Source organism: Rhodococcus sp. 852002-51564_SCH6189132-a (genome assembly GCF_001665495.1).
Taxonomy (GTDB): domain Bacteria; phylum Actinomycetota; class Actinomycetes; order Mycobacteriales; family Mycobacteriaceae; genus Rhodococcus; species Rhodococcus pyridinivorans.
Map to the genome: position 1 here is coordinate 1 of NZ_LZMJ01000066.1, position 56483 is coordinate 56483.

57 protein-coding genes and 1 tRNA gene (1 of these 58 running past the window's edge) are annotated in these 56483 nt (G+C 67.0%); 26 read left to right on the forward strand and 32 right to left on the reverse strand.

Annotated features, from left to right (window positions below; translation table 11 throughout):
- Nucleotides 1-58: 58 nt before the first annotated feature.
- From A5767_RS15535 to A5767_RS15550, 4 genes are all read left to right on the forward strand, one after another.
- The gene (locus A5767_RS15535; RefSeq protein ID WP_442978765.1) at nucleotides 59-1852 is read left to right on the forward strand and encodes a TPR repeat region-containing protein; all 1794 of its coding nucleotides are present in this window, start codon (nucleotides 59-61) and stop codon (nucleotides 1850-1852) included.
- 53 nt (nucleotides 1853-1905) lie between these two features.
- A complete protein-coding gene (locus tag A5767_RS15540) occupies nucleotides 1906-2652 on the forward strand; it encodes a hypothetical protein (RefSeq protein WP_231913201.1) in 747 nt (248 codons plus the stop codon).
- Between the two features lie 157 nt (nucleotides 2653-2809).
- Nucleotides 2810-3451 carry a hypothetical protein gene (locus tag A5767_RS15545; protein WP_024102585.1) on the forward strand — a complete coding sequence of 214 codons (642 nt, stop codon included), beginning with the start codon at nucleotides 2810-2812 and terminating at the stop codon, nucleotides 3449-3451.
- A 52-nt stretch (nucleotides 3452-3503) separates the two neighbouring features.
- On the forward strand, nucleotides 3504-3761 hold the full coding sequence (locus A5767_RS15550; RefSeq protein WP_064852639.1) for a hypothetical protein: 258 nt from the start codon (nucleotides 3504-3506) through the stop codon (nucleotides 3759-3761).
- A gap of 122 nt (nucleotides 3762-3883) precedes the next feature.
- Here A5767_RS15550 and A5767_RS15555 read toward each other — a convergent pair whose 3' ends face one another.
- The 4 genes from A5767_RS15555 to A5767_RS15570 form a co-directional block, all read right to left on the reverse strand.
- The gene (locus tag A5767_RS15555) at nucleotides 3884-6001 is read right to left on the reverse strand and encodes a catalase (RefSeq protein ID WP_019290428.1); all 2118 of its coding nucleotides are present in this window, start codon (nucleotides 5999-6001) and stop codon (nucleotides 3884-3886) included.
- Nucleotides 6002-6098: 97 nt separating this feature from the next.
- The gene (locus A5767_RS15560; protein WP_033098111.1) at nucleotides 6099-6755 is read right to left on the reverse strand and encodes a superoxide dismutase family protein; all 657 of its coding nucleotides are present in this window, start codon (nucleotides 6753-6755) and stop codon (nucleotides 6099-6101) included.
- 85 nt (nucleotides 6756-6840) lie between these two features.
- Entirely contained in the window at nucleotides 6841-7587 is a 747-nt protein-coding gene (locus A5767_RS15565) for a Clp protease N-terminal domain-containing protein (protein ID WP_064852640.1), read from the reverse strand.
- 49 nt (nucleotides 7588-7636) lie between these two features.
- Nucleotides 7637-9058 (reverse strand): wax ester/triacylglycerol synthase domain-containing protein, encoded by a 1422-nt coding sequence (locus A5767_RS15570; protein WP_064852641.1) that lies wholly within the window; start codon nucleotides 9056-9058, stop codon nucleotides 7637-7639.
- Nucleotides 9059-9277: 219 nt separating this feature from the next.
- On the opposite strand from A5767_RS15570, the gene A5767_RS15575 reads away from it, so the two are divergent.
- The 7 genes from A5767_RS15575 to A5767_RS15605 all read left to right on the forward strand — a co-directional run bounded on the left by A5767_RS15575 (nucleotide 9278) and on the right by A5767_RS15605 (nucleotide 17361).
- Nucleotides 9278-10357: an ABC transporter substrate-binding protein gene (locus A5767_RS15575; RefSeq protein ID WP_064852704.1), complete on the forward strand. Its 1080-nt coding sequence runs from the start codon at nucleotides 9278-9280 to the stop codon at nucleotides 10355-10357.
- Nucleotides 10354-11757 (forward strand): LLM class flavin-dependent oxidoreductase, encoded by a 1404-nt coding sequence (locus A5767_RS15580; RefSeq protein WP_064852642.1) that lies wholly within the window; start codon nucleotides 10354-10356, stop codon nucleotides 11755-11757. Before A5767_RS15575 ends, A5767_RS15580 begins: the two co-directional genes overlap by 4 nt.
- Nucleotides 11758-11782: 25 nt before the next feature.
- The gene (locus A5767_RS15585; RefSeq protein WP_064852643.1) at nucleotides 11783-12670 is read left to right on the forward strand and encodes an ABC transporter permease; all 888 of its coding nucleotides are present in this window, start codon (nucleotides 11783-11785) and stop codon (nucleotides 12668-12670) included.
- Nucleotides 12646-13368: an ABC transporter ATP-binding protein gene (locus A5767_RS15590; protein WP_019290435.1), complete on the forward strand. Its 723-nt coding sequence runs from the start codon at nucleotides 12646-12648 to the stop codon at nucleotides 13366-13368. Before A5767_RS15585 ends, A5767_RS15590 begins: the two co-directional genes overlap by 25 nt.
- A 123-nt stretch (nucleotides 13369-13491) precedes the next feature.
- Nucleotides 13492-14208: an SOS response-associated peptidase gene (locus tag A5767_RS15595; RefSeq protein ID WP_019290436.1), complete on the forward strand. Its 717-nt coding sequence runs from the start codon at nucleotides 13492-13494 to the stop codon at nucleotides 14206-14208.
- A 67-nt stretch (nucleotides 14209-14275) separates the two neighbouring features.
- Nucleotides 14276-15535, forward strand: a complete 1260-nt coding sequence (locus A5767_RS15600; protein WP_041803504.1) for a glycosyltransferase 87 family protein — start codon at nucleotides 14276-14278, stop codon at nucleotides 15533-15535.
- Between the two features lie 164 nt (nucleotides 15536-15699).
- Nucleotides 15700-17361: a catalase gene (locus tag A5767_RS15605; protein ID WP_006553313.1), complete on the forward strand. Its 1662-nt coding sequence runs from the start codon at nucleotides 15700-15702 to the stop codon at nucleotides 17359-17361.
- Between the two features lie 74 nt (nucleotides 17362-17435).
- Here the strand turns inward: A5767_RS15605 and A5767_RS15610 are convergent, their stop codons facing one another.
- The 8 genes from A5767_RS15610 to A5767_RS15645 form a co-directional block, all read right to left on the reverse strand.
- Complete coding sequence (locus A5767_RS15610; RefSeq protein WP_059382002.1) at nucleotides 17436-18434, reverse strand: MDR family oxidoreductase; 999 nt, start codon at nucleotides 18432-18434, stop codon at nucleotides 17436-17438.
- A 46-nt stretch (nucleotides 18435-18480) separates the two neighbouring features.
- Nucleotides 18481-20763 carry a heavy metal translocating P-type ATPase gene (locus A5767_RS15615; protein ID WP_064852644.1) on the reverse strand — a complete coding sequence of 761 codons (2283 nt, stop codon included), beginning with the start codon at nucleotides 20761-20763 and terminating at the stop codon, nucleotides 18481-18483.
- A gap of 26 nt (nucleotides 20764-20789) precedes the next feature.
- Nucleotides 20790-21752: a hypothetical protein gene (locus A5767_RS15620; protein ID WP_064852645.1), complete on the reverse strand. Its 963-nt coding sequence runs from the start codon at nucleotides 21750-21752 to the stop codon at nucleotides 20790-20792.
- Nucleotides 21749-21955 (reverse strand): heavy-metal-associated domain-containing protein, encoded by a 207-nt coding sequence (locus tag A5767_RS15625; protein ID WP_039584454.1) that lies wholly within the window; start codon nucleotides 21953-21955, stop codon nucleotides 21749-21751. The genes A5767_RS15620 and A5767_RS15625 overlap by 4 nt, the downstream gene beginning before the upstream one ends.
- Before the next feature lie 29 nt (nucleotides 21956-21984).
- A complete protein-coding gene (locus tag A5767_RS15630) occupies nucleotides 21985-22332 on the reverse strand; it encodes a metal-sensitive transcriptional regulator (RefSeq protein WP_033098102.1) in 348 nt (115 codons plus the stop codon).
- Between the two features lie 247 nt (nucleotides 22333-22579).
- Complete coding sequence (locus A5767_RS15635; protein WP_033098101.1) at nucleotides 22580-22786, reverse strand: hypothetical protein; 207 nt, start codon at nucleotides 22784-22786, stop codon at nucleotides 22580-22582.
- 185 nt (nucleotides 22787-22971) lie between these two features.
- Nucleotides 22972-23676 (reverse strand): methyltransferase domain-containing protein, encoded by a 705-nt coding sequence (locus A5767_RS15640; RefSeq protein ID WP_006553306.1) that lies wholly within the window; start codon nucleotides 23674-23676, stop codon nucleotides 22972-22974.
- A gap of 130 nt (nucleotides 23677-23806) precedes the next feature.
- Nucleotides 23807-23889 (reverse strand) — tRNA-Leu (locus A5767_RS15645).
- A gap of 202 nt (nucleotides 23890-24091) precedes the next feature.
- Here A5767_RS15645 and A5767_RS15650 point away from each other — a divergent pair.
- The 7 genes from A5767_RS15650 to pknB all read left to right on the forward strand — a co-directional run bounded on the left by A5767_RS15650 (nucleotide 24092) and on the right by pknB (nucleotide 33944).
- Nucleotides 24092-25405 (forward strand): DUF3662 and FHA domain-containing protein, encoded by a 1314-nt coding sequence (locus A5767_RS15650; RefSeq protein ID WP_064852646.1) that lies wholly within the window; start codon nucleotides 24092-24094, stop codon nucleotides 25403-25405.
- A gap of 154 nt (nucleotides 25406-25559) precedes the next feature.
- The gene (locus A5767_RS15655; protein WP_006550946.1) at nucleotides 25560-26021 is read left to right on the forward strand and encodes an FHA domain-containing protein FhaB/FipA; all 462 of its coding nucleotides are present in this window, start codon (nucleotides 25560-25562) and stop codon (nucleotides 26019-26021) included.
- On the forward strand, nucleotides 26018-27547 hold the full coding sequence (locus A5767_RS15660) for a PP2C family protein-serine/threonine phosphatase (RefSeq protein ID WP_064852647.1): 1530 nt from the start codon (nucleotides 26018-26020) through the stop codon (nucleotides 27545-27547). The genes A5767_RS15655 and A5767_RS15660 overlap by 4 nt, the downstream gene beginning before the upstream one ends.
- Entirely contained in the window at nucleotides 27547-28995 is a 1449-nt protein-coding gene (locus tag A5767_RS15665) for an FtsW/RodA/SpoVE family cell cycle protein (RefSeq protein ID WP_006550944.1), read from the forward strand. Before A5767_RS15660 ends, A5767_RS15665 begins: the two co-directional genes overlap by 1 nt.
- Entirely contained in the window at nucleotides 28992-30476 is a 1485-nt protein-coding gene (locus tag A5767_RS15670; RefSeq protein ID WP_006550943.1) for a peptidoglycan D,D-transpeptidase FtsI family protein, read from the forward strand. The genes A5767_RS15665 and A5767_RS15670 overlap by 4 nt, the downstream gene beginning before the upstream one ends.
- A 1-nt stretch (nucleotide 30477) precedes the next feature.
- Nucleotides 30478-32043, forward strand: coding sequence for a serine/threonine-protein kinase (locus A5767_RS15675; RefSeq protein ID WP_064852648.1), 1566 nt, complete (start codon nucleotides 30478-30480; stop codon nucleotides 32041-32043).
- Entirely contained in the window at nucleotides 32040-33944 is a 1905-nt protein-coding gene (gene pknB, locus A5767_RS15680) for a Stk1 family PASTA domain-containing Ser/Thr kinase (protein WP_064852649.1), read from the forward strand. The genes A5767_RS15675 and pknB overlap by 4 nt, the downstream gene beginning before the upstream one ends.
- Before the next feature lie 67 nt (nucleotides 33945-34011).
- On the opposite strand, the gene A5767_RS15685 is transcribed toward pknB, so the two are convergent.
- Nucleotides 34012-34674: an aminodeoxychorismate/anthranilate synthase component II gene (locus A5767_RS15685; protein WP_006550940.1), complete on the reverse strand. Its 663-nt coding sequence runs from the start codon at nucleotides 34672-34674 to the stop codon at nucleotides 34012-34014.
- 128 nt (nucleotides 34675-34802) lie between these two features.
- A complete protein-coding gene (locus A5767_RS15690; protein WP_064852650.1) occupies nucleotides 34803-35528 on the reverse strand; it encodes a DUF881 domain-containing protein in 726 nt (241 codons plus the stop codon).
- 103 nt (nucleotides 35529-35631) lie between these two features.
- On the opposite strand from A5767_RS15690, the gene crgA reads away from it, so the two are divergent.
- Both crgA and A5767_RS15700 read left to right on the forward strand, forming a co-directional pair.
- A complete protein-coding gene (gene crgA, locus A5767_RS15695; RefSeq protein WP_006550938.1) occupies nucleotides 35632-35895 on the forward strand; it encodes a cell division protein CrgA in 264 nt (87 codons plus the stop codon).
- A 107-nt stretch (nucleotides 35896-36002) separates the two neighbouring features.
- A complete protein-coding gene (locus A5767_RS15700; RefSeq protein WP_033098098.1) occupies nucleotides 36003-36461 on the forward strand; it encodes a PH domain-containing protein in 459 nt (152 codons plus the stop codon).
- On the opposite strand, the gene A5767_RS15705 is transcribed toward A5767_RS15700, so the two are convergent.
- Nucleotides 36446-37372, reverse strand: a complete 927-nt coding sequence (locus A5767_RS15705) for a rhomboid family intramembrane serine protease (protein ID WP_064852651.1) — start codon at nucleotides 37370-37372, stop codon at nucleotides 36446-36448. The two genes, A5767_RS15700 and A5767_RS15705, sit on opposite strands and share 16 nt — an antisense overlap.
- A 10-nt stretch (nucleotides 37373-37382) precedes the next feature.
- The gene (locus A5767_RS15710) at nucleotides 37383-37910 is read right to left on the reverse strand and encodes a peptidylprolyl isomerase (protein ID WP_024102562.1); all 528 of its coding nucleotides are present in this window, start codon (nucleotides 37908-37910) and stop codon (nucleotides 37383-37385) included.
- A 101-nt stretch (nucleotides 37911-38011) separates the two neighbouring features.
- Here A5767_RS15710 and A5767_RS22705 point away from each other — a divergent pair, with 101 nt between their 5' ends.
- Together A5767_RS22705 and A5767_RS15725 are read left to right on the forward strand one after the other, a co-directional pair.
- Entirely contained in the window at nucleotides 38012-38476 is a 465-nt protein-coding gene (locus A5767_RS22705) for a hypothetical protein (protein WP_006550934.1), read from the forward strand.
- A 354-nt stretch (nucleotides 38477-38830) separates the two neighbouring features.
- Nucleotides 38831-40786 carry an acyl-CoA dehydrogenase family protein gene (locus A5767_RS15725; RefSeq protein WP_064061431.1) on the forward strand — a complete coding sequence of 652 codons (1956 nt, stop codon included), beginning with the start codon at nucleotides 38831-38833 and terminating at the stop codon, nucleotides 40784-40786.
- Between the two features lie 72 nt (nucleotides 40787-40858).
- On the opposite strand, the gene A5767_RS15730 is transcribed toward A5767_RS15725, so the two are convergent.
- Entirely contained in the window at nucleotides 40859-42151 is a 1293-nt protein-coding gene (locus A5767_RS15730; protein ID WP_064852653.1) for a lipase family protein, read from the reverse strand.
- 215 nt (nucleotides 42152-42366) lie between these two features.
- Between A5767_RS15730 and A5767_RS15735 the strand changes: the two genes are divergently transcribed.
- On the forward strand, nucleotides 42367-43473 hold the full coding sequence (locus A5767_RS15735; protein WP_006550931.1) for a hypothetical protein: 1107 nt from the start codon (nucleotides 42367-42369) through the stop codon (nucleotides 43471-43473).
- 28 nt (nucleotides 43474-43501) lie between these two features.
- Here the strand turns inward: A5767_RS15735 and A5767_RS15740 are convergent, their stop codons facing one another.
- From A5767_RS15740 to A5767_RS15755, 4 genes are all read right to left on the reverse strand, one after another.
- Nucleotides 43502-44479 carry a R2-like ligand-binding oxidase gene (locus A5767_RS15740; RefSeq protein WP_039584443.1) on the reverse strand — a complete coding sequence of 326 codons (978 nt, stop codon included), beginning with the start codon at nucleotides 44477-44479 and terminating at the stop codon, nucleotides 43502-43504.
- A 45-nt stretch (nucleotides 44480-44524) separates the two neighbouring features.
- The gene (locus tag A5767_RS15745; protein ID WP_019290457.1) at nucleotides 44525-45700 is read right to left on the reverse strand and encodes a Dyp-type peroxidase; all 1176 of its coding nucleotides are present in this window, start codon (nucleotides 45698-45700) and stop codon (nucleotides 44525-44527) included.
- Nucleotides 45693-46199 carry a copper chaperone PCu(A)C gene (locus tag A5767_RS15750; protein WP_019290458.1) on the reverse strand — a complete coding sequence of 169 codons (507 nt, stop codon included), beginning with the start codon at nucleotides 46197-46199 and terminating at the stop codon, nucleotides 45693-45695. Before A5767_RS15750 ends, A5767_RS15745 begins: the two co-directional genes overlap by 8 nt.
- A gap of 77 nt (nucleotides 46200-46276) precedes the next feature.
- Complete coding sequence (locus tag A5767_RS15755) at nucleotides 46277-46777, reverse strand: hypothetical protein (protein WP_064852655.1); 501 nt, start codon at nucleotides 46775-46777, stop codon at nucleotides 46277-46279.
- A 142-nt stretch (nucleotides 46778-46919) separates the two neighbouring features.
- Here A5767_RS15755 and A5767_RS15760 point away from each other — a divergent pair, with 142 nt between their 5' ends.
- Genes A5767_RS15760 through A5767_RS15770 form a run of 3 tightly spaced genes read left to right on the forward strand, consistent with a single transcriptional unit; the run spans nucleotide 46920 to nucleotide 49331 of the window.
- Entirely contained in the window at nucleotides 46920-48050 is a 1131-nt protein-coding gene (locus A5767_RS15760; RefSeq protein WP_033098092.1) for an FtsX-like permease family protein, read from the forward strand.
- Nucleotides 48047-48727: an ABC transporter ATP-binding protein gene (locus A5767_RS15765; RefSeq protein WP_019290461.1), complete on the forward strand. Its 681-nt coding sequence runs from the start codon at nucleotides 48047-48049 to the stop codon at nucleotides 48725-48727. Before A5767_RS15760 ends, A5767_RS15765 begins: the two co-directional genes overlap by 4 nt.
- A gap of 31 nt (nucleotides 48728-48758) precedes the next feature.
- Nucleotides 48759-49331 (forward strand): TetR/AcrR family transcriptional regulator, encoded by a 573-nt coding sequence (locus tag A5767_RS15770; protein WP_024102552.1) that lies wholly within the window; start codon nucleotides 48759-48761, stop codon nucleotides 49329-49331.
- A gap of 1082 nt (nucleotides 49332-50413) precedes the next feature.
- On the opposite strand, the gene A5767_RS15785 is transcribed toward A5767_RS15770, so the two are convergent.
- The 11 genes from A5767_RS15785 to A5767_RS15835 all read right to left on the reverse strand — a co-directional run.
- Nucleotides 50414-51382, reverse strand: a complete 969-nt coding sequence (locus A5767_RS15785) for an IS481 family transposase (protein WP_064852657.1) — start codon at nucleotides 51380-51382, stop codon at nucleotides 50414-50416.
- A 314-nt stretch (nucleotides 51383-51696) separates the two neighbouring features.
- On the reverse strand, nucleotides 51697-51882 hold the full coding sequence (locus tag A5767_RS15795) for a hypothetical protein (RefSeq protein WP_064852659.1): 186 nt from the start codon (nucleotides 51880-51882) through the stop codon (nucleotides 51697-51699).
- 125 nt (nucleotides 51883-52007) lie between these two features.
- Nucleotides 52008-53261, reverse strand: a complete 1254-nt coding sequence (locus A5767_RS15800; RefSeq protein WP_197483255.1) for a hypothetical protein — start codon at nucleotides 53259-53261, stop codon at nucleotides 52008-52010.
- Complete coding sequence (locus tag A5767_RS15805; protein ID WP_156665164.1) at nucleotides 53240-53479, reverse strand: hypothetical protein; 240 nt, start codon at nucleotides 53477-53479, stop codon at nucleotides 53240-53242. Before A5767_RS15805 ends, A5767_RS15800 begins: the two co-directional genes overlap by 22 nt.
- On the reverse strand, nucleotides 53476-53835 hold the full coding sequence (locus A5767_RS15810) for a hypothetical protein (RefSeq protein ID WP_064852662.1): 360 nt from the start codon (nucleotides 53833-53835) through the stop codon (nucleotides 53476-53478). The genes A5767_RS15805 and A5767_RS15810 overlap by 4 nt, the downstream gene beginning before the upstream one ends.
- A gap of 185 nt (nucleotides 53836-54020) precedes the next feature.
- Nucleotides 54021-54761, reverse strand: a complete 741-nt coding sequence (locus A5767_RS15815) for a hypothetical protein (protein WP_064852663.1) — start codon at nucleotides 54759-54761, stop codon at nucleotides 54021-54023.
- Entirely contained in the window at nucleotides 54758-54970 is a 213-nt protein-coding gene (locus tag A5767_RS15820; protein WP_064256154.1) for a hypothetical protein, read from the reverse strand. The genes A5767_RS15815 and A5767_RS15820 overlap by 4 nt, the downstream gene beginning before the upstream one ends.
- Nucleotides 54967-55341: a helix-turn-helix domain-containing protein gene (locus A5767_RS15825; protein WP_156665165.1), complete on the reverse strand. Its 375-nt coding sequence runs from the start codon at nucleotides 55339-55341 to the stop codon at nucleotides 54967-54969. Before A5767_RS15825 ends, A5767_RS15820 begins: the two co-directional genes overlap by 4 nt.
- Nucleotides 55338-55511, reverse strand: coding sequence for a hypothetical protein (locus tag A5767_RS23165; protein ID WP_156665166.1), 174 nt, complete (start codon nucleotides 55509-55511; stop codon nucleotides 55338-55340). Before A5767_RS23165 ends, A5767_RS15825 begins: the two co-directional genes overlap by 4 nt.
- Complete coding sequence (locus tag A5767_RS15830) at nucleotides 55508-55813, reverse strand: WhiB family transcriptional regulator (RefSeq protein ID WP_082937721.1); 306 nt, start codon at nucleotides 55811-55813, stop codon at nucleotides 55508-55510. Before A5767_RS15830 ends, A5767_RS23165 begins: the two co-directional genes overlap by 4 nt.
- A 166-nt stretch (nucleotides 55814-55979) precedes the next feature.
- Nucleotides 55980-56483: the final stretch of a DUF3631 domain-containing protein gene (locus A5767_RS15835; protein WP_064852666.1), read on the reverse strand. 645 nt of this gene lie beyond the right edge of the window; only the last 504 of its 1149 coding nucleotides appear in the window; its start codon lies beyond the right edge, outside the window; its stop codon occupies nucleotides 55980-55982.

Consider the following 56483-nt stretch of genomic DNA (forward strand, 5'->3'; position numbering starts at 1 on the left):
TTCGCCCCGGACTCGCCGATCCGATCGTGGACCGAGTACCCGTATTATCCGGCCAAGGTTGCGTGACGAGCCACTAGCATCCGGGGCTGCACGCGATACCGATCTCGAACGCATCGGACGCACCCTGTCGCTACCGTCGGGTGCGAGCATCGAGTACCTCGACGCCTTCTACAACAGCCTCGACGAGGACGAACTGGCGAACCTGCACGAGACGTACAAGACATGGGAAGCCGAAGGCAACCCCGACGCGGCGCGCTGGGCCGACGGTCTCGGCAACGGTCTGCTCATCCTGTCGAATCCCGAATACGGCGGGTCGTGGGAGTCGGTGCCGCAGGACATCCGAGACACCATTCGATACGGCTACGAACCCGACCCGAACGCCGAGCACCCCGGTGAACCACTGGACCGGATGGATCGACTCGGCTCGATACTCGGCGAGGCCAACCCTCAGTATCGACCCGGAACCGAGATGGGCATCGAGATGAGCCGGGTCGCCGGATATATGGCGGGCATCCCCACCTACGCCGATCCCCACATCATTCCCACCCCCGACCCTTCCTATTACGACCACACGGCAAGCACATTCCTCGACATCGCCACCCGGAACACCGACACGTCGTATCACCTGCTCACCGGCACCGACGTCGACGGCAGCCCTGCGGACTTCAGTAGGGACGAGGTGCTCGTTCCGCTGCTCACCCGCGAATGGGCCGACGACGGAGCAACTCTGGCCGGCCTGACGGAGTGGATCGCTGCCGACGCGTTGCCCGCCGACCCGGGTGACCCCGCAGCAGTAATCCGAGCCGAACGTGCGGGCGAGGCAGCATTCGGTTTGGCCGAGGTGTTGTCTGCGCCGGAATCGGAGTGGAACTCCGACAACAACTTCAACCGTTTCCTCCATATGCCGGGTGCCTCCCGGGAAGAAACCGACCTGACCATAGGCGACGTCAATCCTGTTGCTGTCCGTTCCTTCGCGACCGCCCTGTCACCGTTCGTCGGCGACATGGTCGGTTCCGTCGACGACGCCACCGCCACCAGCGGCTTCGGTGAACTCGGCCCCGTCCCGGCGACGCGCGTATTCACCCTCATGAACACCGACCCTGCGGCAGGTGCCCTTCTCAACGGTGCAGCAATCGCGCAGGCCACCGATTTCGACCGCCGGTTCGCTCTCGAACAACTCGACGGTGTGAACAAGTACAGCTACGGAACGTATTCGGGCCGGTTGCAAAGCCTCGTCGAGGTCGGTTTGAGCAGCACCTACGAGAACGAGAAGCTGGTCGAGCAGGCGGCGATCGACAACCGGAACCAGTCCAGAGCAGACGCGTATGCCGTGGCCCAAACCCTCGTCACCGGTGCGGTGACGGCGTTGCCGGGTGGCGTGGTCACGGGTCCGCTCGTGTACTCGACAGGGGTTCTGTTGCAATCCGAAATCGTCGATGCTGAAGGGCGATACGTGGGGCATCCGTCGGGGGTCGAGGGGTTCGATTCCGAAATGTATCTGACGGAGACGGGCGCCGAAAATACTCGGAGATACAACATGCTCAATGCGTTGGTCGACGCCGGAAGAGTGGATCCAGCGGACATGCCCTTCAGCCAGGCAGAGGGTCACACCATCCCTGAACGCACCAAAGCCGATGAACACGTCCTGACGAATCAAGCTGCCAGCATCATTTCGGAAAACGGGATCGATTACGGGTCCCAGGACATGTATCTCGGATCTGCCTCGAACGGAGCGGGCGACCTCCGAAATATCGTCTATGCAGACCAGAGGGACGGCACCGACGGATTTCGCGATGTGCTCGTAAACGATGTTGTTCCGGCCGGAGGAGAAAGGTGGAACTACGGCGCATGACAACAACGTGCCCGCGGGGGAACCGGAAACTCGTTACCACTCTAGTCGTTTTCATGCTTGTCGCATGCACGTCGGAAACCGAGCCGGCACCGCAGCAATCCCCTTCCCTTCCCGTAGACGCGAGCGAATACCAAGCGCCGGAGCAGGTTCGCAACGCGACCTACGTCTGGTCGGCGGAGCCCGGAATTGATCTGCTGGATAACCGTGGAAAATTGATCCGGGCATCGCACGAATCGATGATGATCGCATTCTACGGAGGTATCGAAACAACCTACCCAGGATTCAGCAATGCGATCGATCCCAGGTATGCGCGCAGGATAAATACCATCGCTACGCGCGCGCTAGTGGGCACGATCCGAGCGCACCTTCTTCAGGTGCATCAGACAGAAAAGGGTTTCAACGCGACCGTCTGCATTCAGCCCTCACACTATGCAGTGCGAAGAGACGACGGCCAGTATCACACTGTGCATGGCTCGGCCATCGAAGAGAGAGTCGAGTTCAACCACCCCACCGCTGAGGATCGCGACCTCGCCCGGGTCCGACCCAACCTCCCACCGAGCACCACTCCCCGCCCGCCATCTCCTCCCATCGCCGACGCGACTCACCAATGGTCCGCGCCGACGGAGGACGTCTTCGCGGGCACCGAGTGGTTGATCAGTTTCGGCGCAGATCTCGGCGATGCCAAGAAACGTTGCGAAGAGTGGGGACGCAGCATCGAGCCGGGGGTGCCCGATGACGGGGCCGAGTTTCTCGTCTCCCCCACCCCACCCGAAACCCTGCCCGCCTACCCGGGCTGGTGAGCACATGAACCGAATTATTTGCGCTGCAATAGCATTCCTTGTCGGATCATCCCTACTTGCAAGCTGCACACCCGATCGAGCGCCGGCACCGGTTGCGCCCCAGACCATCATCACCGCCGAGTACGAACCACCCGGACAGGTCCGAAGTTCCACCTTCGTGTGGTCCGCAGAACCGGGAATCGACCTTGCGGATCAACGCAGCATCCTCACCCGAGCCGCGTACGAATCCATGATCATCGCCCACTACGGCGGACTCGATACCACCTATCCCGGGTTCGCCGGAGCACTCGTCCCTTCCTACGCACGCAAAGTCCCAACTGCGCTGGAAACATCCCTCGTCGGAACATTTCAGGCGCACATCCTCCAGGTGCTCGATACGGCGGCTGGGTTCAAAGCAACCGTGTGCACCCAATGGTCGAAGGTGGGCATCAGGGTCCGAGACGGCGACTATCGCATCAACCAATTTTCCGGGCAGGAGGAATTTGTCGAGTTCACCCGTGACACCGAGGAACATCGGCTCGAAGGGCAACTCCACAGGCACGACCCGGAACCACCGACACCAAGCGATCAGTACCTGACTTCTCTCCCCACCACCGAGCACCAATGGTCCGCTCCTACGGAAGATCTGTTCACCGATACCGGACTCAGAATCGACTTCGGGGGCGACTTGGGCGAAACGATGTATCGATGCGAAGCATGGGGTCGCAGCATCGAACCCAGCTTGCCGCCCTACAGAAGTTCCGAAACCATCATCTCCCCCACCCCACCCGAAACCCTCCCCGCCTACCCGGGTTGGTGAGAAAGGAACCGTGTTGACGTATCCGGAAGAACTCTCTGTCACCGTCAGGCGTGTGCAGGACACGATCGAACGGATAGTAGGCAACGGATCGGCCCACGGCATCCGTATCAACGTCACCCCGACCGGCCGCATCGTCGCCCTCGAGATCCCACCTGAGGCGTACAGCTGGTCGCCGGACGTGCTCGCGACTCGCATTACCGCCGCCCACGACCTCGCATCCGCGGACGCCGACGAGGAGGCCGCTACGCGCGCGCCGAGTTGGCCGACGACCCGCGTATCCGGCGCATCGTCTCTGGGATCGGGCAGCTGACCTCGAGGTGAACGGCCCGTAAATAACAACTGGCCGCAGCGATAAGAATCAGCTGCGGCCAGAGGTAACGAAAGAATAACTTGGGGCACCCGAAACCGTAAGCCCGTCTCAGGTGAGGTCTGTCACAAAGTGTCTCGTTGCCACACCCGGTGGGTACCGAGCAGATCGAGCACCTGCGTAACCGCCGTCTGGGGATCGTCCGCGACGACGACACCCGGTGCCGCCAGACCCTCGAGTGCCGCAGCTCCCGGACCCCACGCCGCCAGCGTTTTCTGGTGGCGGAACGTCTCGTCCACGAGGATCTGCACCCTCTTATCTGCGGGTGCAGCGGCCAGAATGACCGCGTCGAACTCGATCGAGCGGGCCGTGAGGAAGGTGCGCGAGATCGGCACGACTCCCCCGAGCATCCCGCCGTGCGGGGCGACGACCAGCGGGACGCAGTCGGCCGCGTCCACGGCCTGCACGGCCGCGAGCACCTGATCGACGTCGGTGGTGTCGTCGGCGACGATGCCGATCAACCGGCCCTGCACGGGCCACGTCTTGCCGACCTGCGCCAGCGCGGGGCTCTGCGGGAGATCGGAGACCTCGACGGTCGGCTTCGGAGCGGGCAGACCGAGACCGGCCGCCACCTTCTCGCACAACCCGGTGTCGATGTTCGCCAGGATCTGCAGCTGCCGCTCCTTGATGGACTGCTCGTAGCACTTGCCCAGCTCGAAGGTGTAGGCGTAGGCCACGTGGTCCTGCTCTATCTCCGACAGGCTCAGGTAGAACTGGCGGACCTGCGTGTAGTGGTCGTCGAACGACCGGGAGACCTCACGCTCCTTCTTCGCCGCAGGTACCTCCACCGGCAGGTCGACGAAGGCACCCTCGGTGACACCGGCCATGAACGGGCATCCCGCGTCGAGCGAGTTCGGCTTGTACGGAGCGACACCGGTGTGGACGGCGTGCTGATGGAAGCCGTCGCGGAACATGTCGTTGACGGGTGCGTGCGGACGGTTGATCGGGATCTGCCCGAAGTTCGGTCCGCCGAGTCGCGTCAGCTGGGTGTCGAGGTACGAGAACAGGCGGCCCTGCAGCAGCGGATCGTCGGTGACGTCGATGCCGGGGACGAGATGGCCCGGGTGGAAGGCGACCTGCTCGGTCTCGGCGAAGAAATTGGTGGGGTTGGCATTGAGGACCATCGTGCCGATGATCTGCACGGGCGCGAGTTCCTCGGGGACGATCTTGGTGGGATCGAGCAGGTCGATGCCTTCGAAGACCTGCTCCGGGGTGTCCGGGAAGACCTGTACGCCGAGATCCCATTCGGGGTAGGCACCGGCCTCGATCGCGTCGGCGAGGTCGCGGCGGTGGAAGTCGGGATCGAAGCCGTTGATGAGCTGGGCTTCCTCCCACACCAGCGAATGCACGCCGAGCCGCGGCTTCCAGTGGAACTTCACCAGCGCGGTATCACCCTCGGCGTTGACCACACGGAAGGTGTGGACGCCGAAGCCCTCCATCATGCGGTAGGAGCGCGGGATGCCGCGGTCGGACATGTTCCACATCGTGTGCGCCGTGGCCTCGGTGTGGAGCGAGACGAAATCCCAGAACGTGTCGTGAGCGCTCTGTGCCTGCGGGATCTCGCGATCCGGGTGCGGTTTGGCCGCGTGGACGACGTCCGGGAACTTGATGGCGTCCTGGATGAAGAACACCGGGATGTTGTTGCCGACGAGGTCGAAAGTGCCTTCCTCGGTGTAGAACTTCGTCGCGAAGCCACGAGTGTCGCGCACCGTGTCGGCCGAGCCACGGGAACCGAGCACCGTCGAGAACCGCACGAACACCGGTGTCTCCACGTCCTTCTGGAGGAACTGGGCACGCGTGATCGAGCTTGCGGCACCCGTCGCGCGGAAGACGCCGTGGGCACCGGCGCCGCGGGCGTGCACCACGCGCTCCGGGATGCGTTCGTGGTCGAAGTGGGTGATCTTCTCGCGGAAGTGATGATCCTGCAACAGGATCGGCCCGCGCCGACCGGCCTTGAGCGAGTGGTCGGTATCCGTCAGCCGCGCCCCCTGAGCCGTCGTCAGGTACTCGCCCTGCTGGGCACGGCCGCGCGGCAGATCCGCGGGAGTGCCGGTGGCCGTCCTGACCTCGGGCTCCGCCTGATCGGGCTTGGGCTCGGGCGGAGTCGTGGGCGTCGTGGGTTCCTCCACGGGTGGCACGGTGGACGAGGGAACACCGGGGATCTTCGGGGTGTCGGCGGGCATGGGAACTCCGATTCGTGTGCTGTCGTCGGGGCTGGACACGTCTTTTCCACGGCTACCCGGAAGGACGGCGGCCAAACGCGGCGGCGGGGCCGTCGGGTCAGAAGTCCTCGTCGATGCAGGCGAGCCGGTCGCCGGCCTGTCCGGCCTCACCCGGTGCGGTCTTGGTGTGCTGTGCGTGGAGCACCACCGAGTTGGCTTCGCCGTCGCGGAACTCCCAGTCGACGGTCGTGGACGCCTCGGCGTTGCCCTGCGCGTCGGTGGTGATGTCGAGCCAGATCTCGTTCTGCGGATTGGCGTAGGCGGGATCGGTGGACGGGGAGTCGGGGTTCGCCGCCGGGTCGACCCGGTTCTGGTAGTGCGGCCCCGAATCGGACGGGTTCGGCCCGCACGGCCGGGTGTGGACGTGCGCCCCGAAGTCCCGATCGGGTTGCAGACCCATCACCCTGAGGGTGACGGTGGTCCGGCCGTTCTCCTCTTCGGATTCGACGTCGAAGGTCGCGCCGACCGGCACGGCCGCTTCGTCGTAGGTGAAGGCATTGTCGTCGTCGCCTCCCTCGTTCGGGAGCCCGAAGGCGTCGCCACTCATCCCGGGCAGCGGCGTGGGCATGGAATCGGTGGTGGTGGTCGTGAGCGAAGTGGGTGGGGTCTCGACGGTGGTCTCGGTGTCGGTGGACGAGTCGTCGCTGCTGCACCCGGCAGCCACGAGCGTGGCGACGGAGAAGCCCGCGACGAGACATGCGTGACGTGTGTTCATGACTTCGACGTACCCCGAGGGGCCGTCGGCGAACCTGGCCGCAGGGGACGTGCCCGCGCCGGGGGCGCGCAGGTCCTGCCCGGCGCTACGACCCGGCCTCGCCGTCCTCGGCCTTCTGTGCCTCGACGATCGCGGCGAGATCCTCCGCGACCTTCTTCTCCACGGCGCTCTTGTTCACGCCGGCCGCCGAGAGCACGCCGTCGCCGTTCTCGAGTTCGAGGAGCGCGAGGAGGATGTGCTCGGTGCCGATGTAGTTGTGCCCGATTCGCAGGGCTTCGCGGAAGGTCAGCTCGAGGGCCTTGCGGGCACCCGCGTCGTACGGGATGAGTTCGGGGACGTCGCTCGACGGTTCGGGGAGCGTCGCCACGGCGGCCGAGCGCAGCGCCGCGAAGTCGACATCCTGGGCCGCGAGTGCGCGGGCGGCGAGCGACTCGGTGTCGACGAGCAGACCGAGAATCAGATGGACGGGCGTGATCTCGGAGCTTCCCGTGGCACGCGCTTCGTTCATCGACGCCATCACGGTGTTCTGCGCGCGCGGGGTGAATCGCGAGAACCCCTGCTCGGAGTCGAGGTCGTTGTCGCTCTTCGAGACGAACCGTTTCTGGGCTGCCTGCTTGGACACGCCCATGCTCTGCCCGATCTCGGACCACGACTTGCCGGACCGTCGGGCCTGATCGACGAAGTGGCCGATCAGGTGATCGGCGACCTCACCGAGGTGATCGGCCGCGATGACGGCATCGGAGAGTTGTTCGAGCGGATCGTCGTGGACCTTCTTGATCGCATCGATGAGGTCGTCGAGCCGGATGAGATGGGACGGCCGAATGGGTTCCATGCGTCAACTCTAAGTTGACGCATGGTTTCCGTCAACCTTGGGTTGACGATCAGGTTTGCGCGGTCGTCGTAGCGGAGAGCGAGACCTCGATGCGCGTGCCCTCGCCTCCCACCGCGAGCACGTCGCCGAAGCCCTCCACCAGCGACTCGACGAGGACGGGCAGGTCGGGGACGGCGGCGGAGTCTGCGTTGATTCCGATGCAGCAGTGGCTCGTGTGCGACATCAGCGTGATATTGACGGCCGAACCGACGGTGGGAGCGAACGGGTAGTACCTCAGCACCTCCGCACCGGCCATGTACAGCGGGATCGGGGAACCCGGGACGTTCGACGCGAGAAAGTCGATGTGCTCGAGGATCCCACCCAGCACACCGGCCGGGAGCACGTTGAGCACACCCGCGATGGCGGACGAGAGCGGCACGGCCGGTTCGTCCCGCCACGACCGGACGATCCGGTCCACCCGGTGCATCGACGCGACCGGATCGGCGACATCGAGGGGAAGAGCGAACCGCGCCAGGGTGATCCGGTTTCCTCCGATCGCGTCACTCTCGCGCCGGAGACTGATCGGCAGCGTCGCCCTCAGTTCGGCGACCTGCGCGCCGTGCCGGGAATGGTAGTGCTTCAGCCCCAACAGGATTCCGGCCAGGAAAGCGTCGTTGAGCGAGGAGTCCGCTGCCCGTCCGGCCTGCCGCAGAGCGTCGAGCGGCAGATCGAGGGCTGCGACCTCCCGGACGGTGCTGCGGCCGATCATCACCGGGGAGAGCGTCGTGAACACCGGTTGCACGAACCGGGCCGTCGAGCGGGCCGTGTCCACCACGCTGCGCAGCGCCGCGACCGGATTCGTCACCGACCTCAGACCGGAACGCACGAGCCACGGCACACCCCTCTCCACCATCTCGCCGGCCGTCGAGAGGTACCAACCCACGGAATCGGCGAGGGCCGACGCCGGAGCCGAGGTCGGCGGATCCTCGGGCAGTGGCCCGCGGTCGGTACCGTCGCGCTCGAAGTCGACCATCTCGTTCGCGATCTGAATGCCGCCGATTCCGTCGGTGAGCGAGTGGTGCACCTTGAGAACGATCGCGGCGCGACCGTCGGCGAGGCCGTCGACGATCGTCGCCTCCCAGAGGGGACGGTCCTTGTCGAAGGCCGACATCGCCGCGGCGCGCACGAGCGGGAGCACGGCGTCCAGTCCCCCGGGATGCGGGAGCGCGATGCGCCGCAGATGCCAGGACAGGTCGAAGTCGGGGTCGTCCACCCATCGCGGTGGGGTCCGCCCGAACGGGGATTCGACGAGCTTGCGGCGGAAGCTCGGCACCGCACGTGTTCCGCGCTCCATCATCCGGACGAAGCGCTCCTGGTCGGGTGACCGGTCGAGCAGAGCCACCGCGACGATCGTGGACCGCAGGACGGGGTCCTTCTCCATCCGCCACGACATCAGATCCGGCTGCGACATGTGCCGACCGTCCGCACCCATGCGCACCACCTCCCGCCTCCGGTTCTCCTCGCACGGTAACCGCCGCGATGTGCGGATACCGGCGATATCGGCCCGCGAACAGCACCGATGGGCCGGATCGAGGACCTTTCGCTCATGCTGACGCAAACCCTGGTCCCCCGCCGACGGATCGCACAGGATCGGTGACGACTTCGACGCCGTCGAAGTTCGCTCCCCATCGCCAGTACCGTGAGGAAGTCCATGCCCCGTCTACGTCGTGCCGGATCGACGGCCGTCATCGCGCTCCTTCTGGCCGCGGTCGCGGCATGTAGCTCCGGTTCCTCGGGCGACGGCCTCGCTTCCGACAGCGCGCTGCCCACGGAGATCCCGGCGGGCACCAAGCTCGTCATCGCCGACCAGGGTGAGCGACAGCTGTCCCTCCTCACCGGTTCCGGACAACTCGACGCCCTGCCGTTCGAGTACGAGTTCGCGACCTTCCAGGGCGCGCCCGCGATCCTCGAGGCCTTCCGCGCCGACGCGGTCGACGTCGCGTGGGCCGGCGAGATCATGACCGTCCAGTCGCTGGTCGCCGGTGACGACGTGCAGGTCGTCGCGGCCATGCAGACGAACAACAGCCTCAACATGGGCATCGCCCCGAACGCTTCGGACATCACGACGCTCGCGGACCTGAAGGGCAAGCGCATCGGCTACGCCGAGGGCACCTCGCAGCAGGCCTTCGTGCTCCGCGGTCTCGACAAGGCAGGCCTGTCGGTCGACGACGTCGAGCTCGTGTCGATGTCGCTGCCGGACTTCCCGGATGCACTGCGCTCCAACCAGATCGACGCCGCCCCGATGAGCGAGCCGGTCTTCTCCCGGTACATGCAGACCCCGGGTGCGACGTCGCTGCCGCGCCCCGAGATCGAGGACCTCAGCGAAGGCATCTCGTACCTCTACTCGAGCAAGAAGGCCCTGTCCGACCCGGCGACCGCCGCAGCGGTCCGCGCCTACGTCACCGCGTACATCACGTCCGTCGACTGGGCCGACAACAACCGCGACGCGTACATCGACACCTACTTCGTGAAGAGCCAGGGCCTGACGGCCGAGGCCGGCGAGCGCATCCTCGACACCTCCGGGATCACCACCTTCCCACACCTCGACGAGGAGCTCATCGCGACCCAGCAGCACACCATCGACGTCATCGATGCCGCCGGTGAACTGCCCAAGCCCGTCGACGCCGCCGACGCCTTCGATCTGCGCTTCGACGAGGTCGTCACCGAAGCGGTCGCCGAGACCGGCGCCTCCCACACCCGCAGCCGACCTTCCGAGGGGAATCCGACATGACGAACCGCCAACTCAACCTCAACGCCTTCATCTACCCGACCGGCCACCACGAGGCCTCGTGGCGCCATTCCGGCAGCGTGCCCGAGCGTCTCTACGACGTCACCTACTTCCAGGAACTCGCCCGCCTCGCGGAGAGCGCGAAACTCGACGCGGTGTTCTTCGCCGACGGTCCGGCTCTGCGCACCGAGGTGAAATACCGTCCGGACTACGGCCTCGAACCGATCACCACGCTCGCCGCGATGGCCACGGTCACCACGCATCTCGGGCTGATCGCCACGGCGTCGACCACCTACTGCGAGCCCTACAACCTCGCCCGGTTGTTCTCCTCGCTCGATCACATCTCCGGTGGCCGCGCCGCCTGGAACATCGTCACCACCGCGACCGACGCAGCGGCAGCGAACTTCGGGTACACCGAACACCCCGACGTGCACGAACGATACGCCCGGGCACGCGAATTCGTCGACGCCGCGATCAAGCTGTGGGATTCGTGGGAGGACGACGCACTCGTCCTCGACAAGACCGCCGGCGTCTACGCCGACCCGGACAAGATCCACCGCATCGACGTCGAGGGTGACTACGTCAAGGTGCGCGGCCCGTTCGGTTCGGCCCGCTCGCCGCAAGGGCGCCCGGTGCTCGTGCAGGCCGGATCCTCCAACGACGGCCGCGATTTCGCGTCGACCTACGCCGAGGCGATCTTCACCGCGCACCAGTGCATCGAGGACGCCCAGGCCTTCTACACCGACATCAAGACCCGCGCAGCAGCATTCGGACGCAACCCCGATCACGTGAAGATCCTTCCCGGCCTGAGCCCGTTCATCGGCGCAACCGAGGCCGAAGCGAAGGAACTGCATCGCGAGTTCAACGAACTCACCATCGTCGAATACGGTCTCGGGCAGCTCCAGAAGATGGGCCGCATCGACGTGTCCCGGCTCGAGTTGGACGAGAAGGTGCCGGTCGAATTGTTCGCCGGCGCAGGCGACATCACCGACAACAACAACAGCCGCCGCCTGGTCTTCGCGAAGATCGTCGAGCGCGAACAGCCGACCCTGCGTCAGCTGCTGCACAAGCTCGCCGGCGCACGCGGCCACAACGTCGTCGCGGGCACGCCGGTGCAGATCGCCGACATCATCGAGGAGTGGTTCACCAACGGCGCCGCCGACGGCTTCAACATCATGCCGCCGCAGTACCCGCAGGGCCTCGAGGCGTTCGCTTCCCAGGTGGTGCCGATCCTGCAGGAGCGCAGCCTGTTCCGGACCGAGTACACCGGCACCACCCTGCGCGACCACTACGGCTTGCCGCGTCCGGAGAGCCAGTACGCACACGAACTCGCCCTGTCCGGTGCCACCGGTGATTTCGCACCGGGCGGCGCCACCGGCGACTTCGCACTGTCCGGCGTCTGATCGAACCGACGAAAGGACTGGAGCCATGAGCGTCTCCGTCGAACCCCGGCGTTTCGGCAGTGGCCTGGCCGGTGACGCCGACACCGACCAGAAGCCCGACTCCGGCGCGACGGCCGACCTGTCGCCGCGCACGACCCGCAGCCGCCTCGCTCCCGGCAAGCCGATCAAGTTCGGCCTGGCGATCGGCCCGGCGCTGCTGCTGGTGGCATGGATCGTCACCTCGGCCACCGGGGTACTCGATCCGAAGACCCTCTCGGCGCCGTGGACGGTCGTCACCACCGCATGGGAACTGATCGGCGACGGGCGACTGCAGTCGAACCTGTGGACCTCCGTCCAGCGCGCCCTGATCGGCGGGGTCATCGGCGTCGTCCTCGGACTGGTGCTCGCACTGGCCGCCGGCCTGTCGCGCATCGGTGAGGCGCTGATCGACGGACCGGTGCAGATCAAGCGCTCCATCCCCACCCTGGCCTTGATGCCGCTGGCGATCCTGTGGTTCGGCATCGGCGAGGAGATGAAGATCCTGCTCATCGCCCTGTCGGTCTTCGTCCCCGTCTACATCAACACCTACTCGGCGCTGCGCGGCATCGACGCCCCTTACGTCGAACTGGCCGAGACGCTGGATCTGTCCCGCGCCCAGTTCGTCCGGCGCATCGCCCTGCCGGGGGCGCTGCCCGGTTTCTTCACCGGCCTGCGCCTGGCGGTGACCATCTCGTGGCTGGCCCTGGTGGTCGTCGAGCAGGTCAACGCTTCGAGCGGTATCGGCTACCTGATGTACCAGGCCCGCAATTACGGCATGACCGAGATCATCATCGTCGGACTGGTGGTCTACGCGATCCTCGGATTCGGCAGCGACCTGCTGGTCCGTGCGGCAGAGAGGAAGGCGCTGGCATGGCGCAGGACGATCGGCAGCTGACCGTACGCACCCGGGGACTGAGCCGCGGCTTCGACGGACGCGCGGTGCTGAACAACATCGACCTCGAGATCGCCCCCGGCGAGTTCGTGGCACTGCTCGGCCGCAGCGGCTCGGGCAAGAGCACCCTGTTGCGTGCCCTGGCCGAACTCGACCACGGCGTGCCCGGTTCTGGCACCCTCGAGGTGCCGCAGAAGCGGGCGGTGGTCTTCCAGGACTCGCGACTGCTGCCCTGGGCGCGGGTGCTCGACAACGTGATCCTCGGCCTCGACGGCGACGACGCCGCCGAGCGCGGCCGCACGGCCCTGGCGGAGGTCGGGCTCGCCGGACGCGAGAAGGCCTGGCCCACCGAGCTGTCCGGGGGTGAACAGCAGCGGGTGTCGCTGGCGCGGTCGCTCGTGCGCGAACCCGAACTGTTGCTCGCCGACGAACCGTTCGGTGCCCTCGACGCACTGACGAAGATCAGGATGCACGGACTGCTGCAGGAACTGTGCGCCAAGCACCGGCCCGCGGTCCTGCTCGTCACCCACGACGTGGACGAGGCCATCGCTCTCGCCGACCGCGTGCTCGTGCTCGACCACGGCTCGTTCGCCGTCGAACTGACCATCGACCTGCCGCATCCGCGAGCCGATCACGTCGTCGAGATCGCGGAGTACCGCCGCACCCTGCTCGAGGCACTGGGGGTCGAGGTCGCCGTCTGAGCGATCCACGCTGTCTCCGATGGAGCGACCCCCCGCTCCGTCTCCGTCCGAGCGATCCGCTCCGGAGCGATCGATGAGAGAGAATCGAATCGTCGCTCCGGAGTCGCCGACGGGAGATGCATCGTGTGTGGACGCTATGCCAGCACCAGTACCCGTGGGGATCTGCTCGCGGCCTACGACGCCGTCGAGGCAGTGGGTGAGGAACTGCCCCCGTCGTACAACATCGCCCCCACCCAGCGCGTGAACGTCGTGCTCGAGCGGGCGCCACGCGAGGACCCGGATGCCGAGCCGATCCGCATCGTGTCCTCGCAGATCAAGTGGGGGCTCGTGCCGTTCTGGGCGAAGGACCCGAAGATCGGGTCGCGGATGATCAACGCCCGGTCCGAGACCATCACCCAGAAGCCGGCCTTCAAGGCGGCCGCGGCGAAGCGGCGGTGCGTGCTGCCGGCCGACGGATACTACGAGTGGATGAAGGGTGAGGACGGGAAGAAGATCCCGTTCTTTCTGCACGCGGACGGGCCGATCTCGATGGCCGGGCTCTACGAGCTGTGGCCGGACCCGGAGCTGCCGGAGGACCATCCCGACCGCTGGTTGTGGACGTGCACCGTGCTGACCCGTCCGGCGACCGACGCCGCCGGGCACATCCACGAACGGTCGCCGGTGATCCTGCCCGACACCTTCGTCGATCCGTGGCTCGATCCCGACCTGAAGAACCGCGACGACGTCGACGCCCTGCTGAATTCGATTCCCGAACCGACCCTCGAACCGTACGAGGTGAGCACAGCGGTCAATTCGCCGCGGAACAACAACCCCGACCTGCTGCGTCCTGTCGATTCGTGATATTTCGGCCGTATGGCGTTCCCCACGTCGGACCGGAACGAATATCGGAATTGACTAAAGTTGCCGGGTGCGACAATCACGGCTGACTCCGACCGGTTCGACGACGCCTCCGTTCCTCACCGGATCTCGCGGTACCGCCGTCGCGGTGATCGCGTCGCTCGTCTCCGCGGGTGTGCTCATCGCGATCCTCGTCAGAAGCGAACTCATCGACTTCCTGGTCTACCGGATGGGCGCGCGGGTCCTGCTCGACGGCGCCGACATCTACGGACAGATGCCTCCGGTGACCGATGACTTCGCGTTGCCGTTCACCTACCCGCCGCTGTCGGCGATGCTCTTCGCTCCCCTGGCGCTGATCCCCGTGACGTTCGGCAAGATCGTCTTCACCCTCGTCTCGGTCGCCGCGCTCGTCGTCACCCTACGGGTCGTGCTGGACCGGCTCCGTCCGGACTTCGAGGCGCGGACGGCGTGGATCGTCACCGCGGTCGCGGTCGCCGGAGCACTGTTGCTCGAACCCGTGCGTGAGACGATCTCATTCGGGCAGATCAACCTCGTCCTGATGGCGCTCGTCGCCCTCGACGTCCTGGTGAAGACCCCGAAGTGGCCGCGCGGAATGCTGATCGGACTGGCCGCCGCCGTCAAGCTCACGCCCATCGCGTTCCTGCTGCTGTTCCTGCTGCGGCGCGACCGGCGGACCAGTGCCACCATCATCGCGTCGACCTTCGGGTTCACCGCCCTCGCATTCGCCGTGATGCCCGCGACCTCCGCGAAGTACTGGCTGGACACCCTGCCCGACACCGGCCGGATCGGCGCGGCGTACTTCGCCACCAACCAGTCCTTCAAGGCCGTGATCTCCCGCTTCGGGCCGCCCGAACTCATGGCTTCCGTGCTGTGGCTGCTGGCCGTCGCGGTGATGCTGCTGGTCGCGGTGGTGGCCATCCGCCGTGCCCTCGAGCAGGGCGATCTCGTGCTCGCCCTGTTCGCGAACGCGACGGCCGTGCTGCTGGCGTCGCCGGTGTCGTGGTCGCACCACTGGGTGTGGGTCGCGCCGGCACTGCTGGCCCTCGCACTAGCGGCGTGGCGCGCAACCGATGCCCAGAGACTCACTGCGATCGCCGTCGGCGTCGCGCTCGTTTTCCTGATCGGCCCGCACCACCTGTTCCCCACGGGAGGCGATCTCGAACTCGGCTGGGCCGCATGGCAGCACCTGCTCGGCACGCTCTACGTCACGGCCGGATTCGGATTCCTGCTCTGGCTCGCCTTCGGTCGGCGGACCGATCCGGACTCCGCCTCACCGAAACAACTGCCGAACGCGGAGACCGCGAGTTGATCGTGTAGACGGTGCGCCGGTTGTCGGGCATCCGGGTTGTTGTTCGCGAAAGGCCGACGAGAACCCGGAAAGAACGTAATAGTGAGAGGATGTCGCCGCCGCACAGGACGGTCGACAGCTCGATTACGAGAAAGCCCATCAACTGCATCCGAGGGGAGAACACCGTGACCGATGTTTCGTCGCAGGGCCCGGCCCGGAGAGACGACCGACGTGTGTTGACGAACCGCCAGGGCCATCCCGTATACGACAACCAGAATCAGAGGACGGTGGGCCCACGCGGACCCGCGACGCTGGAGAACTATCAGTTCCTCGAAAAGATCAGCCATTTCGATCGAGAACGCATTCCGGAAAGAGTGGTGCACGCGCGCGGTTTCGTCGCCTACGGATATTTCGAAGCCACCGGGAAATGGGGCGATGAACCCATCACGAACTACACGCGCGCGAAACTCTTCGCCGAGCCGGGGAAGCGGACCGACGTCGCCATCCGGCTCTCCACGGTCATCGGTGGACGCGACTCGTCGGAAACCGCCCGCGATCCGCGAGGTTTCGCGGTCAAGTTCTACACCGAGGACGGTAACTGGGATCTTGTCGGAAACAACCTCGCGGTCTTCTTCATTCGCGACGCGATCAAGTTCCCCGACGTCATCCATTCGCTGAAGCCCGACCCCGTCACTTTCCGGCAGGAACCCGCACGCATCTTCGACTTCATGTCGCAGACCCCCGAAGCAATGCACATGCTGGTGAATCTGTTCAGTCCCCGGGGCATTCCGGCCAACTACCGGACTCAGCAGGGCTTCGGGGTCAACACCTACAAGTGGGTCAACGCCGAGGGCGTGACACACCTCGTGAAATACCATTGGATTCCGAAGATCGGTGTCAAGAGCCTGACCGAGGACGACGCGGCGGCCATTCAGGCGCACGATCTCGGGCATGCCAGCAAGGACATGTACGAGGCCATCGAGCGCGGTGACCATCCCGAATGGGAACTGCGCGTACAGATGATGAGCGACGACGACCATCCGGAGTTGAACTTCGACCCCCTGGACGACACGAAGGTCTGGCCGGAGAACGAATTCCCCGCCATGCCGGTCGGCAGGATGGTGATCGACCGCAACGTCGAGAATCACTTCCTCGAGAACGAACAGATCTCCTTCGGCACCGGCGTCCTCGTCGACGGACTCGACTTCTCCGACGACAAGATGCTCGTGGGACGCACGTTCTCCTATTCCGACACGCAGCGTTACCGGGTGGGTCCCAACTACCTGCAACTTCCGGTCAACTCGGCGAAGAACGCCCACGTGGCCACCAATCAGCAGGGCGGACCGATGGCATACGGCGTCGACGATGTCGGCGACAACCCGCACGTGAACTACGAACCGTCCATCACCGGCGGTCTGCGCGAGGCCGAGTTCCCGACCCACGACGATCAGGGGCCGGAGATCCGGGGTCGTCTCACGCGCAAACGTATTCCGCGTACCAACGACTACGAGCAGGCCGGTCAGCGCTACCAGCTCATGGAACAGTGGGAGAAGGACGACCTGGTGAAGAACCTCGTCGACGGTATCGGGCAGGCCGTCCGCGACGTGCAGGAGCGGATGGTGTGGCACTTCTTCATGTGCGACGACGAGCTCGGACAACGCGTCGGCGACGGACTCGGTATCAGTGCCGACGACGTACGGGATCTACCTCCGTTGCAGAGCCAGACCCTCGACGAGGACGAACTGCAACGCGCAGCGAATCTCGGCAAGAACGGTCCCCGTGATGTGACCGGATTACAGATGACGCATTGCGTGCCCAACGAGCGCGAGGTCCACGCGTCCTCGTAGCGTCCGTCCGTCTCGGCCCGGTGGGCAGTCACTTGTCGAAGTGGCTGCCCACCGGTCGTTCTCCGGAACCGTTCTCAGGCGGTGACGTCGACGACCACCCGGCCGCGCACCTTGCCCGCGAGGATCTCCTCGGCTAGTCGCGGGACGTCCGAGAGCGGTTCGACCCGCGACAGCGAATCCAGGGCGCTCGCAGGCAGATCGCGGGCGAGACGATCCCACGCCGACCGGCGCAGCGGAGCCGGCGCCATCACCGAGTCGACGCCCAGCAAGGCGACGCCGCGCAGGATGTGCGGCATCACCGTGGCATCAGGCATCGACGGCGACTCCGTGAGACCGCACGCGGCGACGGCACCGCCGTAGCGAATCTGCGACAGCACGTTCACGAGCGTCGAACCGCCCACCGCGTCCACCGCGGCATCCCAGCGTTCCTTGCCCAGGGGCCGGCCCTTGCCCTGCAGTTCGGCGCGGTCGACGAACGACGACGCACCGAGTTCGCTCAGGAAGTCGTGGGTCTCGGGACGGCCGGTCGCGGCGACGACCGTGTGTCCCGCGGCAGCGGCGAGGGCGACGGCGATCGACCCGACGCCACCGGCCGCGCCGGTGACGAGCAGTTCCGCGTCCGATGCGATCCCGTACCGCTCGAGCGCGTCGAGGCACAGGGCGGACGTGTAGCCGGCGGTGCCGATGGCCATGGCGTCGCGGGTGGAGAAGGCGTCAGGGATGCGGACGAGCCATTCGGGCTTCACACGCTGGCGCCGGGTGTACCCGCCCGATTGCGTCTCGGACAGACCCCAGCCGTTGACGACGACGCGGTCGCCCGGCTTCCAGTCGGGGTTGCTGCTCTCGAGGACGGTCCCGGCGAGATCGGCTCCGGCGACCAGCGGGGTACGTCGCGCCATCTTCTGCGGTCCCGCGATCACGAGACCGTCCTTGTAGTTCAGCGAGGAGTACTCGACCTCGACGAGGACGTCGTGGTCGGGAAGGTCGGTGTCGGTCAGTTCGCGGAACTGTGCCACCTGGTCGTCGTCGGTGTCGTCGACGACCAGGGCACGGAAGGAGGACGGCTGTGTCATGGATCCGATCCTGACAGGCCGTCCTCCTCGCTGCAGCCGAAAGCGGTCAGGCCGCGTGTGCGCGGAACCGTCGCAGTCGCAGGCTGTTGGAGACCACGAACACCGACGAGAACGCCATCGCCGCACCGGCGAGCATCGGGTTGAGCAGGCCCGCGGCCGCCAGCGGCAGTGCCGCGACGTTGTACGCGAACGCCCAGAACAGGTTGCCCTTGATCGTCGTCAGCGTGCGGCGCGACAACCGGATGGCGTCGACCGCGACCATCAGGTCGCCGCGGACCAACGTCAGATCGCTCGCCTCGATCGCCACGTCGGTGCCCGTGCCCATCGCCAGACCCAGGTCGGCCCGGGCGAGCGCCGCGGCGTCGTTGACACCGTCGCCGACCATCGCGACCACCGCACCCTCGCGCTGGAGTCGCTCGACCACATCGACCTTGTCGGTGGGCAGCACGTCGGCGATCACGTCGGCCTCGTCGATGCCGACCTCGGCCGCCACGGTGTGCGCGACGGCGGCGTTGTCACCGGTGAGCAGGATCGGACGCAGACCGAGTTCCCGCAGTTCGGCGACGGCCTTCGTAGAGGTCGGCTTGACCGCGTCCGCCACGACCACGATGCCGCGCGCCTTACCGTCCCAGCCGACGGCGATGGCCGTGCCACCGGACTTCTGGGCCTGCTCGAACGCCTGCTGCAACTTCTCGGAGAGATGCTGCGACCAGTCGGCCAGCAACTTCGGGCGTCCCACCAGCACGGCGCGGCTCGTGTCGCCGTCGACGAGCACTCCCTGAACGCCGAGACCCTCGACGTTCGTGAAGTCCTCGACCTCGGGCAGACCGCCGAACCTGTCCGCCGCCGCATCGCTGACGGCACGTGCGATCGGGTGTTCCGACGCCGACTCGAGTGCCCCGGCGTACCGCAGCACCTCGTCGGCGTTCTCACCGTCGTCGGCGACGACCTCGCGCAGGGTCATCCGGCCGGTGGTGACCGTACCGGTCTTGTCGAGGACCACGGTGTCGACCGAACGGGTCGACTCGAGGACCTCGGGTCCCTTGATGAGGATGCCGAGCTGAGCGCCGCGACCGGTACCGACCATCAGCGCGGTCGGGGTGGCCAGGCCGAGGGCGCAGGGGCAGGCGATGATCAGCACGGCGACCGCCGCGGTGAAGGCCGCCGCGGGCCCGTTGCCGGTGCCGAGCCAGAAACCGAGGGTGCCGGCCGCGATCAGCAGGACGATCGGCACGAAGATGCCGGAGATCCGGTCGGCCAGACGCTGCACCTGAGCCTTGCCGTTCTGGGCGTCCTCCACCAGCTTCGCCATCTGCGCGAGCTGGGTGTCGGAGCCCACGCGGGTCGCGCGCACCACAAGTCGTCCACCGACGTCGACCGTTCCGCCGACGACACTGTCGCCCACACCGACCTCGACGGGAACCGATTCACCGGTCAGCATCGACGCGTCGACCGCCGACGTGCCCCGTTCGATCACACCGTCGGTGGCGATCTTCTCGCCCGGGCGCACGACGAATAGATCTCCGACCGCCAACTGCTCCAACGGAATTCGGGTCTCGGTGGTCCCGTCCGGTCCGAGGACCGCGACGTCCTTGGCTCCGAGTTCGAGCAGGGCACGCAGGGCGGCGCCGGCACGTCGCTTCGACCGTTGCTCGAAGTAGCGCCCGGCGAGGATGAACGTCGTGACACCGGCCGCGGCCTCGAGATAGATGTTGCCGCTGCCGTCGCCCCGCGCGATGGTGAATTCGAACGGGTGGACCATCCCCGGTTCACCCGCCGTTCCCCAGAACAGGGCGTAGACCGACCACCCTAGGGCGGCAAGGGTTCCCAGCGACACGAGCGTGTCCATGGTGGACGTGCCATGACGCAGGTTGATCCACGCCGCCCGATGGAAGGGCCAGGCACCCCACACCACCACCGGTGCGGCGAGGGTGAGCGAGAGCCACTGCCAGTTGGTGAACTGCAGGGCCGGGATCATCGCCATCGCGATCACCGGCACCGTCAGGATCGCCGAAACGACGAGCCTGTGACGAAGCGGCGCAACGGGATCGGATTCGGGCACGTCACCGGTCCGGCCGGTCGCCTGCGCGGACGGCGGCGGCAGTGCGGCGCCGTAGCCGGCCTGTTCGACGACCGTGACGAGATCCTCGGGTGTCACGTCGTCGGGGTAGCTGACCTTCGCCTTCTCCGTGGCGTAGTTGACGGTCGCGGTGACGCCGTCGAGCTTGTTGAGCTTGCGCTCGATGCGATTGGCGCAGGATGCGCAGGTCATGCCGGTGATGGCGAGCTCGATCGATTCGGCGGCGACCGGCTGACTCTGCGTGGTCATGTGCGTCTCCTCGGAAGAATGGGCCGTCAGCGGCCGGAATGGCTGGGGTCACCGTGTGCGCCGGACCCCGGCTGCACCTCGCCGGTGCCTCCGGCGGTGAGGGTGAAGGCCGCGGTGCGAACCACTCCGTCGTGCTGGAAGTCGAGATAGAGGTGATAGGTGCCGGCACTCGGGACGGAGGTGTGGAAGACGACCTCGGGACCGGGTCGTGTGGTGCCGTCGCCGGGTGTCCCGTCCGGGTGGACGTGCAGATAGGCGAGGTCGCCGCCGCGCAGTGCCACCAGGTGTCCGTAGGCACCGAGATAGGGCTGCAGGTCGGTGAGCGGCCGTCCGTCCTTGCTCACCGTGAGGGTGAGCATCGCGTCGCTGCCCGACGACAGGTCGCCGTCGAGGGTGACCTCGTAGTCGTCGACGGTTGCGGTGCGGTTGTCGGCCTGCGGTGCGGCAGGAACGAATTCGCCTGCCACCGCGAGGTCGGTGCCCAACGTGAGCGGCTCTCCCCCGGTGGGTGTGAAGTCGGTGAAGACCCGCCACGTGCCGGGCGTGAGGTCGACGTCGACGGACCAGATGCCGGTGTTCTCGTCGAGCACGGGATGGACGTGCTGGAATCCGGTGAAGTCGCGACGCACGGCGATCAGGTGCAGCTCTTTGTCGTGGGTGACGTCGAAGTCGGTCACCGGCGCGCCGCCGGGACCGTTGATCGCGAATGTCAGGTTCCTGTCCTCGCCCGACTCGAGGTCGGTCTCGGCGAGTGCGAGGGCATAACCGTTCCGGTACGTCATCAGACCTCCCGGGATCTCCTCCACAGCAGGTGTTTCGGCGGCGCTGCCGGTGACGGTGCCATTACCGTGACCGGCGTCGTGGGCGCTCGCGGTCGGATCCTCGGTCTGCTCTTCCACCGGGCCGACGGCCGCGCCGACGAGCAACGCGATACCGAAGACAGCGGCTACGGCGGTGACGAAGCCGGTGAGCTTGGCCGGGGTGTTCATGCGAGGCTGTAGCCGGCCTCCTCGACGGCGGCCGCGACGGCGGCATCGTCGAGGGACTCGGCGCTCGTGACGGTGACGGCACCGGTGGCCAGATCGACCGCGACGTTCTCGACGCCCGGGATCTCCTGGACCTCTTCGGTGACCGACGCGACGCAGTGCTCGCAGGTCATGCCGGTGACGGTGTAGGTGCTGGTCCGGCTCATGGGAACTCCTCGGATACGGGTCTGGACGATCAGGAACGGACGAGTCGCGCGATGGCGTCGCCGGCTTCCTTCAACTTGAGGTCGGCCTCGTCGCCGCCGGCGCGCACGGCACCGGCCACGCAGTGCGCCATGTGCTCGTCGAGCAGACCGAGCGCGACGGCCTCGAGGGCCTTCTTCATCGCCGCGATCTGCGTGAGGATGTCGATGCAGTACTTCTCTTCCTCGACCATCCGCTGCAGGCCGCGGGCCTGCCCCTCGATGCGACGCAGTCGCTTGAGGTAGTCGGCCTTGGTGTTGTTGGCGATATAGCTGTGCTGATGCGCGTCGTCGTGTGCGACGGCATCGGTGTGCACGGTCTCGCTCGGGGTATTCGGCATCGGAATCGTCCTTGTCGCGTCGGTCGTCCTGCCAGATACCATACCCCCCTATGGTATGCACGGCAACCAACAGACTGCGCAGGCTATTTGCGCAGGTAGAGGCGCATGACATCGTGATGGCTGCAAGAGTGCCCAGCATCCCTCGAAAATGCGGGGCCGCTCCGAAGAGGTTCCGTAGCCGGTGGACGACATGCCCGAGCGCCTCACGAGGCGATCGAGCGCCTCGTAGCCGATTCGTCGCGGGACGTCACGGCACGTGCATCATCTTCCCGGCGAGGGTGAACAGCCGGCGGGAGAGCCGGATGACAGGGATACCCAGTGGGATCAGCAGGATCGTCACGCACAACACCGCACCCAGGAGCATCACCACGGCGGCGACGATCCCCAGAACGGTGCCGAGCAGGGCGGTGAGAAGTCCGAGCACGACATTCAGTAGGCCACTCAGAGCACGCATGACGACCTCCTACCCCCATCTCCCATTGTGCGCCGGTCTCGCGCTGTATCTCACCGGACCGCAACTCGCCGGCGCGCACGGCAATCGACGGACACGAGTACCCACCGGAGTGCCGGTACCGCGGAGTTGGTCGAGCGAGTAGCCGGATCGGGAAGGGCGCGGCCACCCTGCGCCCTTCCTTTCGCTCAGGGAAACCCGGTGCGGCGGCACACCAGCATGTGGTGGGCGCCCTTCTGGAATCGGTAGTCGACCTCCACGACCTCACCGTCGATGCCGTGTTCCCGGAGATCGGTGAGCAGTTCGTCCAGGTAGGGGCAGAGGACCGAGGTTCCGGACTCCACGAGCGGGAAGATGCGCAGTTCGTCCCGGGCGACACGCATCAGTTCCCGGATCGCGTCGAGGTGGAAGGTGCGGTCGAGTCGGTCGGCGTAGCTGAACAGCAGGTGCGAACTGAGCACGAGATCGAATGCCGCATCGGGGAACGGCAGGGAGGGCAACCACCCGGCGACATATCGGTGCGGATGCCGACGGATGTCCTCGGCGAAATCCCGGACCGCCTGCCGCCGCACCCGTGCGTGTTCGTCGGGGTCGGCGAAGAACGTCCAGTCGTAGTTCTCGGCGTGGTCCCGGATGTACCGGTTCCCGCGCTCGGCCTCAGCAGCGGCAACGACGGTGAGGTGCTCAGCGTCGGAGTCGGAGTAGGCCGTGTCGCAGGCCGTCACGTCACCACCGAGGCGGTTCACCACGGCGGTGAAGCCCGCCGCGCCGGCCGGGCAGTCCAGGATCCTCCGCGACAGATCGTCGTCGGAGAGGTCGAACATCGACCGGTACTCGTCCAGGGAGCGCGAGCTGATGAGGATCGCGCCGATATCTGCCGTGTTGGGAGTCACCGGGCCATCACCGCCCCATTAAAGCACGGCCGAAAAGGGCATCGGATCGGGGCCGGACAAACGAAAACGAGGTCACGATCTCCGAAGAGTTCGTGACCTCGTCCGTCGCAGTTCGTGGAACTGCACACTGTGGGCGAAGGGGGACTTGAACCCCCACGTCCCGAAGGACACTGGCACCTGAAGCCAGCGCGTCTGCCATTCCGCCACTCGCCCGAGCAACGCCGAAAACAGTAACACACACCGGAGCCGAACAACTATTCGCCTGGTCAGAGGGCCGCGAACACTTCCGGCTCGATCGCCGAGCACATCCGGGCGAGACGTGCCGCATACCGCAGGGTCGAATCCGGGGAAAAGTGGATACCATGCAGTGACGAGATCTGCATTGCGACACGCTGAGTACGGAAAGGGGGTCGCCATGGGCATCGCCCAGCGCTTCGAGCGCAAACTCCAGGCCGCGATCGGCGACGCTTTCGCCCGCGTGTTCGGCGGCGGCGTCGTGCCCCAGGAAGTCGAGGCGGCGCTGCAGCAGGAGGCAACGGACGGCGTCCGACAGCTCGATCGGGGCCACATGCTCGCCCCCAATCACTACGTCATCACGATCAGCGAAACCGATCACGACGCCCTCGCAGCGGATCGGGACTTGACTGTGAAGGCATTCTCCCGTCACCTTGAGGACTTCATCCGAGAACAGGGATGGCAGACATACGGTGAGATCCAAGTCGTCTTCGAGTCGTCGTCGGCACTGCACACCGGGCAGTTCCGGACTCGCGGCTCGGTAGATCCCGATGCGGGGCGCTCAGCGACGCGTGCTCCGTCACCGCGGAACCCGCAGAACCGCCCACCCGTGACCTCTGAACCAGGAGCTGGCCCAATGACGCAGAACCCCGGCTACGACCCCAGCCGTGACCCCGCCGAGGCGGAACCGCAGTACGCACGCAACGGTCACGCGCACGTCGGCCAGGAGCAGCGCTACAACCAGGGCTACGGCAACGCCGGCTACGACCAGGCTCCCGGCGGTTACGACCAGCAGGGCGGTTACGACCAGCAGGGCGGTTACGACCAGCAGGCGTACGGCCAGGCCTACAGCGAGCAGGACTACCAGCAGGGCGGTTACGACCAGCAGGGTGGCTACGACCAGCAGGCCTACGGCGCTCGAGGCGCCCAGCCGCAGGCGTACGGCCAGGACTACCCGCAGCAGGGCGGGTACGACCAGCAGGCGTACGGCCAGCAGGGTTACGCACAGCCCGGTTACGACCAGGCCTACCAGGACCAGGGCTACCAGCAGGGCGGCTACGACCAGCAGGCCTACGGCCAGCAGAGCTACGCACAGCCGGGTTACGACCAGCAGCAGGGCGGTTACGACCAGGGCTACGCCGCCGCGGCCCCCGGCTACGACCAGGGTTACCAGCAGGCCGGCTACCAGTCCCCCGCCGCCGGCCGGGTGCTGACCGCGACGCTCCAGCTCGAGGACGGCAGCGGCCGCTACTACCAGCTCCGCGAGGGCAGCAACATCATCGGCCGCGGCCAGGACGCACAGTTCCGCTTGCCCGACACCGGCGTCTCGCGTCGCCACATCGACATCCGCTGGGACGGCCAGGTCGCGATGCTCTCCGATCTCGGGTCGACGAACGGCACGACGGTCAACGGCGCCTCGGTGCAGGACTGGCAGCTCGCCGATGGTGACGTGATTCGCGCCGGGCACTCCGAAATCCTCGTGCGCATCCTCTGATCAGCCGGTATCGAAGGACCTACCGGACCCGTTCATACCGTCCGACGCGTGTGACAGCGCGTCGGACGCTGCATGGAGTCGTCCGGTGTCCGTATTGTGAGTGACCGCACGACCTGGAATACGACCGGTCGACTACCCCGAAGGAGGATGCACCGTGCAGGGGCTGATTCTGCAGCTGACCCGAGCGGGATTCCTCCTCCTGCTGTGGTTGTTCGTATGGGCGGTGTTGCGCACGCTCCGGTCCGACATCTACGCCGGTGCCGCGCGACCGCTCCCGCGTTACTCGCCCAAGCAGTCGGTGCTGCCGACGCTGAGCCGTAACAAGACCGCCAAGTACCTGGTGGTCACGCAGGGCGCGCTGGCCGGCACGAGGATCACGCTCGGCACCCAGCCGGTTCTCATCGGCCGTGCCGACGACTCCACACTCGTGCTGACCGACGACTACGCATCCACGCGCCACGCACGCCTGTCGCCACGAGGTTCCGACTGGTACGTCGAAGACCTGGGGTCGACGAACGGCACGTATCTCGACCGCGCGAAGGTCACCACCGCTGTCCGTGTCCCGCTCGGAACCCCGGTCCGGGTGGGCAAGACCGTGATCGAGCTCCGCCCGTGACCCTCGTACTCCGATATGCCGCCCGCAGCGATCGCGGCCTCGTGCGCTCCAACAACGAGGACTCCGTCTACGCCGGTGCCCGCCTGCTCGCCCTCGCCGACGGCATGGGCGGCCACGCGGCCGGTGAGGTCGCCTCACAGCTGATGATCGCGGCGCTCGCCCACCTCGACGACGACGAGCCGGGCGGCGACCTCCTCGGTAAGCTCGCCGCGGCCGTCCGCGAAGGCAACGCCTCCATCGCCGACCAGGTCGAGGAAGAACCCGAGCTCGACGGCATGGGCACGACGCTCACGGCCATCCTGTTCGCAGGCAGCAAACTCGGACTCGCCCACATCGGCGATTCCCGCGCCTATCTGCTGCGCGACGACCAGCTCACCCAGATCACCCGCGACGACACCTTCGTGCAGTCGCTCGTGGACGAGGGCCGCATCACCCCCGAGCAGGCGCACACGCACCCGCAGCGGTCGTTGATCATGCGCGCCCTGACGGGCAGCGAGGTCGAACCGACCCTCACCGTGCGCGAGGCCCGCGCCGGCGACCGCTATCTGGTGTGCTCCGACGGTCTGTCCGACGTCGTCAGCGACGAGACGATCGCCGACACCATGCGGCAGGGCACGCACGACGAGTGCGCCGACCGGCTCATCGAGCTGGCGCTGCGCAGCGGCGGCCCCGACAACGTCACCGTGGTCGTCGCCGACGTGATCGATCTCGACTACGGCCAGTCGCATCCCATCGTCGCCGGAGCGGCATCCGCGGACGACGACGAGGACACTCCCCCGCCGAACACCGCAGCGGGTCGCGCCGCCGCGATGCGGCCACCGCGCGCCACCCCGAAGCGGGTCATCAACAAGGCCCCGGAGCCGGCGCCGAAGAAGAAGCGCAGCCGCCTGTGGTGGCCGGTCGCCGCCGTCGTGATCATCGCGGTGCTGGTCGGTGGTCTGTTCGTCGGCCGCCAGCTGATCCGCAACAACTACTACGTCAGCGCCGACGACGGTCGCGTGACCGTGCTGCGCGGCATCCCCGGCGACGTCTTCGGCTACTCGCTGCAGGAGGCCGCGCGCGTCGGGTGCATCACCGACGAGGGCGACCTCACGCTCGTCGACCCCGCCAGCGCGTCGTGCCGGGTGATGCTCGTCGACGATCTGTGGCCTGCCGCCCGCGAACAGGTCCGTGCCGGTCTTCCGTCGGGGTCGCTCGACGACACCCGCGAGCAGATGCAGCGGCTCGCCGAACTGGACCTGCTGCCGGTGTGCACCCCGGAGGAACCCGAGCCCACTCCCGCACCGGCCCCCGGGCCGGGCGAGCCGGCGCCGGCTCCCGGACCGAACGGCACCCCGCCCACCGAGACACCCACGGTGCAGCCGCCGGCGTCCGGTGAGCCGCAGCCGGGCCAACCGGCACCGGCCTCCCAGCCCGGCGAACTGCTTCCCGGCGAGCCGACTCCCGGCGAACCCGCTCCGAACACGGAGCCGGCTCCCGAGCCCGCGCCCCAGATCCCCGGTCAGAACTGCAGGGTGGGCGCCTGATGTCGGTGTCCCATGGTGTGGGGGACTTCCCGAGCCCTCCGGGAGGTTTCGCCCCGGCGCCCGTCCAGTCGACCCGGCGCAACACCGAACTGGCCCTGATCGTCGCGGCCATCGGTGTCACGACGGTGTCGCTCATGCTCGTCGAGGTCTCGATGGAGCAGGCGCTGACCCTCGACCTGCTCAAGTACGGGGTGACCTTCGCTGCGCTGTTCCTCGCCGCGCACCTCGCGGTCCGGCGCTTCGCGAAGTACGCCGATCCCCTGCTGTTGCCGATCGTCGCGCTGCTCAACGGTCTCGGACTCGTGCTCATCCACCGGCTCGACCTGTCCGATCAGGAGAACGCCCGTTACATGGGCCTGCCGCCGCCGTCGCCCGATGCGACGCAGCAGGTGCTGTGGACGGCGCTCGGCATCGCGCTGTTCATCGTCGTGCTCGTGTTCCTGCACGACTACCGTCTGCTCGCGCGGTTCAGCTACACGCTCGGTCTCATCGGCCTGATCGCACTCGCGATCCCGGCCCTGCTGCCGAGCAGGTTCTCCGAGGTCAACGGCGCCAAGATCTGGATCCGGCTGCCCGGTTTCAGCATCCAGCCCGGCGAGTTCGCGAAGATCCTGCTGATCATCTTCTTCGCATCGGTCCTCGTGGCGAAGCGCGACCTGTTCACCACCGCAGGCAAGCACTTCCTGGGGATGGACTTCCCCCGCGCCCGCGATCTCGGCCCGATCCTGGCGGCCTGGATCATCTCGATCGGTGTGATGGTCTTCGAGAAGGACCTCGGCACGTCGCTGCTGCTGTTCACCACCGTGCTGGTGATGCTCTACATCGCGACCGAACGTGTCGGCTGGCTGATCATCGGATTCTCGTTGCTCGCCGTCGGCTTCTACGCGGCGTACCAGATGTTCGGTCACGTGCGGGTGCGCGTGGAGACCTGGCTCGATCCGCTCGCCGACTACAACAACACCGGCTACCAGATCTCCCAGTCGCTGTTCGGTCTCGCGACCGGCGGAGTCGCCGGCACCGGTCTGGGCAGCGGACGGCCGGGGCAGGTGCCGTTCGCGAAGACCGACTTCATCGTCGCCGCGATCGGTGAGGAACTCGGCCTGATCGGCCTGGCCGCCATCCTGCTGTTGTTCCTGATCCTCGTCGTCCGCGGCATGCGCACGGCGCTGGCGGTGCGCGACAGCTTCGGCAAGCTGCTCGCCGCCGGCCTGTCGTTCACCCTCGCCGTCCAGCTGTTCGTGGTGGTCGGCGGTGTCACGAAGTTGATCCCCCTGACCGGCCTGACCACACCGTTCGTGTCCTACGGTGGTTCGTCGCTGCTCGCAAACTATCTGCTCCTGGCTCTGTTGATGAAGATCTCGCACGCTGCCCGCCAACCCGCGATCCCCCGTAAGAAGGCGCCCACGCCGATCGCCGAGGCCAAGACGGAAATGATGGGGCGCGAATGAACGGTCCGCTCCGCAAGGTCGCGATGGCCGTGATGTTCATGGTCGTCGCGCTGCTCGCAAACGCCACCTACGTGCAGGTCATCAAGGCCGACGATCTCCGTACCGATCCGCGCAACTCGCGTGTGCTGATCGACGAGTACTCCCGTCAGCGCGGACAGATCGTCGCGGCCGGTCAGGCTCTCGCGGTGTCGGTGCCCACCGACAGCCGCTACAAGTACCTGCGCGAATACCCGGCGCCGCCGACCCAGCCGATGAGCCCGCTGGCCTACGCGCCGGTGACCGGCTTCTACTCGATGCAATACGGCAGCACCGGACTCGAACGGTCCGAGGATTCGCTGCTCAACGGTTCCGACAACCTGCTGTTCGGACGTCGACTGTTCGACCTGGTGTCGGGCCGCAACCCACGCGGCGGAAACGTCGTGTCCACGATCGATCCGGTCGTTCAGCAGGTGGCCTACGACGAGCTGACCTCGAAGGGTTACACGGGCTCGGTGGTCGCGATCGAACCGAGCACCGGCAGGATCCTCGGGATGGTGAGCACGCCGAGTTACGACCCCAACCGGTTGTCGGGACACGACGGCGCCGCGACCTCGCAGGCCTGGGACGAGCTCAACGCCGATCCCGAGAAGCCGATGCTCAACCGCGCGATCTCCCAGACCTATCCTCCGGGCTCGACCTTCAAGGTCGTCGTGACGGCGGCCGCGCTCGAGAACGGCGTCACCCCCGACACGCAGTTCACCGCAGCGCCGCAGATCACCCTGCCCGACACCGCGACGACCCTCGAGAACTACGGCGGGGCCGCGTGCGGCGACGCATCGACGGTGACGCTGCGGGAGGCGTTCGCGCGGTCGTGCAACACGGCCTTCGTCGAGATGGGCATCGACGACGGACGCGAGGCCCTGGTCTCGCAGGCGGAGAAGCTCGGCATCGGCGAGACCCTCGACGTCCCGCTGCCCGTCGCGGCGAGCACCGTCGGCCCCATCCCGGACGGCGCGGCACTCGGCCAGTCGAGCATCGGCCAGCGGGATGTGGCCCTCACTCCGTTGCAGAACGCGTCGATCGCCGCGACCATCGCCAACGGCGGGGTGCGCATGAAGCCGTATCTCGTCGACCGTCGGCAGGGGCCCGACCTGACGGTGCTCGAGGAGACCAAGCCCGAATCGCTGGGCCAGGCGATCTCGCCGGAGGTCTCGGCGACCCTCACCGACCTGATGATCGGTGCCGAGAACAACGCCGGCGGTGGCGGTGCCATCCAGGGTGTGCAGATCGCGTCGAAGACGGGCACCGCGGAACACGGCAACGATCCGCGGAACACCCCGCCGCACACCTGGTACATCGCATTCGCACCTGCACAACAACCCCGCATCGCCGTCGCGGTGATCGTGGAGGACGGCGGCGACCGAGCACTCGCCGCGACCGGCGGTTCGGTGGCCGCCCCGATCGGACGGGCCGTCATCTCGGCCGGATTACAGGGAGGCTGACATGGCTCTGAGCAGCGGCGCCATGATCGCCGACCGTTACCGTCTCCAGCGACTCATCGCGACCGGCGGAATGGGTCAGGTGTGGGAAGGACTCGACACCCGGCTCGACCGGCGGGTCGCGGTGAAGGTCCTCAAGGCCGAGTTGTCCGGCGACGAGGACTTCCTCGCCCGGTTCCGTTTCGAGGCCCGCACCACCGCCCAGCTCAACCATCCCGGCATCGCCGGGGTGTTCGACTACGGCGAGACCACCGACGCCGAGGGCCAGTCCATCGCCTATCTCGTGATGGAACTCGTACACGGCGAACCGCTCAACGCCGTCCTGTCGCGGCTCGGACGCCTGTCGCTGCCGCACGCGCTCGACATGCTCGAGCAGACCGGACGCGCCCTGCAGGCGGCCCACAACGCCGGCGTGGTGCACCGCGACGTCAAGCCCGGCAACATCCTCATCACCCCGACGGGCCAGGTGAAGATCACCGACTTCGGTATCGCGAAGGCAGTCGACGCCTCCCCGGTCACCCGCACCGGCATGGTGATGGGCACCGCACAGTACATCGCTCCCGAGCAGGCACTGGGTCAGGAGGCGACGTCCGCGAGCGACGTGTACTCGCTGGCCGTCGTCGGCTACGAGGTGCTGTCGGGACGCCGTCCGTTCCTCGGCGACAGCGTCGTGACCGTCGCGATGAAGCATGTCCAGGAGACCCCGGCGCCGCTGCCGACGGATCTTCCGCCCGAGGTGCGCGAACTCATCGAGATCGCGATGTCGAAGGACCCGGCCTACCGCTATTCGAACGGTGGCGAATTCGCCAACGCCGTCGCTGCGGTGCGGTCCGGACGGCCCGTGCCCCCGCCCGGCAACGTGCCGCCGGTGACCGGCGCCAACCGCGTGCTTCCGCCCGGCGTGCCCGGGACGACGGCCCACACTTCTTCGACCCGTGCCCTGCACCCGACGCAGTACGACCAGACGGCCTATTCGTCGGTTCCCCGCTCGGCTCAGCCGCCGACCGCCGGCCGTCCGCCGGTGGCAGGTCCGCCGACTACGGGAGTGCCCGCCGACGATGACGGACGACGGTCCCCGAGTCCCACAGCGCTGGCCTGGGCCGCAGGTGCGGCAGTGGTGCTCGCCCTCGTGACGCTGGGAATCGTGCTGTTGGGTGGCGACGACGAGGAGACCCCGCGCGCTCCGTCTCCGACGACGCAACTCACCACGACCCGCGCGACCACCACGACGACCCGTCCGCCGCTGACCACCACGACGACGTTCGTGCCGCTGCCGCCGCCCGTCGAGACGGAGACCTTCACGCCTCCTCCGACCACGACGACCACGCAGCCGCCGACGACCACGGTGGAGCCGACGACCGAGCCGACCACGACGCAACCGCCCACCACCACGACCGCCCCGACCACGACGACGACCACCACCACAGCGGAGGACACGGGTGGCGGCGACGGCGGCACGGGCGGCGCGGAGGGTAACGGCGACGACGAGACCGACCCCGAGGCCGCCGGTGGAGGGGACGACAATTCATCCGAAACCAGCAACGGTACGAACAACCAAGGAACGTCATGACCACACCCCGCAAGCTCTCCTCCCGCTACGAGCTGGGTGAGATCCTCGGCTTCGGCGGTATGTCCGAGGTGCACCTCGCGCGGGATCTGCGGCTCGGCCGGGATGTGGCCATCAAGGTGTTGCGCGCCGACCTCGCACGCGACCCCACGTTCTACCTGCGCTTTCGGCGCGAAGCGCAGAATGCCGCTGCGCTGAACCATCCGGCGATCGTCGCCGTCTACGACACCGGTGAGGCCGAGACCGAGGCCGGGCCGCTCCCGTACATCGTCATGGAGTACGTCGAGGGCGACACGCTGCGCGACATCGTGCGCGCCGACGGGCCGATGACCCCCAAGCGGGCGATGGAGATCATCGCCGACGTGTGCGCGGCCCTGGACTTCAGCCACCGCAACATGATCGTGCACCGCGACGTGAAGCCGGCCAACGTCATGATCAACAAGGCCGGCGCGGTGAAGGTCATGGACTTCGGCATCGCCCGGGCCATCTCCGACGCCGCGAGCCCGATGACGCAGACCGCCGCGGTGATCGGCACCGCACAGTACCTCTCCCCGGAGCAGGCGCGCGGTGAACAGGTCGACGCCCGGTCCGACGTGTACTCGGTGGGCTGCGTCCTGTTCGAGATCCTCACCGGCGAGCCCCCCTTCAAAGGCGACTCGCCCGTCGCGGTGGCCTACCAGCACGTGCGGGAGGATCCGCCGCTGCCGTCATCGGTGAATTCGTCGGTGCCGCCCGAGCTCGACTCGGTGATCCTCAAGGCGATGGCGAAGAACCCCGCGAACCGCTACCAGTCGGCCGCGGAGATGCGCAGCGACCTGATCCGCGTGCTGAGCGGGCAGCGTCCGAGTGCGCCGATGGTGATGACCGACGAGGACCGCACGACGCTGATCGACTCCGTCGACAACAACACGGGGCGGCACGGCCGCGTCGCGGCCGCCGGTGCCGCCGGGGCACCCGCCGAGGATTCCGGCGGCGGCTCAGTTCTCAGAAAGGTGCTGCTCGGCATCGCCGCGCTCGCCGTGGTCGGTATCGTCGGCGTCTTCCTGTGGTCGCTCGGACCCGGTTCGACGGCCGCCCAGGTCACGGTGCCCGACGTCCGCAACGTCTCCGCCGAGCTCGCCGAGAGCCAGCTGCAGAACGCCGGCTTCCGGGTCTCGATCCAGCAGAAGAGCGATCCGGTCGTCGCGAACGGCAACGTCATCAACACCCGTCCCGTGCCCGGGAGCCAGGCCGAGGAGGGTTCGACCGTCACCCTCGAGGTCTCGACAGGACCGGAACAGGTGCAGATCCCGCGGCTCGAAGGCATGACGCAGGAACGCGCAGCCCAGGAGCTGTCCGCCGCCGGTCTCCGGCTCGACCCGAACGTCGGACGTGCTCCGTCGAATGCCGACGACGAGGACCTCGTCGTCGACCAGAGCCCCGGTGCGGGAGCCAGCGTCGACCGCGACAGCCCCATCACCATCACTTTGGGATCCGGCCCCGAACTGGTGCGCGTCCCCAACGTCGTGGGCCAGACCGTCGAGGTGGCGAGCGACAACATCGAGGGTGCCGGTTTCGAGGTCGTCGTCGAGAACATCGACTCCAGCGAGACCGAGGGCACCGTCGTGTCGACGAGTCCGGCCGGTGGCGCCTCCACCGAACAGGGGTCGACGGTGACGGTGCGGGTGTCCAACGGCGACCGCATCGAGATGCCCGTCGTCACCAACCGGTCGGTGTCGGATGCACTCGCCGCTCTGCGCGGCGCCGGCTGGACGGGCAACGCCTCTCAGCTCCAGCAGACGCGTGAGGCGACACTCGATGTCGATCTCGTCGGCACCGTGATCACGCAGGCCCAGCCGCCGGGTTCGGAGATCTCGAAAAACCAGCCCCTCACCGTGGGCGTCGGTGTGCTCGGCATCCGCTGAACGAGCTTTCGACGAAAGGCGCCGATCCTCGAAGAACCGGCGCCTTTCTCGTCGGAAATGGGGTGCGTCAGGCGGCTCCGCCGTCGAGCGCGCGTGCCATCTGCGCCTCGAGGCGCGCGACGAGCGTCTCGTCCGGTGCCTCGCCGCAGGCCGCGAGCCAGTTCGCGAGCATGCGGTGACCACCCTGGGTGAGCACCGATTCGGGGTGGAACTGCACACCGTGGATCGGCAGCTCGGCGTGACGCAGGGCCATGACGATGCCGGTCTCCGTGTGGCCGGTGGGCTCGAGTTCGGCGGGCATCGTCTCGGGCAGCACGGTCAGCGAGTGGTAGCGGGTCGCGGTGAACGGATCGGGCAGGCCCGCGAGCACACCGGCACCGTTGTGACGAACCAGGCTGGTCTTGCCGTGCAGCAGCTCGGGGGCGCGATCGACGGTCGCGCCGAACGCGACACCGATGGACTGGTGGCCGAGGCACACACCGAGCAGCGGAGTGCTGCTGTCGGCACATGCCTTGACCAGATCGATGCTCGCCCCGGCGCGTTCGGGTGTGCCCGGCCCTGGGCTGAGGAGGATGCCGTCGTACTCCTTCGCGACCCGCGCGAGAGCACCCGGTGCGGTGAGCCGCTCGTCATCGTTGCGCCACACGTCGGCCGTCGTTCCGAGCTGCCCCAGATACTGGACCAGGTTGAAGACGAAGCTGTCGTAGTTGTCGACGACGAGAATGCGCATGAGACGAGGGTACTCAGTGGCCGGTAGAGGGCGACCCGCCCGGTGGCCGGTAGAGGGCGTCCCGCCCGGTGGCCGGCAGAGGGCGACCCGCCCGGTGGCCCGATTCGGACAGTGCTCCCGGGCACCGCTCAGCGCGCGGACGAACTACCGGTGTAGGCGGGGACCGACAGATCCTCCGACGCCTGCTGCGTGTAGCCGAGTTGATAGCGGGCCGCGTACTGCTTGTAGATGCGGATACCGGGCTCGGCGTCGAGCGCGGCCTGCAGCCGTGCCGGGTCGCCGAGCGCGGTGACGACATAGGGCGGTGAGTAGGTGCGTCCGTGCAGCAGCAGCGTGTTGCCGATGCAGCGTGGCGCCGACGTCGCGACGATCCGCTGATCCTGCATGGCCACGGCCTCGGCACCGCCGGCCCACATCGCGTTGAGCACGCTCTGCACGTCCTGCTGGTGCACGACGAGATCGTCGGGTGAGACACCGGACGGATAGCGCCCGTTGGCGTCGCGGGGTGCGTCGGTGAGAGTGACGGTCACGCCCGGACCGCGGCGGGCCACGAGTCCGGCCGGGTCCTCGATCGCGGACAGGTCGTCGAGCACCGCGGCGACGTCCTCGTCGTTCACCGCGGCACGGTCCTGGAGTTCGTCGATGCGGGTAGTGAGATCGTCTCGGGTGGCGGCCAGTTCGTCGGCCTTCTCCTGCGCGGCCCGGACCAGATCGGACAGTCGCGGGGAGTCGCCGGCGCGCAGTTCGTCGCCTTCGGACACTCCGCGGGTGGTACCCACGAGCAGCCCGGCCACGAGGCAGACGGCGAGGGTCGCGACACCCCACACGGGCGCGCGCAGTCGTCGTTCCGACACGTCGTACCTCCGATCCTGGCCTTACGTTAGCGTGATCTCAACAGGTAGTTGACCGACCACTCCATCCGTGTACGACGGGTGGAGACGTGAGAACGAGGACACCATGCCCAAGTCGAAGGTTCGCAAGAAGGACGTCTCCGCGACCCGGACGGTGAGCCGCACACCGGTGAAGGTCAAGGGCACGCCGTCGAGCACGTTGTATGTGACGGTGATGCTCGCCCTGATGGTCATCGGGTTGCTGTGGCTGATCGTCTACTACCTCGCGGCCGAGCAGATCACGTGGATGAACGATCTCGGTGCCTGGAACTTCCTGATCGGTTTCGGGTTCATGGTGGTCGGTCTGATCATGACGATGAACTGGCGCTGACCTCCACCCCGCTCGGGTTACACCGATGTTATTCATCCCCACCTGGGGATAACACTGTGCACAACCCGGTGAGAGGTCCCCGGGGAACGGATCGGAAGAGGACGCAGATGCCCGACGAGACACCGCTGCGGTGGGCGACGCCGCCCGCCGCGATAGCGGCGTTGTCGGCCGCCGGTATCGCCTTGGCCGTGACCGCCGCGGTTGCGGTTCCCGACGCGGCCGGTCGCGTACTGGTGGGTTTCGCGGCGGTGCTCGTCCTCGTGATGGTCGCGCTCGCGCTGCGGCAGCGTCCGCGTCTCGAAGTGCTCCCCGGAGGAATGGGGATCGCGACGATGCGGTTGACGGGTCGTCGCGAGTTCCCGCGCGCGGCCCTGCACCGCGTGCGGATCGTCGAGTACCCGCGCTTCGGGCGGCGCGTGCCGATGCTCGAGATCGACACGATCGACCCCGCAACCGGCACGGAGAACCTGATGATCTTCGGCCGGTGGGATCTGGGCACCGACCCGCGGAACGTGCACGCCGCGCTGGCGATGCGCGATCTCGCGCCCGATCAGACACCCAGTTGATCGCGTAGCCGCACGACGGCGAGCACGATCGCGACCAGCGTCATCGCGACGACCGCGACCAGCGCGATCCATCCGGTGCGCACGATGCGGTCCCGGTCGGTGCCGGCACCGAGATACTGCGGGGCGTAGAGCAGGGCCGCTGTCGCGGCGGCACCGGCGACGAGACCGCCCAGGTGACCCCACAGGGAGATGCCCGGGACGGTGATGCTGATGATCACGTTGAGGCCGACGATGGTCAGCACGGGTGCCGGGCTGCGACGCAGGCGCAGCAGGATGACGGCCTGCGCGCCGAGCAGACCGAAGACCGCTCCCGACGCTCCGGCGGTGACCGCTCCGGTCTCCATGAACATCACTGCGGCGGACCCGCCGAGGATCGACACGAGGTAGACCGAGAGGTACCGGGCGCGTCCGAGCACGAGTTCGGTGTCGCGCCCGATCACCCACAGGGCGAACATGTTGACGGCCAGATGGAGCAGGCCGAAGTGCAGGAATCCGCTGCCGAGGATCCGGATGTACTCGCCGTGCGCGGCGATGATGGGCGGCCACAACGCCCAGTCGAGGAACAGCGCCGAGCCCTGCTCGTTGGTCATCACGCTGCCCGACTGCGCGGCGGTGATGCCGAAGACGAGCACATTCAGCGCGATGAGCACGTACGTCACGATCGGCGAGGGCCGATCGGAACGGACGGGTGCGCCGGCGATGGTGCGGGCCTGCGGTGTCGACCGTTCGGCCGCGGCGACGCAGTCGACGCAGTGCTGACCGACCGAGGCGGGACGCAGGCACTCGGGGCACGCGAGCCGGCCGCATCGGGAGCAGGCGAGAAGGGTCGGGCGGTCGGGATGGCGAACGCACCGCGGCTGGGGTTGCGGGCCACCACCCTCGGCCGCGGAGCCCCAGCCGGGGTTCGTCATGGGAACTCTCTCAGGAGATGGTGATGCTGTTGATCACGACGTCGTCGACCGGGCGATCGGCGCGGTCGGTGGCGGTGGTCGCGATCGCGTCGACGACCTTCTTCGACTCGGCGTCGACGACCTCACCGAAGATGGTGTGGCGACGGTTGAGGTGCGGGGTCGGGCCGACGGTGATGAAGAACTGCGAGCCGTTGGTGCCCGGGCCGGCGTTCGCCATCGCGAGCAGGTAGCCGCGGTCGAACTGCAGCTCGGGGTGGAACTCGTCGGCGAACTGGTAGCCCGGGCCGCCGCGGCCGGTGCCGGTGGGGTCGCCACCCTGGATCATGAAGCCGTCGATGACGCGGTGGAAGACCGCGCCGTCGTAGAACGGACCGCTGGTCTCGCCCTTGGCGTTCTGGGTCTTGTACTCCTTGGTGCCCTGGGCCAGGCCGACGAAGTTCTCGACGGTCTTCGGCGCGTGGTTGCCGAAAAGCGCAATCGCGATGTCGCCGCGGTTCGTGTGGAGCGTGGCCGTTGCTGTCTGATGCGGTGAAGTCACCCCACCATGGTGCCATTGCCCGCTTCCCGGGCAGGACAGGCGGCGCGGGACACGCTCTCCGGTCACGACCACAGGTCCGGGCGGTATGGAAGAGTGGACGCATGAGCAAGCTGATTCATGCCGAGACCGACGACGTGTGGCTTCCGGCATTCGTGCGACGCCACGACGAATCCGGCAATCTCGCGGGTGCTCTCCGCGTGGCCGGCGAGGGCGCGGTAGCTCTCGCGCAGGGCTCGAGTGCGGCCGGACTGTTCGCAGCACGCAAGGGTCTGGACGTCGCGGGCGAACTGCTCTCGGTGGCCCGGCGGGCCGCGGCCGAGCGGTGTGCCGCGAAGTCGTCCTCTCGTCCGGAACGCACGGGCAGGCGGTTCGGTCTCGTCGTCGCCGGCGCGGTTGCCGTCGTGGCCGCAGGCGGGGTCGTGTTCTACCGGCGACGACGGCCGGATCACCCTCCGATCGCTCCGGAACCGCCGCGCGTGCGGCCCGCGGAGTCCGCCGCGACGACGACCGACGAGGCCGCCTCGACGCCGGTCTCCCCCGAGTCCACCGACACCTCGGAGGCCTGATCGCCGTCCGCGGTGCCGAATTCTCGTTCCGCCGATCGGATCTCGCGGTCGACGATGAGGCACGCCGCGAAGTAGAGCGCGCCGAGGAAAGTGAGCAGGACGGGGACGAAGGCCAGGAATTCCATGGCCACCTCCGTTCCGATCCGCGATGGGGATCGGCGAGTGACGGGCGGGGCACGTCGTCGGTGACTATTCGAGCGTAGGCGTGTCCGGGAGTACCCGCACGTCCCCGCCGACTTCCGCGGTAGTGATCTAGTTCACATCCGACTGCTTCATGATCGACTCGGCCGAACCTGTGATAAGAGGCACATCCGGGTGCATACTCACCAGTAGGCACGCGACCCGGAGGCAGTCATGGCAGAGAGCGCCGATGCCCGAACCCCACAGGTCACCGAGCGGCAGGCTCGTGAAGTAGCGGAGCAGGCGCGCGAATCCGAGTGGAACAAGCCGTCCTTCGCGAAGGAACTGTTCCTCGGACGGCTCACCCTCGACCTCGTCCACCCCTTCCCGCGACCGACACCCGACGAGGACTCCCGTACCGAGGAGTTCCTCGCACGCCTGCGCGCCGCGTGCAGTTCGATGGACGGCGGCCGCATCGAACGCGACGCGCGGATACCCGACGAATACGTCCGCGAGCTGGCCGAACTCGGCTGCTTCGGCATGAAGATCCCGCAGGAGTACGGCGGCCTCGGGCTGTCGCAGGTCGCCTACAACCGGGCCCTGACGGTCGTCGCCTGCGTGCATCCCAGCATCGGCGCGCTGCTGTCGGCCCATCAGTCGATCGGTGTGCCGGAACCGCTCAAGCTCGCCGGCACCCCTGAGCAGAAGCAGCGCTTCCTGCCGCGATGCGCGCGCGGCGCCATCTCGGCTTTCCTGCTCACCGAACCCGACGTCGGGTCCGACCCCGCCCGACTCGCGTCCACCGCCATCCCGGTCGAGGACGGCAGCGCCTACGAACTCGAGGGCGTCAAGCTGTGGACGACCAACGGGGTGGTCGCCGAACTGCTCGTCGTCATGGCCCGCGTACCGAAGAGCGAGGGCCATCGCGGCGGGATCTCCGCCTTCGTCGTGGAAGCGGATTCACCCGGCATCACCGTCGAACGCCGCAACTCCTTCATGGGCCTGCGCGGCATCGAGAACGGCGTGACCCGGCTGCACAAGGTGCGGGTTCCGAAGGAGAACCTCATCGGACGTGAGGGCGACGGGCTGAAGATCGCGTTGACGACGCTCAACGCCGGTCGCCTCGCCATCCCCGCGATGTGCTCGGGTGCCGGCAAGTGGGCGCTGAAGATCGCCCGCGAATGGTCGTCGGAGCGGGTGCAGTGGGGCAAGCCGGTCGGTGAGCACGAGGCCGTCGCCGCGAAGATCTCGTTCATCGCCGCGACCACCTACGCACTCGAGTCCGTCGTCGAACTGTCGGGCCAGATGAACGACGAACAGCGCAACGACATCCGCATCGAGGCGGCACTGGCGAAGTTGTGGGCGAGCGAGATGGGATGCCTCATCGCCGACGAACTCGTGCAGATCCGCGGCGGACGCGGCTACGAGACCGCCGAGTCGCTGGCGGCGCGCGGCGAACGGGCCGTTCCCGCAGAGCAACTCGTCCGCGACCTGCGGATCAACCGCATCTTCGAGGGGTCGAGCGAGATCATGCGTCTCCTCGTCGCCCGCGAGGCGGTCGACGCCCACCTGCGCGCAGCCGGCGAACTCGCCGACCCCGATTCGACGGGCAAGGAGAAGGCGCAGGCCGCGGTACGGGCGAGCGGGTTCTACGCCCGATGGCTCCCGAAACTCGTCACCGGCAAGGGACAGCTACCGCGGACCTACAACGAATTCGGTTTTCTGGCAACACATCTGAGGTACATCGAACGCAGCTCGCGCAAGCTCGCCCGCTCGACCTTCTACGGGATGGCCCGCTGGCAGGCCGGACTCGAGAAGCGGGAGAACTTCCTCGGACGGATCGTCGACATCGGAGCCGAGCTGTTCGCCGCGACCGCCGTGTGCGTGCGCGCCGAACGGCAACGCGTCGACGGGCACCCGGGAGCCGACGCGGCCTTCGAACTGGCCGACGCGTTCTGCAAGCAGTCGCGGCTGCGCGTGGAGAAGTTGTTCGACGCCCTGTGGACGAACACCGACGCCGAGGATCGTCGCACCGCGGCCGGCGTTCTCGAGGGCAGATACGAGTGGCTCGAGCGCGGTGTGCTCGATCCGAGCGAGGGCACCGGTCCGTGGATCTCCCGCTGGGAACCGGGCCCGTCGACCGAGACGAACGTCGCGCGCCGGATCATCGACACCCGTCACTCGGTGTAGACCCTGCACACGGATCCGGCCCGCACCCCGGAAGGGAGTGCGGGCCGGATCGATTGCGGATTCGAAGGAGCGTCAGAAGGCTCCACAGTTCGACGGTGCGGGCTCACCGCGCAGTCGCGCTTCGATGTACGCGACGGATTCGGGCAGTCCGCCGATCATGGGCACCGCATGGTTGATGATGAAGCCGGGCAGGATCGGCGGCGTCGTGTTGGGCAGGAACTGCACCGTCGCGCCCTGATCGCACCAGTCCAGCGCCAGCTGACGGCCCTGACCGTAGGGGACCGTGTCGTCCTGCGTGCCGTGCTGGAGGAGGACGGGCACGGCAGGCGTGCGGTTGCCGATGCGCTGCTCCGCGAGGATCTTCTGGACCTGGGGCAGGCGGTCGAGCACGACATCGAGGGGCTCACCCGTGCGGGTGTAGTCGCCGGTGCGCTGGAATGCGAAATTCGCGACCGTCTCCGGGACGCACTGGTTCGCCACGGCCGCGAGCATCTCGCGGCCGCGATCACTGATCTCGGCGTCGATCTCGTCGCGGATCTCCGGGTAGGCGTCGGCGAGGCCGTTGATCGTGTACCCGATGGCACCGGTGAGCAGCGTGCCGTCGATCTGCTTCAACGTGGCCACGAGGTCGGCGGGCGGAGCACCCACGTAGGCGCCGACGAGGTTCAGTTCGGGGGCGTACTCGGGTGCGAGTTCGGCCGCAGCGCCCGACGCGCCGCCGCCCTGCGAGTAACCGAAGAGGCCGACCGGGCTGTTCTCGGTCACCGACGCGTTCTCGAGCTTCAGCGCCGCGCGCACCGAGTCGAGCACCGCGTGGGCTTCGGCGGCGCGGTTCACGTAGGTGTGGTGCCCCGGCGTACCGAGACCGTCGTAGTCCGTGACGACCACGGCGATGCCGCGCAGCAGCAGCGCGTTGATCGACAGCACCTCGTACTCGGTGAAGAAGTCGAGGGGCGGATTATAGTTGACGAGCGCGCCGAGATTGCGGGACGGCGCGCACTGATCACCTTGACCGTGGGTACCGACGGCCAGCGCGACGAGCGGCCGGTCGCCGGGACCGTTCCACGGCGTCGACGGCTCGATGTAGGTTCCGCTCACCGCATCGGGTACGCCTTTGGCGTCATTGCTGCGATACAGCAGCTTGGTGCCCTGACCCGGGAAGATGCCGTCGGCGACCGGTGCGCGCAATGCCAGATCGGACGGTGCCGTGCGCAGGACGTCGCCGGGAGCACCCGTCGGCAGCGGGTCGGGCGGGAGATAGAAGTCCGTCTCGGCTCCCGCTGTCGCCGCGGTTCCGAGAATTCCGCCGGCAAGGACGGTCGTCGTCACCGCCGCGGCCATCCACTTCCGAGCGCGCCCCACCATGTTGTCCCTCCACCTGGATCCACCGGAACCGTGTGTCCCTCGTCACGGCGGTACGGACTGTAACACGTACTTACCGGAAAGTAAGGTCGGCACTTCCCTCCCTGTCTGCCACAATCGTTCTTCGCGCCCGAAGCGGTGCATTTGTCCGGCGCACCCGGAGCGAGTCGGGTCCTCGGCAGCACGACGGACGAGCAGCCTCTCGAGGAAGGGAAGACATGGCAATCGGTGTCGGCCTCCGGATCGGGCGAGTCGTGTCCACGGCGGTCATCGCATCCAACGAACCCGGCACTCCCGACCCTGTCGTCCTCGCCCGCGACTCCGTCCTGCACGTCGACCACGACGGCAACACGTCGCTCGGCAGCGTGGCGCACGGGGACGAAGCACGCACGATCGCGGGCTTCCTCACGCGGGTCGGCGACGCCTCGGGCATCACCGCGAGCGACGGTCGCATGTACCGCGCCGAGGACGCGATGGCCACCGCCATCCACTGCCTGTTGCGGGAGTGCCACCCGTTGCCGACCTTTGGTGGCATGGACAGGGACAGCGATCCCGGCTACGCCGCCACCTACCCGTCGCACTGGGATCCGGACACCATCGCGACCTTGCGTGCCGCCCTGGACTACGCGAATCTGCGGCACGTGGATCTCGTGTCCGATGCGCAGGCGGCCGCCGCCTGGTACGCCTCCGAGATCTCCGAGACCCCTGGCCAACTCGTGGGGGTCTTCCATCTCGACGACGGCGGCTCGACCGTCACCCTCGTACGCTCGGGCGTGCCCGCCGGCAAGGCCTACCGCACCCCCGCCCAGGGCGCACCGTCCCCGGCGGCCCAACTCGCCACGGCCCTCGGATCGTTCGGCTGGATACCGGACAATCTCGAGGCCGTCGTCGTCATGGGAGACGGTCTCGTCGCACGAGATCGCACCCACATCCAGGAGATCGCGAACAGCCTCGCCACGAAGCTCACGGTGCGCAGCCTCGTCGGGCCGGGCCCGGAACAGACGGCGGCGCTCGGCGCCGCGATCCTCGCGGCCGGATTCACGCCGGCACGCGAGACCAACAAGACCCGGATCGGACTTCCACCTTCCTACGACGAAACCGACGTACTCACCGGCGGTTTCGCTCGGCTGCGCGAACTCGAGGAGAGACGTCTCGGGGCCGAGAGCACCGCCGAGAACCGCGGAGCCGCGAGGAAGGAGGCCACACCCGTTCCGGTGCTCACCACGGGCACCGCAGACGAGAACACCGGCAACACGAGAACGGTCGTCATCGGGGTGGTCGCCGTTCTCGTGCTGATCGCGATCCTCGCCGGCATGCTGCTCTGATCGATCTCCTGTCTCCGATCGACCCTGCTCAGTCCGCCGGGGTGCGGTCGGGAGCCGGAACCGCAGCGAGCGCGGCGGCGTCCTCGTCCCCGAAACGGTCCTCGAGCACGGCGGGAGCGAAATCGAGATCGATCTCCTCCAGCGGGCGTCCGCGCGCGGATTCTATTGCGCCGAGCCGTCTCTGTGCCCGGTCGGCCGCATAGGAGATGAACTCGTCGTTGTCGAGACCGTAGGGCTGTTCGTCGAACTGCTCGTTCTGCCACTGGATCATTCCGGTCGCGAGGGGAAGCAACTCCTCCATCCGCTGCAACACGACGTTCCAGTTCGAGTCGTCCGCTGCCACATGCCGTCGGCAGGTGAACGTGCCCCAGGCCATGTGCCGGCGCTCGTCGGAGCCGATCCGCCGGATGATCTCCTGCATGCCCGGCAGGATCCCGTACTTGGTGCACACCTTCTGCCACGCGTAGTAGCCCGTCAGCGCGAGACTGCCCTCGATGACGTGGTTGTAGGTGACACTCGCGCGGACCTGATTGGCCGGGGACGGATCTCGATCGAGCACGCGCAGGCTGTGCGGCAGTTCCTCGTAGAACAGCCGCCGGTAGTAGGGATTCTCGGCAACGAACGGGTGCAGGTCGGATGTCAGTCCCACGGTGTCCATCCAGCGACGGAACACCTGCACGTGCTTGGCCTCCTCGTAGCAGAACTGGGTCAGGTACATCTCGTCACCCAACCGGCCCTCCGCTTCCATGGCGCGGAGGAACGGAAGGATGTCCTGCGTGACGGCCTCCTCGCCGGCGACGAACAACGCGACCAGATAGGTCGAACTGCGGCGTTGTTCCGAGTTGAGCGACGCCCAGTCCTCGGCGTCGTGGGAGAAGTCGATGTCCATCGGATCCCAGTGCGCTGCGTTGCCCTTCGCGAAGAGCCGGAGCGGGAAGGCGTCCCAGTTCAGGCCGCCTTCCCGCAGCGACGCGAAACCCTGACGCATCTGTGTAATCTCGGTCACACCCTCGAGGCTAGACCTCGATTCCACATACGTCGCGGTCTTGTCTCAGTCACCCAGCAAGGTGTCGCCGGGATACCCCTTCGGACCGAATCCCGGAGGGACGAGAAAGACCGCCGACCCGATCGGCGTGATCCACGGATTCAGCGCGTCGTGCTCGGCGAGGCGCTGCTGCACCGGGACGAACTGACGGTCCACGTCCACCTGGTAGGTGGCGAACAGCAATCCGGCGCCGTCCTGGTCGTCGTAGTTGTAACCCCGTCGCAGGAACTGCTCGTCGCCGGTGCGGGGACGTGCCCGCGCGACGTGCGATTCCGGCGGGATCACCGGGATACCGAACCGGTCGGTGGCCTCGAAGTCGGCGTCGTCGTGTTCCTCCGAACCCGTCAGCGGAGCACCGTTCGACAGTCGCCGGCCGACGGCGAGTTCCCGAGCGGGACGGTCCAGCTCGTCCCAGGTGTCGAGTTCCATGCGGATCCGGCGTAACACGAGCGAGGTGCCACCGGCCATCCACGGCGGGTCACCCGGATTCCACACCTGCCGGTCGAAGTCCGGGCTGTGCGGCGCGGGATTGACGGTGCCGTCTACCTGCCCCATGAGGTTGCGCATGGTCGTCCCGTCGGGTCGCGTGCCGGCCGCACGCCGGAACCCTCGCTGGATCCAGCGGACCGTCGCCACCGATCGCACACTCCTGGTGAGTGTGCGGACCGCGTGCGAGACGGTCACCGGGTCGTCGGCGCAGACCTGCAACAGCAGGTCGCCGCTGGACCATCGTTCCTCGAGCCGGTCGATCGGGAAGGCCGGCAGCGGCTTCAGCCACGCGGGTCGTCGGTCGGTCAGGCCCGCGGCGTCGAAGACCGCGGGACCATAGCCGACCGTGACCGTCAGCCGGGCCGGGTCGACGGCGAGTTCGGGTTCGGTGTCGCCCAGCGCCGGCGTCCCGGTGGTGAGTCGCCGCGAATCCTCGGCCCACACCCGCATGATCCCGACGAGCCCGTCACGATCGACACCCTCGGCGAGGTCCAGTGCCACGAACGACGCGAAGGACTGCGCGGGGGTGTCGATACCGGCCTGATGGGTGCCGTGGATCTCCACGGTCCGCGCGCCGATCGGTTCGGAGATGCGGGACGCGACCGCCGTCCCACCTCCGACCGCGCCGAGTCCTGCTGCACCCAGCGCGGCGACACCGCCCCCGAGCAGGGTGCGTCGAGTGAACCTAGCCATCGTGGGTTGCCCCGTCGTGGGACGGCACGTACTCCTCCTGTGCCCCGGCGAAGTCGCGGACCTGGGCCGTGAACTCCTCGGTCGATCCGTCCGCGAACTCGAGTGTGAAGGTCACCGTGTTCCCGGGTCGCAGAGGCTCCACGAGGTCCATGAGCATGAGGTGGTCGCCGCCGGGCGCGAGGCTGTGCACGGTGTCCGCGGGGATGACGAGCCCGTCCCCCATCTCCTGCATCACCATCGAGGCGCCGCCGGACGACACCATCTCGTGCAGTTCCGTGGTGGCGGATGCAGGACTGGACGCGCCGACGATGTGCACGTCACTGCTGCCGGTGTTCTCGATCTCGGCGAAGGCACCGGTCATCCCGGTGTCGGATGCCTTGACCCAGGCTTCGGACACGACGACGGCCTCGGCCGAGTCGGTGGTGCCGGTGTCGGAACCGCAGGCGGCGGCGAGCAGGGCCGTTGCGGCGATCGCAGTGCCGAACATGGTCTTCTTCATGATTCTCCGTAAGTGTCGGTGCCTCTGCGGGCACACGGAACGAGCGGTCGCCGGCGGCGGCGACCGAGAAGGTTGACCTAGCGGAGAACAACGGGAGGTGCGCGGCTGCCGGTTCCGCCGACGAGTAGTACGCCGGGACCGATATCGGGGCGGTGGATCGTCGGGACAGGTTCGGCGACGGCCACGGGCAGCGTGCGGTACGTCTCGGGAACGATCCGGCGCAGCGCTGCGAGTGCTGCTTCGCAGCCCTTCTCGGCACCCCGTACCAATACTGCGGCGAGGAGGACGGCAACCGCGTGGGCGGACATCATTCCGGATCCCGGTGTGTGCAGGTGACCGTCGTGGAGTCCCAGCACGAGGTGGCCGGCGACCTGCCCGAGGACGAGGACGAGCGGCACCGGAAGCTTGGTTTCGCCGGTGAGGACTCCGACAGCGAAGGCAAGCCCGAGGAGGAACACCAGGGCGTCCTGGTGGGGAATCGCTCCGCCGGCGAAGGCGTGCGCGGCGATGCTCAGTGCGGCCGAGATTCCGCTCACGAAGACCGCGCGCATGCGCATCACGGTGTTCACCTCGGCCATGAAGTCAGAATACTTCCCTCACCTGCGATTACTACCCCATGTAGTAACTATCACCGAATATAACGACAGAGCGTCGGTAAGATATCGACGTGCCGTCGAGAAGATTGGGCACATACCCGGTCCAGCCCACGAAGGACTCCACATGTTTCTTGCCATGCGCGAACTATGGTTCGCGCGCACCCGCTTCCTGTTGATGGGCGCCGTCGTCGCGCTCATCTCGATCCTCATGGTGATCCTGTCCGGTCTGTCGTCCGGTCTCGTCGTCGACGGCGTCTCGGCACTGCAGCGCACACCGGTGCAGGCATTCGCCTTCGCCGAAGGAACCAAGGCCGACTCCGCATTCTCCCGATCCGTGGTCACGGAAGACCAGGCCGACACCTGGCGTGCCCGCCCGGACGTCGCTCGCGCCGAACTGTTCGGCAACACCATCGTCAACGCGAAAACCGAGAGCGGGGTCCCCGTGGACCTCACACTCTTCGGCATCCGGCCGGGCTCGTTCCTCGAACCCTCGGTCTCCGAGGGGGCACCGCTCGGTGGTGACACCGATGTCGTCCTCAGCGACAGCGCCCGCGCCACCGGCGTCGAACTCGGCGACACGATCGTCGTCGATCGTCTCGGTACCCGGTTGGACGTCGTCGGGTTCACCTCCGACAAGCGCACCTTCGGTCACGTCGACGTCGCCTACCTTCCCCTGAGCACCTGGCAGGAGATCCACGCCGGTGTCCGGCTCGGTGAACAGGTCCCTCCGAGCGCGTACACCGAAGCCAGTGTGGTCGCGATCGAGGGTGTGGACGGAGCACTGCCCGATCTCACCGCGGGTGACGCAGCAGCCGGTACGACAGCGAAGACCCTGGAGGAATCGTTCGATTCCTCCCCCGGCTACAGCGCCGAGATGATGACGATGTCGATGATCACCGCCTTCCTCTACGCGATCTCAGCCCTCGTCGTAGGAGCGTTCTTCACGATCTGGACCGTGCAGCGCAGCCGTGAGATCGCCGTCCTCCGCGCCATGGGCGCCTCCACCGGATTCCTCCTGCGCGACGCCCTCCTGCAGGCCGTGATCGTGCTCGTCGGCTCGGTCGCCTTCGGCGTGCTCGTCGGTCTCGGACTCGGGTCGGGCCTCGAGGGCAGCGGCATGCCTTTCGTCCTCGAATCCGGCCCCGTCGCTCGAGGTGCCGTTCTGCTCGTCGTCCTCGGCCTGCTCGGCGCCGCCCTCGCCGTGGTCCGCATCGTCCGTGTCGATCCGCTCGCTGCCCTGGGAGAGAACAGATGACCGTCACCACCTCCACCGGCCTCACACTGTCCGACGTCTGCCTGTCCTTCGGCGACGGCGACAGCACGGTCCACGCCCTCGATCACGTCGACCTGGGCGTCGAGCCGGGTGAACTGGTCGCCGTCGTCGGGCCGTCCGGTGCCGGCAAATCGAGTCTGCTGGCGGTCGCCGGTGGCCTCGGCCGACCCACTTCCGGCACCGTGAGTGTCGACGGTATCGAGGTGACCGCACTCGACCCGCGGGCGACCGCGAAGCTGCGCCGAGAGCGGGTCGGGTTCGTATTCCAGTCCGGCAATCTCCTCCCCGCCCTGACCGCACGCGATCAACTGCTCCTCGTCGAGAAGATCGCCGGACGCCCCGGACGGAACCCTGACGAGCTGCTCGCCTCGGTGGGTATGGAGCACCGCGCCCAGCGGCGACCCGGGCAGCTCTCGGGCGGTGAGCGTCAACGTGTCGGCATCGCGCGGGCCCTGATGGCCGAACCGTCGTTGTTGCTCGTCGACGAACCCACCGCCGCCCTCGATCGGAAACGCAGCCACGAGGTCGTCGAACTGCTGGCACGGGAAACCCACACCAGTGGAGTGGCTACGATCATGGTCACCCACGACCACGAAATCCTGCGGCACTGCGACCGCGTGCTCGAAATGGTCGACGGAAGACTTCGACCACACGACTGAACGGTCGACAGCCGAACGAGGAGGGCCGGCGGTGCCGAAGATTTCCGCAGCGACGGTCGCGGAGCACCGCGCAGCGCAGCGCCGTGCCCTCCTCGACGCGGCGCTCGAACTCCTCGCCGAGAAACCGGAACAGGCACCCTCGCTCGGCGACGTGGCGCGTCGTGCGGGTCTGGCCCGGTCGAGCGTCTACAACTACTTCGATTCGCGCGACGACCTGCTGCACGCGGTCGTCGTCGACATGTTCCCGCGCTGGAACACGCGCGTGATCGAGGCGATGGAGAAGGTGTCCGATCCGACGGAGCGGGTGCTGACGTACATCGACGTCAATCTGCAGCTGGTCGCCGAGGGAGAGCACGCGATCGTCGGTGCTCTCGCCGCTTTCACCCCTCAGGCGTTCAGTGACGAGAGCATGCACGCCATGCATCAGGACCTCGTCCTCCCCCTCGTCGAGTCGCTGCGGGTCCTCGGAGTCGCGGATCCCGAACTCGATGCCGAGCTCGTCACCGCGCTCGTGCACAAGGGAACGGAATTGATCGAATCCGGCCGCAAGCTCGACGAGGTGCGCTCCTCGATCCGCAGGGTTCTCACCACCGCGCTCTCCTGATGTTTCACGTGAAACGGACCGTCGATCCGGGACCGTTCACGATCACCTCGGGGTGACAAGCTCCCGGAGCGGGTCACCACCGTCGACGAACAGGCGCGCATCCGGCCGTGTCGCCGCCGCGATCCGCTCCAGAGCGACCCTGCCGGCTTCGGGTGCCGACCGTCGAGTGCACCGACCCTGATCCAGCACACGTAGGTGCGGCTCCAGCGGCAGCGCCGCGACGATCTCGGCGAGTCGCGGAGAGAGGCGGGGCGTCACCCTTCGAGTGTGGAATGTGGGCAGACGGGCCGAGGCAGCAACAGAGCAAGGGCGCTTCCGAAAGATCGGAAGCGCCCTTTACCTGCATTTATGTGATTGTGGAGCCTAGGAGATTCGAACTCCTGACATCTGCCTTGCAAATGCGAAACACCCTGCAGGTCAGGAGATCGAAAATCGGATTACCTGCGGAAACACCCTCTCAGGAATCACTCCACATCACACGGTTTGAAGGCAGGGTGTGTCCAAAGTGTGTCCACAACTTATGTGCACTCCCCCGATCAGGGGAAGACTCTCCCGGAGCGGGAACTTCACCCCACTGGGTTACGCATGCCCTGAGATGGCAGCTAAAGGGGCTCAGAAGCGATCGCGGGGGCTGGGCCGGTCCGTGGAGAGCTCACCTTCAATCTTCAGTCCGAGTCGTTCCAACACCTTCACTGCCACTTCGGGCCTATCACGCACTGCAGCCGCCGTCTGCATTTCACGCCATTTCTCGCGTCCCTCTGCAACTTCATCCCGCCACCCCTCACGTCCAGCGACCTTGCATTCGGAGATCAGAAACTCGACGAAATCCTCGACGCATGGGCGGAATCTATCCCCTCCGGTGGGGATATGAACGGACTGGACGGCCGCTGGCGAATCGTGACCCGTCGCAGCAAGCAACTGGGTAAACAACCCACTCTCGGCATGTACATGGACGTGGGAGCACGGGACGCGCGTCGCATCGCGCACATACTCCACGCGAACGATCGGCTTTTTCCCCCGGGCGTCGCGCAGCTGAAAGGTAGAGACATGAACAGCCAGATGCTCACCGGACCGATCAGTACCTAGTTGTAATTCCCGGGGACGTTGTGAACGCCGACGCGGTCTATAGGTGACTGTCCACCGATCCCGGTGTGGGGCCGATGGTGATTGTAGTCATGCAGCCACTGCTGGTAGGTGGCACAGCGGGCCTCCTCGGACCGGTAGGTGTGCGCGTACGCCCACTCGGCAACGAGGGTGCGGTTGAACCGTTCGACCTTGCCGTTGGTCTGCGGCCGATACGGCCGGGTCCGCTTGTGCGCGATCTCCGGACCGAGAGCAGAAGCGAACTCCTGTGATCGATAGCAGGATCCATTGTCCGTCAGCACTCGCCTGACGGTGATGTCGTGGGCAGCGAAGAACGCGTGAGCACGGGCCCAGAACCCGGCCGCGGTGCCCTTGCGTTCATCTCCGAGGATCTCCGAGTAGGCGAGCCGCGAGTGATCGTCGACCGCGTGGTGCAGGTAGGCGTAACCCATCTTCGATCGGTTCTTGCGGCCGGTCTGCCGGCCGAGCTTGCGGTGCCCACCACCATCGGGAATCCGGCCGAGTTTCTTGATGTCGACGTGCACCAGATCACCCGGTTGCTCGTGTTCGTAGCGGTGGGGTGCCGGGCGGCGTACGGGCAGTCCGGTGGCCTGGTCGAGGTGGGCGAGTTGGGGCATCTTGTAGCGGCGCAGCACCGCCTCGACGGTCGATTTCGCCAGGTGCAGGTGGTAGGCGATACGGTGCGGTCCCCACCGTCGGGTGAAACGCAGGCCGATGATGCGTCGTTCGGTGCGGGTCGGGGTCCGGTGCGGGCAGGACCGGGGGCGTGAGGACCGGTCCTGCATCGATCGGTCACCGGCCAGGTAGCGATCGACCCATTTCTTGGCGGTCGCCGGTGAGCACTGGAACCGTTCGGCGGCCCGGCGCAGGCTCCAACCGGTCTCGACGACGAGTTCGGCCAGGGCCAATCGGCCACGTGGGGTCAGATAGGCGTTAGCGTGTGTCATGAGGGCCCTCCGGTAGTCGGGGTGTGTGTGGTAACCACACCGATACCGGAGGTCCTCACCTATCTCGTGGCGGCACGCCGTTCACAACCTGCCTGGGAACTACACCTAGTGCATAGTCGAGATGCACCATTCCCACTACATCGTCGCTAGCAGCGGCATGCAGGGTTTGCCGATAGGAAAATGTAAAGCGGTGACCATCCGGAGACGCCGCGACCTCAAGGGAGTCCGGTTTCGGCTCTCCCTTGAGGCACATCAGGACGCGAGTCGATACTTCCTCTGCAAATTCCTGTACTCGCTGCTCAAGGCCTGAAGGCTCACTCATCCCCAAGTAGGAATCTGATCGCCTGAACTTCGTCCCAGACCGCCAGTTCTTCCGGCGTCAGCATGTAGCGCGACGCAAGCTCTGCGAGTGCGCTGTAATCCATATCGACTCGGGCAAGAGCCTTTTCAAGACGCTCATGCAGTTCATCTGTGCTCTTACGCTCGATAGTCACAGGCATACCAACACCTCCTCGGTCGCTACTACGTGCCTTCATTATGCAGGCGGTCTCTCTGGTGTTCGAAGTGAACATACCGATTCCTACCAGTCGCCACCGACAACTAGCTCTGACCAGGGGGAATGCTCTTAGGTGATCTTGCACCGGGTAGCCAGGAACTCACGGCGCGCGAGCAGAACGTCAGCCAGCCGGGCAGGGGCACCCGCTGCGGCGATCGTTGCCCGGATCTCCGACTCATCAAGAGCCATGATCCGGCGAATCCCGTCCGCCTCTTCCTCAGCGGTCAAGTCCGCGTAGAGCTTCGCGCCGGCAGGTGAGATACCCGGATCGCGCATCGTCTCGAGCTCCCACACCTCGGCGGTGAGGTTGCGGCGTTCACCACGGGCCCGGAAGTCCAACGCACCCCCGACGTCGACCCGGTACGCCGTACCATCGCCGTCGACGAGGATGTTCCCCGGCTCCGGGGCATCCCAATTCGCCAACCACGCATCCACCACAAAGTGCCGGCGAACCTCCGGAGTCGACTCCGACCACGGCTGCGCGTCGATCACCGCGGACATGTACCGAGTCCCATCCGGGGACAGTTGGGCATCGGGCACCGGCACACCAGCGAGAGCGTAGAGCTGGTTCGCGGCGTACTCGTTGCGGGCGTGCGCGATCGTCGGCGGGGTCTTCACGAACCACTCACGACCCGACCGAGGATCGATCACCACCCGACCCGAAGGTGCAGCCACTCGAGGACGCACGATCTCGTGGGCAGTCGGCACGTGCTCGACGATCGGCAGGCCACGCACGTCCGCGACCCACTCGATCTCTTCCACCGGATCCCGGTCGAAGTACCCCAACAGCCGCTCCGGGGGAATGATGCACTTCCACACCGTGCCACCGGTGTTGCGTTTGCCGGTCTCCCACTCTTGCACATACCAGCGAGCACGCTCAGGAGTGTCCGTCCACGACAGACCCTCCCGATACTCCGGCGGTGCACCCCGATACAGGGTCAGCGGCTCCGTCGGACGCTTCGACTCATCCACCACGCCGTTCACATCGCCATAGGTGACGAACCCTAGGGTGCGAAACATGGAAATCCACTTGTCGGGGCGCACCCGTAGCGTAGGAACTTCCACCTTCCGCCACGCCAGAGTGAGCGCGCCGGCGAACCACTGCGCCGTGCCGTAAATCCGCTCATCGAACATCCGCTCCACCATCAACGGCACATGCTTGGTGGGGACATCCGCGGCGAGGCGACGGAACTTCGGCGACCGAGTCCGAGCAGCATGGAGAGCAGCGTTCAAGGCGTCGAAGTCCTCTGGTCTCCGGGGCTTCTTCTTGCGCTTACGAGAAACAGGCACAGTCTGTCCTTTCAGATCTTCGACTCGTCCCACGGCTCATCAGGGATATGCACCGCCGCGGCGATCTCCTCCGACTCCCGCACATCCGCGCCACCCGGCCAGCCGTGTCCCGCGGACCATTCGGCGCGGGCTTCACACCAGTCGTCGAACACCCCCGACTCGAAACCGGCGAACCGCCGGCGCTCACACCACAGGCGGAAATCCCGCAGCTCGGCCGGCACCAGACCCGAAACCTTGTCCCGACGTCTCACGACACCACCCCCTTGATTCCGTAGGTGCCGCGAACACCGCGGCGTTGCTGCTTCGTCGTGTCCTCGTCCTGCACCCCCGACTCCAGGCCCAGGGCCGCGACCAGGCGAGCGAACGTGATGCGCTGCTGCCGCAACTCTGGCAACGCCGGATGCACCCGCGTGCCCTGCGGCGACTCATTCAGCACCCCGTCCCGGTCCAACACCTTCTGCAGCTCGTCCAGGGCATCGGCCGTCCGGCACGCCTGCAGCAACAGGCCACGCTCATGCTCAGCGAGGTCGAAATCCTCGAGCGTGTCGATCCACAATCGCTTGCCGGCAGCCCGGAGACCCCGCGGCGGCTTCACCTCATCGACCACACCGGGCCTCCTTCCAGGTCGATTCGTTTCAGATAGCGGGGGGAGCGCTCGCCTATGCCGGAGGTGGCGGCTGAGCCACCCTCGGGTCACCTCCCCCTGGGGTGCCGGCCGGACGCAACGGGATGAACGTCCGGCCGGCACGGTTCCTCACTCGGGTCACCCTCGGAACCCGCGGTGAGGAGGTCTCAGCGTGCTGCTGCCACGGTGGCTTCTGCTGCACGTTCGGTGGTGAGCTGGTCGACGCGCTGGCGGTAGGTGTTGGCGTCGGCGAGGTCGAGGTGTGCACCGGCTCGGACGATGGCCCATACGTCGGTGCTGCCGCCGAGCTTGTGGGTGTGCCAGGTGTGCCAGTCGGCGTCGGTGATGCGTGCTGCCTGCCATGTGCCGTCGACGGGTGCGAGGCGTGTGGCTTGTGCCCATGCGACCCAGGCCTGGGTGATGGTGTCGATGGTGCGGATCCCGGTCTTGGCTTTGGTCCACACGTCGGCCGCGTCACCGCCTTGTCGGAGTATCGCCTCGGCGTTGTTCAGGTCGATGTCTCCGAGCACCTCGTGTGCGGTGTGGAGTGCGGCGGCGGCGGTGTCGAAGACGGTGCGCCATGCGTCGATCAGTGCGGTGTCGTGCTGGGTGAGTGCGTCGGTGAGGATGTGGCCGGCTTCGGTGCGCATGGTGTCGGCGAGTGCTTCGTTGTGGAGCTGCTGTGCGTTGAGTGCTGCTGCGACGTGCGGATCGGTGGTCGGTTCACGTCCGGCGTCGATGGCGGCGACGAGGGCGTCGCGGAGTTCGGGTGCTGTGAAGGTGTCGGTGTATGCGGCGATTTTCTCGGCCCGGGCCTCGGCTTTGGCGATGGGTGCGGGGACGGTTGCGCCGGCCTTGCGGGTGGCGATCAGGACCCGCTGTGCGGTGCGGTAGGGATGGAGGTTCACTGGTCGTCCTTCTTTCCGAAGACTTGGCGGAGCAGTTCGCGGTTGGCTTGTGTGCGGGCGTCGTGGTCGGCTTTGGTACCGCCGAGGAGTTGGCGGGCGAATCGTTGAGTGTTGGTGTCGCCTCCGCGGGATTCGGTGACGAACTGTGTGAGTTCGTTGTCGGTGAGACTGGCGATGTAGTCGGCTGCTTGCCGTCGCTGGTCGTTCATGCTGCGGTCCTGTTCTGGAGGTAGTTGGTGACGGCTGCGCGGTCGATCAGCCACCTGCCGGCGTGGAGGGTGCCGCCGAGTTCTGGGGCGAGTCGGCGGGCTTGCCGGTGTGAGCATCCGAGCATCCGTGCCATCTCCTGTGTGCTGATCCAATCCGCCTGCATCTCACTGTTGTTCGTGATCTCGCCAGCGGTGTCCTGTTGTCCGAACACGGCCAGTTCACGTGCGAGTTCGGTGATTTCGGGCGGAATTCGTTGCCCGTTGCGTTGGCGGGCGGCGATGGTGACGCGCACCGTGAACCGCACGGCGTCGATGCTTCTGCCGGTGAGCAGGACGACACCGGGTGCGAGGTGTTGCACTGGTGGTGTCATGCACGTCCCTGCCTGAGTTTCTCGGCGGCGTCGACGAGTTGGTCTGCGAGGGCGATCGCTTCGGATGACCTCATGGCGATGGCGACTCCGCTGAACTCGAAGAGCACCGGGAAGGGTGTTCCCGGGTTGGCGGTCACTCGTGCCTTGCTGCGGCGGACGACGAGTCTCATGCTGCGGGGGTGTCCTTTCGTCCGGGGCGACCGGGCAGTCCGTGGACCTTGCCGCCCCACATCCCCAAGGGATGGTCTTGTTCGCTTGCTGCGGTTCGGCACAGGCCCTGGACCGGGCAGCGGGTGCATTCGGTTCGTGCCCACGCCAGACGTGCCGATCGCTCCTCGGCGTTCTCGTCGTCGATCTCGGCATCGAACAGGGGGTGCCGGCCACTGCAGCGAGCACCGATCAGGCGGTCGTCGATGAGGCTTGCGATGGGATCGGGGATCTGCGGAAGCCTTGAGGTTCGGCGGCGGGTCATGCTCTGTTCCTCTTCCATGAGCGGGATTTGTGCGAAACACGCGAAACTTGGGGAACTATGCAGGTCAGAGCGTTTCGCTTCCGATTCGTGTTTCGCTTTATCCGAAACAGTGTTTCGATCCGAAACGCTGTGACCTGGCAAGTTCCGCTTGTTACCCACGTTTCGACTACTTCCCGGTTTCGCTCGGTAGGTAGCGCTTCCAGGCGTCGTGGAAGCCACTCTCACCGGTCGCTGTGTAGCCCTTGACCGTCCGTTCTCCGATACGGATTTGACCCGAACGGACTCCGTACTTCTTGAGCATCGACGCCAGACGCCGAGGGTCGATCTGCTTGCCGTGCATGTCACCCCACGGTGATTCTTCGATCTTGCGTAGCTCGAGGATCAGTTCCTCGGTCGACACCCGGTCGCGGCCGTCGATGATCGTTCGGCAGTCCGCGAGCAACTGCACTCCCAGGGACTGTTCTGCCGGTTCGGAATCGAGCACGAAGTGCCGACACGCTGCCCGGGCGGTCTCCGGCCAGTGACCGCCCGCCTCGTCGGCGATCGCAAGCAGCGCTTCCCACACTTCGGCCGGCCGATCCTCGACACCGCGGGGCATCTTCGGTCGGGCTTCGGCCAACCTCTCGGCGACCGCCTCCATCCATTCCGCCAGGTCTTCCCGGATCGGTTT

What these genes read in the sequence shown, in the direction of transcription:
- A5767_RS15540 (WP_231913201.1), top strand. Translation starts at nt 1,906, where the DNA reads ATGCTTGTCGCATGCACGTCGGAAACCGAGCCGGCACCGCAGCAATCC.
- A5767_RS15555 (WP_019290428.1), bottom strand. Translation starts at nt 6,001, where the DNA reads ATGCCCGCCGACACCCCGAAGATCCCCGGTGTTCCCTCGTCCACCGTG.
- A5767_RS15560 (WP_033098111.1), bottom strand. Translation starts at nt 6,755, where the DNA reads ATGAACACACGTCACGCATGTCTCGTCGCGGGCTTCTCCGTCGCCACG.
- A5767_RS15565 (WP_064852640.1), bottom strand. Translation starts at nt 7,587, where the DNA reads ATGGAACCCATTCGGCCGTCCCATCTCATCCGGCTCGACGACCTCATC.
- A5767_RS15570 (WP_064852641.1), bottom strand. Translation starts at nt 9,058, where the DNA reads ATGGGTGCGGACGGTCGGCACATGTCGCAGCCGGATCTGATGTCGTGG.
- A5767_RS15575 (WP_064852704.1), top strand. Translation starts at nt 9,278, where the DNA reads ATGCCCCGTCTACGTCGTGCCGGATCGACGGCCGTCATCGCGCTCCTT.
- A5767_RS15580 (WP_064852642.1), top strand. Translation starts at nt 10,354, where the DNA reads ATGACGAACCGCCAACTCAACCTCAACGCCTTCATCTACCCGACCGGC.
- A5767_RS15585 (WP_064852643.1), top strand. Translation starts at nt 11,783, where the DNA reads ATGAGCGTCTCCGTCGAACCCCGGCGTTTCGGCAGTGGCCTGGCCGGT.
- A5767_RS15590 (WP_019290435.1), top strand. Translation starts at nt 12,646, where the DNA reads ATGGCGCAGGACGATCGGCAGCTGACCGTACGCACCCGGGGACTGAGC.
- A5767_RS15610 (WP_059382002.1), bottom strand. Translation starts at nt 18,434, where the DNA reads ATGACACAGCCGTCCTCCTTCCGTGCCCTGGTCGTCGACGACACCGAC.
- A5767_RS15615 (WP_064852644.1), bottom strand. Translation starts at nt 20,763, where the DNA reads ATGACCACGCAGAGTCAGCCGGTCGCCGCCGAATCGATCGAGCTCGCC.
- A5767_RS15620 (WP_064852645.1), bottom strand. Translation starts at nt 21,752, where the DNA reads ATGAACACCCCGGCCAAGCTCACCGGCTTCGTCACCGCCGTAGCCGCT.
- A5767_RS15625 (WP_039584454.1), bottom strand. Translation starts at nt 21,955, where the DNA reads ATGAGCCGGACCAGCACCTACACCGTCACCGGCATGACCTGCGAGCAC.
- A5767_RS15630 (WP_033098102.1), bottom strand. Translation starts at nt 22,332, where the DNA reads ATGCCGAATACCCCGAGCGAGACCGTGCACACCGATGCCGTCGCACAC.
- A5767_RS15635 (WP_033098101.1), bottom strand. Translation starts at nt 22,786, where the DNA reads ATGCGTGCTCTGAGTGGCCTACTGAATGTCGTGCTCGGACTTCTCACC.
- A5767_RS15650 (WP_064852646.1), top strand. Translation starts at nt 24,092, where the DNA reads ATGGGCATCGCCCAGCGCTTCGAGCGCAAACTCCAGGCCGCGATCGGC.
- A5767_RS15665 (WP_006550944.1), top strand. Translation starts at nt 27,547, where the DNA reads ATGTCGGTGTCCCATGGTGTGGGGGACTTCCCGAGCCCTCCGGGAGGT.
- A5767_RS15670 (WP_006550943.1), top strand. Translation starts at nt 28,992, where the DNA reads ATGAACGGTCCGCTCCGCAAGGTCGCGATGGCCGTGATGTTCATGGTC.
- A5767_RS15675 (WP_064852648.1), top strand. Translation starts at nt 30,478, where the DNA reads ATGGCTCTGAGCAGCGGCGCCATGATCGCCGACCGTTACCGTCTCCAG.
- pknB (WP_064852649.1), top strand. Translation starts at nt 32,040, where the DNA reads ATGACCACACCCCGCAAGCTCTCCTCCCGCTACGAGCTGGGTGAGATC.
- A5767_RS15685 (WP_006550940.1), bottom strand. Translation starts at nt 34,674, where the DNA reads ATGCGCATTCTCGTCGTCGACAACTACGACAGCTTCGTCTTCAACCTG.
- crgA (WP_006550938.1), top strand. Translation starts at nt 35,632, where the DNA reads ATGCCCAAGTCGAAGGTTCGCAAGAAGGACGTCTCCGCGACCCGGACG.
- A5767_RS15700 (WP_033098098.1), top strand. Translation starts at nt 36,003, where the DNA reads ATGCCCGACGAGACACCGCTGCGGTGGGCGACGCCGCCCGCCGCGATA.
- A5767_RS15705 (WP_064852651.1), bottom strand. Translation starts at nt 37,372, where the DNA reads ATGACGAACCCCGGCTGGGGCTCCGCGGCCGAGGGTGGTGGCCCGCAA.
- A5767_RS22705 (WP_006550934.1), top strand. Translation starts at nt 38,012, where the DNA reads ATGAGCAAGCTGATTCATGCCGAGACCGACGACGTGTGGCTTCCGGCA.
- A5767_RS15725 (WP_064061431.1), top strand. Translation starts at nt 38,831, where the DNA reads ATGGCAGAGAGCGCCGATGCCCGAACCCCACAGGTCACCGAGCGGCAG.
- A5767_RS15730 (WP_064852653.1), bottom strand. Translation starts at nt 42,151, where the DNA reads ATGGTGGGGCGCGCTCGGAAGTGGATGGCCGCGGCGGTGACGACGACC.
- A5767_RS15735 (WP_006550931.1), top strand. Translation starts at nt 42,367, where the DNA reads ATGGCAATCGGTGTCGGCCTCCGGATCGGGCGAGTCGTGTCCACGGCG.
- A5767_RS15745 (WP_019290457.1), bottom strand. Translation starts at nt 45,700, where the DNA reads ATGGCTAGGTTCACTCGACGCACCCTGCTCGGGGGCGGTGTCGCCGCG.
- A5767_RS15750 (WP_019290458.1), bottom strand. Translation starts at nt 46,199, where the DNA reads ATGAAGAAGACCATGTTCGGCACTGCGATCGCCGCAACGGCCCTGCTC.
- A5767_RS15755 (WP_064852655.1), bottom strand. Translation starts at nt 46,777, where the DNA reads ATGGCCGAGGTGAACACCGTGATGCGCATGCGCGCGGTCTTCGTGAGC.
- A5767_RS15760 (WP_033098092.1), top strand. Translation starts at nt 46,920, where the DNA reads ATGTTTCTTGCCATGCGCGAACTATGGTTCGCGCGCACCCGCTTCCTG.
- A5767_RS15765 (WP_019290461.1), top strand. Translation starts at nt 48,047, where the DNA reads ATGACCGTCACCACCTCCACCGGCCTCACACTGTCCGACGTCTGCCTG.
- A5767_RS15785 (WP_064852657.1), bottom strand. Translation starts at nt 51,382, where the DNA reads ATGACACACGCTAACGCCTATCTGACCCCACGTGGCCGATTGGCCCTG.
- A5767_RS15795 (WP_064852659.1), bottom strand. Translation starts at nt 51,882, where the DNA reads ATGCCTGTGACTATCGAGCGTAAGAGCACAGATGAACTGCATGAGCGT.
- A5767_RS15820 (WP_064256154.1), bottom strand. Translation starts at nt 54,970, where the DNA reads ATGAACGACCAGCGACGGCAAGCAGCCGACTACATCGCCAGTCTCACC.
- A5767_RS15825 (WP_156665165.1), bottom strand. Translation starts at nt 55,341, where the DNA reads ATGACACCACCAGTGCAACACCTCGCACCCGGTGTCGTCCTGCTCACC.
- A5767_RS23165 (WP_156665166.1), bottom strand. Translation starts at nt 55,511, where the DNA reads ATGAGACTCGTCGTCCGCCGCAGCAAGGCACGAGTGACCGCCAACCCG.
- A5767_RS15830 (WP_082937721.1), bottom strand. Translation starts at nt 55,813, where the DNA reads ATGACCCGCCGCCGAACCTCAAGGCTTCCGCAGATCCCCGATCCCATC.